General features: G+C 60.6%; 58 protein-coding genes (1 of these 58 only partly in view). 33 read left to right on the forward strand and 25 right to left on the reverse strand.

Annotated elements, in window-relative coordinates; all coding sequences use genetic code 11:
• Positions 1-112: 112 nt before the first annotated feature.
• Positions 113-742: a response regulator transcription factor gene (locus ACIPL2_RS16235; RefSeq protein ID WP_401357865.1), complete on the reverse strand. Its 630-nt coding sequence runs from the start codon at positions 740-742 to the stop codon at positions 113-115.
• Between the two features lie 258 nt (positions 743-1000).
• Here ACIPL2_RS16235 and hpaC point away from each other — a divergent pair, with 258 nt between their 5' ends.
• A complete protein-coding gene (hpaC, locus tag ACIPL2_RS16240; RefSeq protein WP_059402782.1) occupies positions 1001-1513 on the forward strand; it encodes a 4-hydroxyphenylacetate 3-monooxygenase, reductase component in 513 nt (170 codons plus the stop codon).
• A 187-nt stretch (positions 1514-1700) separates the two neighbouring features.
• On the opposite strand, the gene ACIPL2_RS16245 is transcribed toward hpaC, so the two are convergent.
• Positions 1701-3023, reverse strand: a complete 1323-nt coding sequence (locus tag ACIPL2_RS16245) for a hypothetical protein (RefSeq protein ID WP_401357866.1) — start codon at positions 3021-3023, stop codon at positions 1701-1703.
• A gap of 402 nt (positions 3024-3425) precedes the next feature.
• Between ACIPL2_RS16245 and ACIPL2_RS16250 the strand changes: the two genes are divergently transcribed.
• Complete coding sequence (locus ACIPL2_RS16250; RefSeq protein ID WP_401357868.1) at positions 3426-3815, forward strand: c-type cytochrome; 390 nt, start codon at positions 3426-3428, stop codon at positions 3813-3815.
• Positions 3816-3863: 48 nt separating this feature from the next.
• Entirely contained in the window at positions 3864-5354 is a 1491-nt protein-coding gene (locus ACIPL2_RS16255) for an aldehyde dehydrogenase family protein (RefSeq protein WP_401357870.1), read from the forward strand.
• 58 nt (positions 5355-5412) lie between these two features.
• On the opposite strand, the gene ACIPL2_RS16260 is transcribed toward ACIPL2_RS16255, so the two are convergent.
• Positions 5413-6597: an acetyl-CoA C-acyltransferase family protein gene (locus tag ACIPL2_RS16260; RefSeq protein WP_401357871.1), complete on the reverse strand. Its 1185-nt coding sequence runs from the start codon at positions 6595-6597 to the stop codon at positions 5413-5415.
• A gap of 425 nt (positions 6598-7022) precedes the next feature.
• Positions 7023-8414 carry an aldehyde dehydrogenase family protein gene (locus tag ACIPL2_RS16265; RefSeq protein WP_401357872.1) on the reverse strand — a complete coding sequence of 464 codons (1392 nt, stop codon included), beginning with the start codon at positions 8412-8414 and terminating at the stop codon, positions 7023-7025.
• 100 nt (positions 8415-8514) lie between these two features.
• Between ACIPL2_RS16265 and ACIPL2_RS16270 the strand changes: the two genes are divergently transcribed.
• On the forward strand, positions 8515-9393 hold the full coding sequence (locus ACIPL2_RS16270; RefSeq protein WP_401357874.1) for a LysR family transcriptional regulator: 879 nt from the start codon (positions 8515-8517) through the stop codon (positions 9391-9393).
• Between the two features lie 107 nt (positions 9394-9500).
• Here ACIPL2_RS16270 and ACIPL2_RS16275 read toward each other — a convergent pair whose 3' ends face one another.
• Both ACIPL2_RS16275 and hisD read right to left on the reverse strand, forming a co-directional pair.
• A complete protein-coding gene (locus ACIPL2_RS16275; protein ID WP_401357875.1) occupies positions 9501-10892 on the reverse strand; it encodes a GntP family permease in 1392 nt (463 codons plus the stop codon).
• A 119-nt stretch (positions 10893-11011) separates the two neighbouring features.
• Positions 11012-12319, reverse strand: a complete 1308-nt coding sequence (gene hisD / locus ACIPL2_RS16280; protein ID WP_401357876.1) for a histidinol dehydrogenase — start codon at positions 12317-12319, stop codon at positions 11012-11014.
• Between the two features lie 217 nt (positions 12320-12536).
• Between hisD and ACIPL2_RS16285 the strand changes: the two genes are divergently transcribed.
• Positions 12537-13610: a LacI family DNA-binding transcriptional regulator gene (locus tag ACIPL2_RS16285; protein WP_401357877.1), complete on the forward strand. Its 1074-nt coding sequence runs from the start codon at positions 12537-12539 to the stop codon at positions 13608-13610.
• Between the two features lie 231 nt (positions 13611-13841).
• On the opposite strand, the gene ACIPL2_RS16290 is transcribed toward ACIPL2_RS16285, so the two are convergent.
• Positions 13842-15728, reverse strand: coding sequence for a sigma-54-dependent Fis family transcriptional regulator (locus ACIPL2_RS16290; protein ID WP_401357878.1), 1887 nt, complete (start codon positions 15726-15728; stop codon positions 13842-13844).
• Between the two features lie 346 nt (positions 15729-16074).
• Between ACIPL2_RS16290 and ACIPL2_RS16295 the strand changes: the two genes are divergently transcribed.
• The 5 genes from ACIPL2_RS16295 (at position 16075) to ACIPL2_RS16315 (ending at position 21459) form a co-directional block, all read left to right on the forward strand.
• Positions 16075-17133, forward strand: a complete 1059-nt coding sequence (locus ACIPL2_RS16295; RefSeq protein WP_401357880.1) for an ATP-NAD kinase family protein — start codon at positions 16075-16077, stop codon at positions 17131-17133.
• Positions 17134-17166: 33 nt separating this feature from the next.
• On the forward strand, positions 17167-18144 hold the full coding sequence (locus ACIPL2_RS16300; RefSeq protein ID WP_401357881.1) for a thiamine pyrophosphate-dependent dehydrogenase E1 component subunit alpha: 978 nt from the start codon (positions 17167-17169) through the stop codon (positions 18142-18144).
• 33 nt (positions 18145-18177) lie between these two features.
• Complete coding sequence (locus ACIPL2_RS16305) at positions 18178-19197, forward strand: alpha-ketoacid dehydrogenase subunit beta (protein ID WP_401357882.1); 1020 nt, start codon at positions 18178-18180, stop codon at positions 19195-19197.
• On the forward strand, positions 19194-20306 hold the full coding sequence (locus tag ACIPL2_RS16310) for an acetoin dehydrogenase dihydrolipoyllysine-residue acetyltransferase subunit (protein ID WP_401357884.1): 1113 nt from the start codon (positions 19194-19196) through the stop codon (positions 20304-20306). Before ACIPL2_RS16305 ends, ACIPL2_RS16310 begins: the two co-directional genes overlap by 4 nt.
• 88 nt (positions 20307-20394) lie before the next feature.
• A complete protein-coding gene (locus tag ACIPL2_RS16315; protein WP_401357980.1) occupies positions 20395-21459 on the forward strand; it encodes a 2,3-butanediol dehydrogenase in 1065 nt (354 codons plus the stop codon).
• 39 nt (positions 21460-21498) lie between these two features.
• Here the strand turns inward: ACIPL2_RS16315 and ACIPL2_RS16320 are convergent, their stop codons facing one another.
• Positions 21499-22407, reverse strand: a complete 909-nt coding sequence (locus ACIPL2_RS16320) for a LysR substrate-binding domain-containing protein (protein ID WP_401357886.1) — start codon at positions 22405-22407, stop codon at positions 21499-21501.
• Between the two features lie 169 nt (positions 22408-22576).
• Here ACIPL2_RS16320 and ACIPL2_RS16325 point away from each other — a divergent pair, with 169 nt between their 5' ends.
• Together ACIPL2_RS16325 and ACIPL2_RS16330 are read left to right on the forward strand one after the other, a co-directional pair.
• The gene (locus ACIPL2_RS16325) at positions 22577-23080 is read left to right on the forward strand and encodes an L-2-amino-thiazoline-4-carboxylic acid hydrolase (RefSeq protein ID WP_401357887.1); all 504 of its coding nucleotides are present in this window, start codon (positions 22577-22579) and stop codon (positions 23078-23080) included.
• Complete coding sequence (locus ACIPL2_RS16330; protein ID WP_401357888.1) at positions 23077-24312, forward strand: Zn-dependent hydrolase; 1236 nt, start codon at positions 23077-23079, stop codon at positions 24310-24312. Before ACIPL2_RS16325 ends, ACIPL2_RS16330 begins: the two co-directional genes overlap by 4 nt.
• Before the next feature lie 15 nt (positions 24313-24327).
• On the opposite strand, the gene ACIPL2_RS16335 is transcribed toward ACIPL2_RS16330, so the two are convergent.
• Both ACIPL2_RS16335 and ACIPL2_RS16340 read right to left on the reverse strand, forming a co-directional pair.
• Entirely contained in the window at positions 24328-25077 is a 750-nt protein-coding gene (locus tag ACIPL2_RS16335; RefSeq protein ID WP_401357889.1) for an SDR family oxidoreductase, read from the reverse strand.
• Between the two features lie 103 nt (positions 25078-25180).
• Positions 25181-25918 carry an SDR family NAD(P)-dependent oxidoreductase gene (locus ACIPL2_RS16340; RefSeq protein ID WP_401357890.1) on the reverse strand — a complete coding sequence of 246 codons (738 nt, stop codon included), beginning with the start codon at positions 25916-25918 and terminating at the stop codon, positions 25181-25183.
• 229 nt (positions 25919-26147) lie between these two features.
• Here ACIPL2_RS16340 and ACIPL2_RS16345 point away from each other — a divergent pair, with 229 nt between their 5' ends.
• Both ACIPL2_RS16345 and ACIPL2_RS16350 read left to right on the forward strand, forming a co-directional pair.
• The gene (locus ACIPL2_RS16345) at positions 26148-26573 is read left to right on the forward strand and encodes a DUF2628 domain-containing protein (RefSeq protein ID WP_401357891.1); all 426 of its coding nucleotides are present in this window, start codon (positions 26148-26150) and stop codon (positions 26571-26573) included.
• Positions 26574-26682: 109 nt separating this feature from the next.
• On the forward strand, positions 26683-27141 hold the full coding sequence (locus tag ACIPL2_RS16350; RefSeq protein ID WP_401357893.1) for a metallophosphoesterase family protein: 459 nt from the start codon (positions 26683-26685) through the stop codon (positions 27139-27141).
• Here the strand turns inward: ACIPL2_RS16350 and ACIPL2_RS16355 are convergent.
• A complete protein-coding gene (locus ACIPL2_RS16355) occupies positions 27106-28338 on the reverse strand; it encodes a diaminopropionate ammonia-lyase (RefSeq protein ID WP_401357894.1) in 1233 nt (410 codons plus the stop codon). The two genes, ACIPL2_RS16350 and ACIPL2_RS16355, sit on opposite strands and share 36 nt — an antisense overlap.
• Before the next feature lie 138 nt (positions 28339-28476).
• Here ACIPL2_RS16355 and ACIPL2_RS16360 point away from each other — a divergent pair, with 138 nt between their 5' ends.
• Entirely contained in the window at positions 28477-28950 is a 474-nt protein-coding gene (locus tag ACIPL2_RS16360; RefSeq protein ID WP_401357896.1) for an Lrp/AsnC family transcriptional regulator, read from the forward strand.
• A 56-nt stretch (positions 28951-29006) separates the two neighbouring features.
• Here ACIPL2_RS16360 and ACIPL2_RS16365 read toward each other — a convergent pair whose 3' ends face one another.
• The 4 genes from ACIPL2_RS16365 to ACIPL2_RS16380 form a co-directional block, all read right to left on the reverse strand.
• A complete protein-coding gene (locus ACIPL2_RS16365) occupies positions 29007-29606 on the reverse strand; it encodes a TIGR00730 family Rossman fold protein (protein ID WP_401357897.1) in 600 nt (199 codons plus the stop codon).
• A gap of 40 nt (positions 29607-29646) precedes the next feature.
• Positions 29647-30279: an FMN-dependent NADH-azoreductase gene (locus tag ACIPL2_RS16370; RefSeq protein WP_401357899.1), complete on the reverse strand. Its 633-nt coding sequence runs from the start codon at positions 30277-30279 to the stop codon at positions 29647-29649.
• Entirely contained in the window at positions 30276-30737 is a 462-nt protein-coding gene (locus ACIPL2_RS16375; RefSeq protein WP_401357901.1) for a GNAT family N-acetyltransferase, read from the reverse strand. Before ACIPL2_RS16375 ends, ACIPL2_RS16370 begins: the two co-directional genes overlap by 4 nt.
• Positions 30738-30843: 106 nt before the next feature.
• Complete coding sequence (locus ACIPL2_RS16380) at positions 30844-32262, reverse strand: PLP-dependent aminotransferase family protein (RefSeq protein WP_401357902.1); 1419 nt, start codon at positions 32260-32262, stop codon at positions 30844-30846.
• Between the two features lie 92 nt (positions 32263-32354).
• On the opposite strand from ACIPL2_RS16380, the gene ACIPL2_RS16385 reads away from it, so the two are divergent.
• From ACIPL2_RS16385 to ACIPL2_RS16395, 3 genes are all read left to right on the forward strand, one after another.
• Entirely contained in the window at positions 32355-32810 is a 456-nt protein-coding gene (locus ACIPL2_RS16385; RefSeq protein WP_401357904.1) for a carboxymuconolactone decarboxylase family protein, read from the forward strand.
• A 74-nt stretch (positions 32811-32884) separates the two neighbouring features.
• Positions 32885-33205: a DMT family transporter gene (locus tag ACIPL2_RS16390; RefSeq protein ID WP_401357906.1), complete on the forward strand. Its 321-nt coding sequence runs from the start codon at positions 32885-32887 to the stop codon at positions 33203-33205.
• Between the two features lie 225 nt (positions 33206-33430).
• The gene (locus ACIPL2_RS16395) at positions 33431-34330 is read left to right on the forward strand and encodes a polysaccharide deacetylase family protein (RefSeq protein ID WP_401357907.1); all 900 of its coding nucleotides are present in this window, start codon (positions 33431-33433) and stop codon (positions 34328-34330) included.
• Positions 34331-34509: 179 nt separating this feature from the next.
• Here ACIPL2_RS16395 and ACIPL2_RS16400 read toward each other — a convergent pair whose 3' ends face one another.
• Entirely contained in the window at positions 34510-35394 is an 885-nt protein-coding gene (locus ACIPL2_RS16400) for a LysR family transcriptional regulator (RefSeq protein ID WP_059402721.1), read from the reverse strand.
• Positions 35395-35521: 127 nt separating this feature from the next.
• Between ACIPL2_RS16400 and ACIPL2_RS16405 the strand changes: the two genes are divergently transcribed.
• The 8 genes from ACIPL2_RS16405 (at position 35522) to ACIPL2_RS16440 (ending at position 43175) form a co-directional block, all read left to right on the forward strand.
• Positions 35522-36670, forward strand: coding sequence for a muconate cycloisomerase family protein (locus ACIPL2_RS16405; protein ID WP_401357909.1), 1149 nt, complete (start codon positions 35522-35524; stop codon positions 36668-36670).
• Between the two features lie 10 nt (positions 36671-36680).
• Positions 36681-36971: a muconolactone Delta-isomerase gene (gene catC / locus ACIPL2_RS16410; protein WP_401357911.1), complete on the forward strand. Its 291-nt coding sequence runs from the start codon at positions 36681-36683 to the stop codon at positions 36969-36971.
• 55 nt (positions 36972-37026) lie between these two features.
• The gene (gene catA / locus ACIPL2_RS16415) at positions 37027-37956 is read left to right on the forward strand and encodes a catechol 1,2-dioxygenase (protein ID WP_401357913.1); all 930 of its coding nucleotides are present in this window, start codon (positions 37027-37029) and stop codon (positions 37954-37956) included.
• A 216-nt stretch (positions 37957-38172) separates the two neighbouring features.
• Positions 38173-39132, forward strand: a complete 960-nt coding sequence (locus tag ACIPL2_RS16420) for an AraC family transcriptional regulator (protein ID WP_401357914.1) — start codon at positions 38173-38175, stop codon at positions 39130-39132.
• A gap of 241 nt (positions 39133-39373) precedes the next feature.
• Entirely contained in the window at positions 39374-40738 is a 1365-nt protein-coding gene (gene benA, locus ACIPL2_RS16425) for a benzoate 1,2-dioxygenase large subunit (RefSeq protein ID WP_401357916.1), read from the forward strand.
• Positions 40735-41223 carry a benzoate 1,2-dioxygenase small subunit gene (gene benB, locus ACIPL2_RS16430; RefSeq protein WP_059402715.1) on the forward strand — a complete coding sequence of 163 codons (489 nt, stop codon included), beginning with the start codon at positions 40735-40737 and terminating at the stop codon, positions 41221-41223. Before benA ends, benB begins: the two co-directional genes overlap by 4 nt.
• A gap of 10 nt (positions 41224-41233) precedes the next feature.
• On the forward strand, positions 41234-42247 hold the full coding sequence (gene benC / locus ACIPL2_RS16435) for a benzoate 1,2-dioxygenase electron transfer component BenC (protein ID WP_401357917.1): 1014 nt from the start codon (positions 41234-41236) through the stop codon (positions 42245-42247).
• 154 nt (positions 42248-42401) lie between these two features.
• Positions 42402-43175: a 1,6-dihydroxycyclohexa-2,4-diene-1-carboxylate dehydrogenase gene (locus tag ACIPL2_RS16440; protein WP_401357919.1), complete on the forward strand. Its 774-nt coding sequence runs from the start codon at positions 42402-42404 to the stop codon at positions 43173-43175.
• A gap of 5 nt (positions 43176-43180) precedes the next feature.
• Here ACIPL2_RS16440 and ACIPL2_RS16445 read toward each other — a convergent pair whose 3' ends face one another.
• Complete coding sequence (locus ACIPL2_RS16445) at positions 43181-43543, reverse strand: NUDIX hydrolase (protein WP_401357921.1); 363 nt, start codon at positions 43541-43543, stop codon at positions 43181-43183.
• A gap of 218 nt (positions 43544-43761) precedes the next feature.
• Here ACIPL2_RS16445 and ACIPL2_RS16450 point away from each other — a divergent pair, with 218 nt between their 5' ends.
• Positions 43762-43953, forward strand: a complete 192-nt coding sequence (locus ACIPL2_RS16450; protein WP_401357922.1) for an SPOR domain-containing protein — start codon at positions 43762-43764, stop codon at positions 43951-43953.
• Positions 43954-44020: 67 nt separating this feature from the next.
• On the opposite strand, the gene osmE is transcribed toward ACIPL2_RS16450, so the two are convergent.
• Together osmE and ACIPL2_RS16460 are read right to left on the reverse strand one after the other, a co-directional pair.
• The gene (gene osmE, locus ACIPL2_RS16455) at positions 44021-44371 is read right to left on the reverse strand and encodes an osmotically-inducible lipoprotein OsmE (protein ID WP_401357924.1); all 351 of its coding nucleotides are present in this window, start codon (positions 44369-44371) and stop codon (positions 44021-44023) included.
• Positions 44372-44384: 13 nt separating this feature from the next.
• Complete coding sequence (locus ACIPL2_RS16460) at positions 44385-44624, reverse strand: hypothetical protein (protein ID WP_401357926.1); 240 nt, start codon at positions 44622-44624, stop codon at positions 44385-44387.
• Between the two features lie 171 nt (positions 44625-44795).
• Here ACIPL2_RS16460 and ACIPL2_RS16465 point away from each other — a divergent pair, with 171 nt between their 5' ends.
• Positions 44796-45014, forward strand: coding sequence for a hypothetical protein (locus ACIPL2_RS16465; RefSeq protein ID WP_401357928.1), 219 nt, complete (start codon positions 44796-44798; stop codon positions 45012-45014).
• A 57-nt stretch (positions 45015-45071) separates the two neighbouring features.
• Positions 45072-45407, forward strand: coding sequence for a hypothetical protein (locus tag ACIPL2_RS16470; RefSeq protein WP_401357929.1), 336 nt, complete (start codon positions 45072-45074; stop codon positions 45405-45407).
• 3 nt (positions 45408-45410) lie between these two features.
• On the opposite strand, the gene ACIPL2_RS16475 is transcribed toward ACIPL2_RS16470, so the two are convergent.
• A complete protein-coding gene (locus tag ACIPL2_RS16475) occupies positions 45411-45980 on the reverse strand; it encodes an RrF2 family transcriptional regulator (protein WP_401357930.1) in 570 nt (189 codons plus the stop codon).
• A gap of 287 nt (positions 45981-46267) precedes the next feature.
• Between ACIPL2_RS16475 and ACIPL2_RS16480 the strand changes: the two genes are divergently transcribed.
• The 4 genes from ACIPL2_RS16480 to ACIPL2_RS16495 all read left to right on the forward strand — a co-directional run bounded on the left by ACIPL2_RS16480 (position 46268) and on the right by ACIPL2_RS16495 (position 50869).
• Entirely contained in the window at positions 46268-47470 is a 1203-nt protein-coding gene (locus ACIPL2_RS16480; protein ID WP_401357932.1) for an NAD(P)/FAD-dependent oxidoreductase, read from the forward strand.
• A gap of 159 nt (positions 47471-47629) precedes the next feature.
• A complete protein-coding gene (locus ACIPL2_RS16485; RefSeq protein ID WP_401357933.1) occupies positions 47630-48919 on the forward strand; it encodes an NAD(P)/FAD-dependent oxidoreductase in 1290 nt (429 codons plus the stop codon).
• A gap of 25 nt (positions 48920-48944) precedes the next feature.
• Positions 48945-49499 (forward strand): helix-turn-helix domain-containing protein, encoded by a 555-nt coding sequence (locus ACIPL2_RS16490; protein ID WP_401357935.1) that lies wholly within the window; start codon positions 48945-48947, stop codon positions 49497-49499.
• A 23-nt stretch (positions 49500-49522) separates the two neighbouring features.
• Positions 49523-50869: a glutamine synthetase family protein gene (locus ACIPL2_RS16495; RefSeq protein WP_401357936.1), complete on the forward strand. Its 1347-nt coding sequence runs from the start codon at positions 49523-49525 to the stop codon at positions 50867-50869.
• Between the two features lie 202 nt (positions 50870-51071).
• On the opposite strand, the gene ACIPL2_RS16500 is transcribed toward ACIPL2_RS16495, so the two are convergent.
• The 5 genes from ACIPL2_RS16500 to ACIPL2_RS16520 form a co-directional block, all read right to left on the reverse strand.
• The gene (locus ACIPL2_RS16500; protein WP_401357938.1) at positions 51072-51335 is read right to left on the reverse strand and encodes a hypothetical protein; all 264 of its coding nucleotides are present in this window, start codon (positions 51333-51335) and stop codon (positions 51072-51074) included.
• 316 nt (positions 51336-51651) lie between these two features.
• Entirely contained in the window at positions 51652-53013 is a 1362-nt protein-coding gene (locus tag ACIPL2_RS16505; protein ID WP_401357939.1) for a purine-cytosine permease family protein, read from the reverse strand.
• Between the two features lie 5 nt (positions 53014-53018).
• The gene (locus ACIPL2_RS16510) at positions 53019-53696 is read right to left on the reverse strand and encodes an isochorismatase family cysteine hydrolase (RefSeq protein ID WP_401357940.1); all 678 of its coding nucleotides are present in this window, start codon (positions 53694-53696) and stop codon (positions 53019-53021) included.
• Positions 53697-53788: 92 nt separating this feature from the next.
• Positions 53789-53941, reverse strand: a complete 153-nt coding sequence (locus ACIPL2_RS16515; RefSeq protein ID WP_401357941.1) for a hypothetical protein — start codon at positions 53939-53941, stop codon at positions 53789-53791.
• Between the two features lie 65 nt (positions 53942-54006).
• Positions 54007-54091, reverse strand: partial view of an LLM class flavin-dependent oxidoreductase gene (locus tag ACIPL2_RS16520; RefSeq protein WP_401357943.1) — the end only. The gene runs 959 nt beyond the window's last position; 85 of the gene's 1044 nt are visible here — the last part of the coding sequence; its start codon lies off the right edge, out of view; its stop codon occupies positions 54007-54009.

The following is a 54091-nucleotide window of genomic DNA, read 5'->3' on the forward strand; positions in this document are numbered from 1 at the left end:
CACCCCCTTCCGCGCCTTCGCTCCCCCCGGGGCGTTTCTTCTTTTAAAAAAACAAAAAAAAACCCCCCCCCCCCCCCCCCCCCCACAGCTCCTACAGGGATGAGTGTCGGCCTTAGTGCCGTGTTGGCTCATCGGCCGGCAGGTGCAGCACTTCGCGCACCAGCATGGCGATGCTGGTCACGCCCATTTTTTCCTTGATCTTGGTCCGGTGCACATCAACGGTTTTCACGCTGATGTTCAGCTCCCGGGCGATGACCTTGCTGGCCTTGCCATCCACCACCAGCATCAGCACTTCCCGCTCACGGCTGGTCAGCAGTGCCAGTTTGCCTTGCAGGTGCTGGCGCTGCTGCTGATCGGCCTGGGCGTGCACGGCCGTCTTCAGCGCGGCCTGGATGCGGTCGATCATTTGCTGCGGGTTATAGGGCTTTTCAACGAAATCCAGCGCACCGTTCTTCATTGCCGTCACGGACATCGGAATGTCGCCATGGGCGGACACGAAGATCGTCGGCAAGGTGCTGCCGCGCTGGTTGAGAATTTCCTGCAGCTGAAAGCCGCTGGTCTCCGGCATGCGCACATCCAGCACCAGGCACGCCGGCTGTTTCGGGTCGTACTGGCTGAGGAACTCGTCAGCGCCGGCAAAGCATTGCGCTTGCACGCTGACCGACTCCAGCAACCAGGCCAGCGAGGTGCGCAGGTCTTTGTCGTCATCAACGATGTAAACAATCGGTTTGCGGATTTCCATCAGGGACTGCCACGAAAGTTTTTAATTATTGTTTTCGCACGCGTGCACGCTGCGGCGGACATCAGCTCTCATCGGAGCCAGTGAGCAGAATACCCACTGCGGCGGGCCGTGACGATAAAGAAACCACCTAGTCGACTAGCGGAAAGCCAACCTCGGCATGGGGATCGTCAGGATAGTTGCGTTACCCGCCGGGTCGTAATCTTGTTCCATCACTTTGGGCCGCGCAACGGCGGTCCTCCTGAAGGAAGGGGCACCGACATGGCCGACCTGAGCCAGCAGCAAATCGACTTTCGCAACGCCATGGCGCAGCTGCCCGCGGCGGTGAACATCATCACCACCAACGGCCCGGGCGGGCGCTGCGGCATCACCGCCAGCGCCGTGTGCTCGGTGACGGACTCACCGCCCACCGTGCTGGTGTGCGTCAACCGCGGCAGCGCCACCCATGATGTGTTCCGCACCAATGGCCGGTTGTGCGTCAACGTCTTGTGTGGCGAGCAGGAGGAACTGGCTCGACACTTCGCCGGCATGACCCAGGTGCCGATGGCCGAGCGATTTGCCTGGGACCTGTGGGATGGCGGCGACCTGGGCGTGCCGGTACTGCGAGATGCGCTGGTGCAGCTTGAAGGACGGATCAGCGAGTGCAAGGAGGTGGGGTCGCACTCGGTGATGTTTGTGGAACTGGACCACGTGGGTGTGCGCGGGGAGGGCGATAGCCTGGTGTATTTCAACCGGTTGTTTCACCGACTTGAGCATGCGGGCGCGCATTGCTGAGGGACCGCGTTATCGTTCTTCGCGGGCAAGCCTCGCTCCTACAGGATTTGGATCGTTCACACTATGTGTGATCGCCATGACCTTGTAGGAGCGAGGCTTGCCCGCGAAAGCGCTGGATCAGGCACAACAGTCTTTTTCCTTGGCGCACATTGATGCCGCAACGCGATCCCTGCGTTGCGGCTACCTCTTAGAACGTCGTGGCGAAGATCACTTGGCTGTAGAGGTTTTTGTCGTTATTGCCCAGTTGGGTGCCACCTTGTTCGGCGCTCTTGTCCGGCTGGTAGAGACCCACCAACGGCATGATCGTCAGGTGCTCGTTGACGTGCCATTCGGCATACAGGTCGACTTCGTGGCCGTCGGTGTTGCCGAGGTTTCGGTCGAGGGTGTCGAAGTTGAAGTACATCGCGCCCACGGTCAGGTTTTCCAGTGGCGAGACTTTCAGCGTGACGTTCTGAATGCGCGAGTTGGTGTTGAACGGACCGGCATAGTTGCCGGCGACTTCGCCCTGGAACCAGGTGCCAAAGCCGCGACTGAAACCGTAGAACAGCGTGTCATAGCCTTCCGAGAATCGGCTGTAGCGGTAGCTGACATAGGGCGTCCAGGCCACATCGGCGAAGGTCCAGCCGGCTTCCAGGTACCAGGCGTCTTCGGTGGCGGTGTGGGGTTTGTCCTGCTTGGCGTATTCACCGGACAGGAACAGGTTTTTCACCCCGGCATTGCCTGTGGCGCGCAGGCTGTAAGTCTTCATGCCGTCGCGTTCAAGTTGTGCCGGGGAGGCGTATTGCTCGTCGACATCGGTGCTGTCGATGTAGGTCAAGCCGACCGTTCCCGCTTCAGCGACGTGCTCGAGCGTGCCGACGTACATTTCGGTCTTGGCCTGGGCGCGGTTGTCTGATTTCAACCACATCAGGTCGCCGCGCCAGCCTTCCTTGCCACCCAGGCGCAACACGGCGGTCTCGTCGAAGGCTTTGCGCGCGGCCAGCCAATAGGCGCCGCCACGGTTGAACTCGCCGTCGGCCAGGCCTTTGCCCAGGTTGAGCGCGTCACCATTAATCAGGAAACCATCACCGACCACGATGTTCTGGCGGCCGAAGGACAGGTCGACGCCGTCGTCACCCAGCACGCCAAACAGCTTGCCCGAACGCCAGCCGAGGTAGGCGTCTTCAAATTTAGTGGTGCGTTCCGAACCGTCGCTGAAGCCCGCGGCATCGCCGTCGCCCCAGGTCCCGGAGCTGAGCAGGTTCGCCGCGCTATACGCGGTGCCCACACCGGCCAGACCTTTATCGAAGCTCAGACCATATTTGATGTAGCCCTCACGCCACGACGATGAACCTTCGTCGAGGCGGCCGGACAACGCGTAGTTTTCCTGGCTGTGGAAAATGCCGAATACCGCTTCCAGCGTGGCGTTCAGGTGACTGTCATCATCGGCATACAGTTCGTAGGCACTGGCCTGGCCGGCGCTGATCATCAGCGCGAGCGTCGAGAGACGAAGCAAGGGGGACTTGAGCATGTGTGGCATCCGTTCTTGTTCTTGAACGCAGGTTTGCGGTCTCTTTCGATACTACGGCCCGGCACCTTTTCGGCCTTTTGTGTGGTTGCCAAAGAGTTGGCTGTGCATGCCAATTTAAAACCCGCCCCCCGTAGGAGCTGTCGAGTGAAACGAGGCTGCGATCTTTTGATGTTGCCTTTTAAAAGCAAGATCAAAAGATCGCAGCCTCGTTTCACTCGACAGCTCCTACGGGGGGGGCTTTTGTGGTTTGGCAGCCTTGCCAATACGACTGGCACGCAGGGCAAATCCCGTCTTTCCCTGACCATCGACAATCCGTATCAACCCTGCCGATGCATCGTTGCGTCGGCCTTCCAGTGTTGACGCTCGCCTGACGAGCGCGCGGATTTTCAAGGTCGTGTTCTTATGGTTACTGCGCTCAGAGTCTCCCTGTTCGGTCTGCTCTCTCTCTCGCTGACGAATGCCGCACTCGCGGCTGAATGTGCGCCGGATCAGGGCCACGGCGCCCAGGTCTTCGCCAATGAATGCGCGGTTTGCCACTCGGTGACCAAAGGCATGGCCGGCATGATGGGGCCGAATCTGGCAGGCGTGGTGGGGCGCAAATCCGGTTCGCTGGAAGGCTTCAACTATTCCCAGGCCATGCGCAAGAAAGACATCAACTGGCAGGCCGAGAACATCGCGCAACTCATCGCTCAACCCCAGGCTTTCGTGCCGGGGACCTACATGCCCTACATGGGCCTGGCCTCTGCGGACGATCGCCAGGCGGTCGTGTGCTTCCTCAAAGAACAACAGTAATCAGCCGGTTTTTCTGGCTGAACAACTCGTCTGAAGCAAAGGTGATTTATGAGCAACGTTGAAATTCTGCCGCAGGTGGCTGCCTTCCTCGACCGTCGTCATGGCTGCTTTATCGATGGCCAGTGGGTGTTTGCCGAGGGGCCACGCATCGCCGTGGTCAACCCGGCCACTGGACAAACGCTCTGCGAAACCCTGGATGCGCCGCTGGAAGTGGTCGAGCGTGCCGTGCAGTCATCTCATGCCGCGTTCAAGTCCGGCGTCTGGTCCGGTCTGCGCCCGGCGGACCGCGAACGCATCCTGCTGAACTTCACCGCGCTGGTTGAGGCGCATGCCGAAGAGCTGGCCCAACTGGAAACCTTGAGCCAGGGCAAGTCGATCAACATGGCCCGCGCGCTGGACCTGAACGCCACCGTGGAGTTCATGCGCTACATGTCCGGCTGGGCCACCAAGATCGAAGGGCAGACCTTTGATGTGTCGATTCCGCTGCCGCCGGGTGCCAAGTTCACGGCGTTTACCAAGCGAGAACCGGTGGGGGTGGTGGTCGGGATTGTGCCGTGGAATTTCCCGTTGCTGATCGCTGCCTGGAAGCTGATGCCGGCGCTGGCCACCGGCTGCACGGTGATTATCAAACCGGCCATGGAAACCCCGCTGACCGCCATGCGCCTGGCTGAACTGGCCCTCGAAGCGGGCATTCCGGCCGGCGTGTTCAACGTCGTCACCGGTGGCGGCGCTTCGGTCGGTGGCGTGCTGACGGCACATCCGCTGGTGAGCAAAGTATCTTTCACCGGCTCCACCGCCGTGGGCAAAAGTGTTGGCGTGGCGTGCATGGAAAACATGACGCGCTTCTCGCTGGAACTGGGCGGCAAAAACCCAATGATCGTGCTGGCCGATGCCGACATCGACAAAGCCATTCAGGGCGCGATCCTCGGTGGCTTGTTGAACAACGGCCAGGTCTGCGCGGCGGCCTCGCGCTTCTATGTGCATCGCTCGATTCACGACCAATTTGTCGAAGGCCTCGCGGCGGCGGTATCCGCCATGCCGATTGGCGCGGGCATGAACGGCGACGCGGCGATCAACCCGCTGGTGTCGCGCAAGCAACAACAAGCGGTGCTCAAGCACATCGAGCTGGCTCGACAGGAAGGTGCGCGCGTGGTGTCGGGGGGCGCGTTGCTGGAAGGTGACGGCTTCTATGTGCAGCCGACGATTCTCGCCGACATCGACCACAGCATGACCGTGGCCCGTGAAGAAGTGTTTGGTCCGGTGTTGGGCGTGATGCCGTTCGACGATGAAGACGCGGTGATCGCGTTGGCCAACGACAATCGCTACGGCCTGGCCGCGAGCCTGTGGACCAATGACCTGAGCAAAGCCATGAACCTGGTGCCGCGCATCGAGGCCGGTACGGTTTGGGTCAACGCCCACGTGCTGCTCGACCCGGCGATGCCGTTTGGTGGCGTCAAACAATCCGGGATGGGCCGCGAGTTCGGTCGCGCGGTGATCGAGGCCTACACCGAGCTGAAATCGGTGTGCATCGCGCACTGATGCCAGTGCGCTAAAACGAAACGGCGCCCGTCATGGGCGCCGTTTTTGTTTTGGCCGATCAGGCGCGTTCGAACAACACGGCAATGCCTTGGCCGCCGCCGATGCACATCGTGGCCAGGGCATAACGGCCCTGGACGCGGTGCAGTTCGTGGATGGCCTTGGTGGCGATGATCGCGCCGGTCGCGCCCACCGGATGCCCCAGCGAGATACCGGAACCGTTCGGGTTGACCTTCTCAGGGTCGAAGCCCAGTTCTTGCGCCACGGCAAACGCCTGCGCGGCGAAGGCCTCGTTCGACTCGATGACATCCAGGTCAGCCACCGTCAGGCCGGCGCGCTTGAGGACCAGGCGGGTGGCTGGAATCGGACCGAGTCCCATCAGTTCAGGCTCGACACCGGCATGGGCGTAACCGACCAGGCGGGCCATCGGCTGGAGGCCGTGCGCGCGAACCATCTCACCGGTGGCCATGATCAGGGCGCCGGCACCGTCATTCAGGCCCGATGCGTTGCCAGCGGTGACGCTGCCGTCTTTTTTGAAGGCCGGTTTCATCTTGCTCAATTGCTCGAAATTGACCTTTGCGCGCACATGTTCGTCTGTGGCAAAGGTCACGCTGCCTTTGCGCGACGCCACTTCGATCGGCACGATCTGCCCGGCGAACCGGCCTTCGGCAATGGCTCGGGCAGCACGTTGTTGGCTGACCAGCGCCAGTTCATCCTGGGCCTGGCGGGTGATGCCGTAGCGTTCGGCGATGTTTTCTGCGGTGATGCCCATGTGGAAACCGGCAAACGGGTCCTGCAGGACGCCGAGCATGTAGTCGATGGCTTGCATGTCGCCCATCCGTGCGCCCCAGCGCGCTTGCGGCAACAGGTAGGCGCCACGGCTCATGGACTCGACGCCGCCGGCCAGCGCAGCGCCCGTGTCGCCCAACATCAGGCTTTGTGCGGCGCTGACAATGGCTTGCAGGCCAGAACCGCAGAGGCGGTTGACGTTGAAGGCGGGGGTCTCTTTTGGCAGGCCGGCGTTCATCGCCACCGCGCGGGAGATGTAGGCGTCGCGTGCTTCTGTCGGGATCACATGGCCCATCACGGCATGGCCGATGTGCTCGGGCGCCAGGCCTGAACGTTCGATGGCGGCGCGGCAGACGTCGGTTGCCAATTGAATCGGCGGGACGTTTTTGAGCGAACCGCCGAAGCTGCCGATGGCCGAGCGCAGGGCGCTGATGACGAAGATGTCGGATGGGTTCATGTGGGGTCCTCTGGGGCCGTCCTGGATGCGGGTGCGCTTTGGCACGTGTTATGGAGGGCGAGTCTAGAGACGCAGAGGGTGTTGGCCTATGCCAGAACTGCTCACGGAAGGTGGTGTTTTTGGCCATTTCGGGGGGCAGGAGATTCGGACAGTTCCTGCGGACACCCGCCCACTGTAGGAGCGAGCTTGCTCGCGAAGGTCGTCAACGATGACGTGTTTTAACAGGGTATGCGCGGTGCCTGTGTGTCCATCGCGAGCAAGCTCGCTCCTACAGTTGATCGGGTTGTCTGGAGGAACACGATCCAATGTGGGAGCGAGCCTGCTCGCGATGGTCGTCAACGATGACGTGTTTTAACAGGATACGCGCGGTGCCTGTGGGGCCATCGCGAGCAAGCTCGCTCCTACAGTGGACGGTTGAAGCGCAATCAGCGCCGATCCAGCCACACGGTCTGGGCATTGCAAAATTCGCGTACGCCGAAGTGCGACAGCTCGCGGCCAAAGCCGCTTTTCTTCACGCCGCCAAAGGTCACGCGCGGATCGCTGGCGCAGTAGCCATTGATAAACACGCCACCGGTGTCCAGTTGATCGGCCATCTGTTCGGCCAGCTGAACATTGCGAGTGTAAATGGTTGAGGCGAGTCCGAATTCGCTGTCATTGGCCAATGCCAGCGCATGGTCGGCATCGCGAGCGGTAATGATCGAAGCCACTGGCCCGAACAATTCCTGTTTGAACGAGGTCATCTGGTCGGTGACATCGGCCAAGACCGTGGGTTGGTAAAAATTGCCCGGCCCTTCAGCCTTGCGGCCACCCAGCAGCAACGTCGCGCCTTCTTCCAGAGTGTCGCGCACCTGTTGATCCAGTTCATCACGCAAGTCAAAACGCGCCATCGGGCCGATGTAAGTGGTGGCGGCCAATGGATCGCCGACGACCAGCTGACGAGTGGCCTCGACAAACTTACGGGTGAACTCCTCGACAATGCCTTGCTCGACAATCAGCCGTTTGGCGGCTGCGCAAACTTGCCCGGTGTTCTGGTAACGGCCAATCACGGCGGCTTTGACGGCCTCGTCGAGGTCGGCATCGTTGAGCACGATGAAAGGATCGGAACCGCCCAGTTCCAGCACACACTTCTTCAATGCCGCACCGGCTTGCGCGCCGATAGCCATGCCGGCCCTGACGCTGCCGGTGAGGGTGACGGCCGCGATGCGAGGATCGGCAATCGCCGTGGACACGCCGTCGGGCGTGACGTTGATCACCTCGAAGACACCTTCGGGAAAGTCCGCTTGCTTGAAGGCGTCCAGCAACAGATAGGCGCTGCCCATCACGTTGGGTGCATGTTTGAGCACGTAGGTGTTGCCGGCGATCAACGCTGGAACCGCGCCGCGAAGCACTTGCCAGATCGGGAAATTCCACGGCATCACCGCGAGAATCGGCCCGAGCGGGCGATATTCAATGCGTGCCTTGCCACCTTCAACCAGCGTCGGTTCGGCGCTGAGCATGGCTGGGCCGTGCTCGGCGTACCACTCGCACAGCTGCGCGCACTTTTCAATTTCACCGCGCGCCTGAGTGATCGGCTTGCCCATTTCCAGGGTGATCATCGTGGCCATTTTTTCGGCGTTGTCGCGCAATGCCTGAGCCAGGGCAATCAACAATTGCGAGCGTTGCGCAACGGGCTTGCCGCGCCAGACGCGGAACCCGGCAGCAGCACGGTCCAGTGCGCTTTGCAGCACCGATTCGGATTCGAAAGGGTAGTGGCCGATCTGTTCGCCGGTGGCGGGATTGATCGAAATGGCGTGTGTGAGGCTGGAAACGTTAGTCATGGCACCGTCCTGCTAGGTGGGGATGCGCTCAGGTTACGGTGGCATTTGTTTTCTGGAAACTGAATAATACTGAGCATATCGTTCACGTTTGGAGAATGCCGTGGATCTGGTTCAGCTGGAAATTTTCAAAGCCGTGGCCGAGCACGGCAGCATCAGCGCCGCCGCGCAGCACATCCATCGGGTGCCTTCAAACCTGACGACGCGGATCAAGCAACTGGAGCTGGATCTGGGCGTGGACCTGTTCATCCGCGAAAAGAGCCGTCTGCGCTTGTCGCCCGCCGGCTGGAGTTTTCTCGACTACGCCCGACGCATTCTCGACCTGGTCCAGGAGGCGCGCGCGACGGTGGCCGGCGAAGAGCCGCAAGGGTCGTTTGCGCTCGGGTCGTTGGAGAGCACGGCGGCGGTGCGGATTCCCGAGCTGTTGGCCGCGTACAACCAGAAGTACGCCAAGGTCGAACTGGACCTGTCGACGGGGCCTTCCGGGACCATGATCGACGGCGTGCTGGCGGGCCGATTGGCCGCTGCGTTCGTCGATGGGCCGGTGCTGCACCCGGCACTGGAAGGCGTGCCGGCGTTCGAAGAAGAGATGGTGCTGATCGCGCCGCTCAATCATTCACCCATCCACCGCGCGCGGGAAGTGAACGGCGAAAATATCTATGCGTTTCGCTCCAATTGCTCCTACCGCCATCACTTCGAAAGCTGGTTCGCCAAGGACGCGGCGGTGCCCGGCAAGATCTTCGAAATGGAGTCTTATCATGGCATGTTGGCCTGCGTCAGCGCCGGTGCGGGGCTGGCGTTGATGCCGCGCAGCATGCTCGAGAGCATGCCGGGCTGCACCACCGTCAGTGTCTGGCCGCTGTCGGAATCCTTCCGTTATCTGCGCACCTGGCTGGTCTGGCGCCGGGGCACGGTGTCGCAAAGCCTGACCATGTTTGTTCGCTTGCTGGAAGAACGAGGCGTGGCGCAACAGGCCCTGTAGGAGCGAGCTTGCTCGCGATGAACTCGACGGCACCGCGTTCAATCAGTCAGCACGCGTTATCGTTCACGTCCATCGCGAGCGGGCTCGCTCCTACAGGGGATGTGTTGTTAGACGATGCCGGTCAGGTAATACACAGCGATCACGAAAAACGCCGCGAGGATCTTGAAGATTGTCATGCCGAAAATGTCCTTATAGGCCTGACGATGAGTCAATCCGGTGACCGCCAGCAAGGTGATCACCGCGCCGTTGTGCGGCAGGGTGTCCATGCCGCCAGCCGCCATGGCCGCCACGCGATGCATGACTTCCAGGGGAATGTGGGCCGCGTTGGCCGAAGCGATGAAGGTGTCCGACATGGCCGCGAGCGCAATGCTCATGCCGCCGGATGAGGACCCGGTGATACCCGCCAGCAAGTTGATGGTAATCGCCTGATTGACCAACGGATTGGGAATCACCTTCAGCGCCTCAACCACCGCGACGAAGCCAGGCAACGCGGCGATGACCGCACCAAAACCATATTCCGAGGCCGTATTGAGGGTGGCCAGCATCGCCCCACTGACCGCGGTACGGCTGCCTTCGGCCAGTTTGCGCGAGATGGTGCGGTAGCTGAACAGGAAGACCGTGACGATCCCGACCAGCAACGCCGCCTGCACCGACCAGATGGCGATCATCTTCGACACTTGCGTCTGGATCGGCGCCTTCAAACCGGGCAGATCGATCTCATAAACACTGCCATACCAGTGCGGAATCCAGTGCGTGAAGGCAAGGTTCATCACCCCGACCAACAGCAAGGGCAATAACGCCACCAGCGGGTGAGGCAGGGCGATGTCCTGCGGTGTTTCCGGCTCATTGCGCAGGTCGGTGCCGTAGCCTTCACCCGCGCGCTGCGCTTTTCGCCGCTGACGCTCGAGATAGAGCATGCCGCCGATCAAGACGAACAACGAACCGATCACGCCCAACCACGGCGCAGCCCAGGACGTGGTGCCGAAAAACGTGGTGGGGATGATGTTCTGGATCTGCGGCGAACCGGGCAACGCATCCATGGTGAAGGTGAACGCGCCCAGGGCAATGGTCGCGGGCATCAGTCGCTTGGGGATGTTGCTTTGCCGGAACATTTCCGCCGCGAAGGGATAGACCGCAAACACCACCACAAACAGCGAAACGCCGCCATACGTCAGCAGCGCGCAGACCAGCACAATCACCAACATCGCCTGGCTGCTGCCGAGCATGTGAATGACGGACCTGACGATCGAGCGGGAAAAACCCGACAGTTCAATCAATTTGCCAAACACGGCGCCCAGCAAGAAAACCGGGAAGTAGAGCTTGATGAAACCGACCATCTTGTCCATGAAAATATCACTGAACGCCGGGGCGACCGCGCTGGGATCAGTGAGCAATACGGCGGCGAGTGCAGCGAGAGGCGCGAAGATAATGACGCTATATCCCCGGTAAGCAGCGAGCATTAACGCGAACAACGCCAGCAAGGCGATGATGACACTCATGGGATGTCCTTTGAGGCTGAGCCTGTAGCGCAGAGGGGCGGGCGATGGGCTGCGCAGTGGCTGTGATTTATTGTTGTTGGGCCGCGAACGTGTCGCGGCCCTTTCTAGCCAGGCTTTTATTACTCTGCGATACCGGCGTACGGCACAGCCTTGTGACCGTAGCGACGGACGCGGATGTTGGCTTGCTCGCCGTGGCCGGAGAAGCCTTCCAGGGCACACAGGCGTGAGCAGTACTCACCGATCATGGCGGACGCTTCGTCAGTCATGACCTTCTGGTAGGTGCAGGTCTTGATGAATTTGCCGACCCACAGGCCGCCGGTGTAGCGCGCCGCTTTCTTGGTCGGCAGGGTGTGGTTGGTGCCGATGGTCTTGTCGCCGTACGAGACGTTGGTGCGCGGGCCGAGGAACAGGGCGCCGTAGTTGCGCATGTTGTTCAGGAAGAAGTCCGGGTCACGGGTCATGACTTGTACGTGCTCGAACGCCAGGTCGTTGGCGATGGCGAGCATTTCCTGTTCGTCTTCGGCGACGATCACTTCCCCGAAATTCTCCCAGGCCTGACGGGCAATGCCGGCGGTCGGCAGGATCAGCAGCAGACGCTCGATCTCAGCCATGGTCTCGCGCGCGAGTTTCTCCGAAGTCGTCAGCAAGATCGCCGGCGAATCCGGGCCGTGTTCGGCTTGACCGAGCAGGTCCGTGGCACAGATTTCCCCGTCGACCGTTTCGTCAGCGATCACCAGGGTTTCGGTGGGGCCCGCGAACAAGTCGATACCGACGCGGCCGAACAATTGGCGTTTGGCTTCGGCAACAAACGCGTTGCCCGGACCGACCAGCATGTCCACCGGTGCAATCGACTTGGTGCCCAGCGCCATGGCGCCAATCGCCTGGATACCGCCCAGGCAGTAGATCTCATCGGCGCCCGCCATGTGCTGCGCGGCGACAATGGCCGGGGCCGGTTTGCCATGGAAGGGCGGGGCGCAGGTGATGATGCGCGGTACACCGGCGACCTTGGCGGTGATCACCGACATGTGCGCGGAAGCCAGCAGCGGGTACTTGCCGCCCGGCACATAGCAACCCGCCGCATTCACTGGAATGTTTTTGTGGCCGAGGATCACGCCCGGCAGGGTTTCGACTTCGAGGTCTTGCAGGCTGTTGCGTTGGTGCTGGGCGAAATTGCGCACCTGAGTCTGGGCGAACTCGATGTCGCTGATGTCGCGTTTGGTCAGTTGCGCCATGCAGGCATCGATCTCGGCGCTGGTGAGTCGGTAGTCCTCGCGATCAAGGTTGTCGAAGCGAATGGAGAGCTCGCGAATCGCGGCATCGCCACGTTCTTCGATGTCGGCCAGGGTCTTCTCGACCGTGTCACGTACTTCACGCGCTGCCGATTTGATGACCGATGCTTCCGCGCCTTTTTTGAGCCAAGTTGCCATGGGATGAATTCCTGAGCGTTGTTGTTTTTGGTTTTGCATACGTATGCAATTCGGGGCAATCCTAAGCCATTCCCGAGGACGATGAAAAGGGGGTGGGCGAAAAAGACTGGAAATCGCGAAGGGCGGCTTGATGCGTTTTTTCGCAAAACGGGCAGGCGGCACACCTCACTGTCAATGGCAGGTATGATCGGCATTTCGACAATTGAGCTGAGACGCAATGGCAGATTCCAACGACCCCTCCCGGCATCCGGTCACCGCCCATGACGTGGCCAGGTTGGCGGGTGTCTCGCAGTCGGCGGTCTCGCGAACCTTCACCAAGGGCGCCAGTGTTTCGCCGAAGACGCGGCAGAAGGTCGAGGAGGCCGCCGCGACGTTGGGTTACCGCCCGAATCAGTGGGCTCGCTCGTTGATCAAGCGTCGATCCAACCTGATCGGCGTCGTTGGGCCGAGCATGGAAAACCCGTTTTATTCAGCGGTGTTGGAGGCCTTGTCGGCGGCATTCGAAGAGTTGGGCTATCGGGTGCTGTTGTTCTCCACCGCGAATCACGAAGACTGCGATCCGGTGCTCGAAGAGGTGCTGGGCTACCGCGTTGAAGCGCTGATTCTGGTCTCGGCGAGCCTGTCTTCGCGTTTCGCCCAAGAGTGCAAACAGACCGGGCTGCCCGTGGTGCTGCTGAACCGCAGAAATGACAGCACGAGTATTTCCAGCGTCACCAGTGACAACGCACAAGGCAGCATGGAAATTGCGCAATTTTTGGTGGCGGGCGGTCATCGTCAACTGGCTTATATCGCCGGCAAAGAAAGCTCATCGACCAGCCGCGACCGCGAAAAAGGTTTTGTCGACACGCTGCAACGCCTTGGTCACCCCGTACCACAACGCGAAGTGGGGCATTACACGTTTGAGGGTGCCATGGACGCCACTCGCCGACTGCTGTCGAGCGCCCACCCACCGGACGGCATTTTTTGCGCGAACGACATCATGGCGCTGGGCGCCATCAACGTCGCTCGCGAAGAGTTCGGGCTGAAGTTGGGCAACGACATTTCAATCGTCGGTTTCGATGACATCGCCCTGGCCGCCTGGCCGGTGTTTTCGCTGACCACTTACGTGCAACCGGTGGGTGACATGGTCAGTCGTGCGGTCGGCATCATTTGCGCGCAATTGGAGAACGCCGATACGCCGGCGATTCAAGAGGTGGTTCGAGGGCAATTGATCGTCCGTAACAGCTCGAAAATCCCGGCGACTGGTGTACAACAGGGGCCGGATTGCCGGGTATGGCAACCGCACGCATGAGCCTCAACCGACCGTCGAACCTGGGTTACTCATGGGGTGAGCGTTCGTTTGCCTGAAGCGTGATTGAGGTCGGGTCGGATGATTATCCCTGCAACCAGACAAACTCGCGCACAAAAAAACCGGCCGTTGTAGGAGCGAGCTTGCTCGCGATGGGCGTTAACGATAACGCGTGCGTGCTGGATAAACGCGTCGCCCTCAGGTCCATCGCGAGCAAGCTCGCTCCTACAGCTTTTACGTTTGGCCTCTGCCCGGCATGTCGATGGCATGCTGGTGCACCCGTCGATACAGTGTTGCCCGGGAGATGCCCAAGGCCTTGGCTGCCGCGGTGGGTTTCCAGCGATGACGCACGAGGGCATCGATGAGTGCCTGGCGTTCCGGGCTGGCGCAGCGTTCCACGGCGTCAGTCGAATCATTGAACCCGTGTCCGAGCAGTTGCTCAGGCAAGTCACTCAGCACAATCAAATTGCCTTCGCACACCGCGCAGGCGTAACGCAGGGCGTGGCGCAACTCGCGCACATTGCCGGGCCAGCGGTAGCCGAGCAGGCACTCCAGCGCCGCGCTTCCCAGGTGTATCGACACCCCGCAAGCCAACGATTCCTCTTCGAGGATCCGGTTGATCAAGGCCAGCCGGTCACTGCGTTCGCGCAGCGGCGGCAACTGGAAGCGCGCGCCGCTGAGGCGAAAATACAGGTCCTCGCGAAACGTGCCAGACGTCACCAGCGCTTCCAGGTCGCGGTGGCTTGCACAGACGACCTGAAGGTCTATCGCCTTGCTCCGTGACGCCCCCAGCGGCGCCACTTCGCCCTCGGCCAGCACCCGCAACAAGCGGGTTTGCAGGGGCAGGGGCATGTCGCCGATTTCATCGAGAAACAAGGTGCCGCCATCGGCCTGTTCCAGCAGGCCTTGCATGCCTTTGCTCGAAGCGCCGGTGAAGGCGCCAGCGACATACCCAAACAGCTCGCTTTCGATCAGGTTTTCCGGGATCGCCGCGCAGTTCACCGCAATGAACGGCCGCTCACGGCGCTGACTGGCCTGGTGCAACTGGCGGGCGAAAACTTCCTTGCCGGAGCCGGTCTCACCCTGGATCAGCACCGGCAGGTTGCGATCCTTCACGCGCACGGCCAGGCGCAGGCTTTCTTCCAGCCGCGGGTCGAGTTCGGCGGGTGTCAGCACCAGGCGTGTCGGGTTGCGTTTCACCCGCCGTGGCGCGCGCAGTCGTCCATGCAATTGCGCTCGGCTCCCCATGCCGTGAAGCATGCACAGCGACTCGTCACGGGCCCGATGCAACACTTGCTGATCGAACACCTGGCCGATGTGTTCCGGCAACTGGCCGAAGCTTTGCAGCAGCCAGTGCCGCGCGGCGGGATTGAGCGCTTGCAGCCGGCCGTCATCGTCCCAGGCGAGCAGGTAATCGGGTTGGCTGTCGACATAGCCGGGGCTGTTGTGCGCCCGCAGCACCCAGTAACCCTGGGCACTGCTCATGAAAAACGCCTGTTCTATTTCCCGCGCACTCTGCACCACCATCTGCCGGATCAGGTGTTGCGAGCGGCGGTCGTCCGGGGAGCGCACGGCGGACACGTCGAGCACCCCGAGCAGTTCGCCCCGGGGATCGAAGACCGGCGCGGCCGAACAGGTGAGGCCGATAAACGCGGCGCGGAAGTGATCGCGCTTGTGCACGGTGACCGGTGCGCGCGCGGTCAGCACTGCGGCCACGCCACAAGTGCCTTCTTCACCTTCCGACCAGCAAGTGCCGAGGTACAGGCCGGCTTTGCGACAGTCGTTGCGGATGGCGCTTTCCACCCGGTAGTCGATGGTCTGGCCCTGGGCGTCGGTGAGCAGCACGCAGTAGTCGGCATCGCGCACACGACCGTGGAGGCGGGCGACTTCTTCGCTGGCAATGCTCAGGAACAGCTCGGAACGCTCGCGGCATTCCTGCAGCACGTTCTGCGAAAGAATCCGTGGCCCTTGCAGTGAGCCGGGGTCCAGATGGTGTTGCTCCATGGAGCGGCGCCAGGAGTCGAGAATCAAATCCGACACCGGTAGCTGCGGCAGGTGTCCGGCATTTTTCAAAACACGGCTGACGCAATCCACGTGCGCCTTCGAGTGTGCGGAAAGCATTAAGGCCTCCGGGTCCAGCTTCTTTTAGTTGTGCGGCTATTAAGCGCCGTTCATGGACGGTCGACAAGCGTCGGTTCAGCCCCGGCGACGGTGAGACGCAACGTCTCAAGGTCTCAGCGCCCACCCGTGCAGGCTGACATGGAACGTCTCAGCCGAATGTGCAGCCCATCACCTTAAAGTCAGACAGCGACCGCTCTGGAACAGGGGTTCAGGCGATTTTTTACGGAACTGGCACCGGCCTTGCTCTAGCTCTCGTAACCAGTGCGACTGGCAACCCAAATAATAAAAAGAGGTGCCCCATGTCCTCCTGCCGAGGCTCTTTCCCTGTTCTATCAGCGGTGGCGACATGAGTCGCTTGCCCCTGACCGTTGGCATCATTGCCAACCCGGCGTCCGGCCGGGACGTTCGGCGCCTGACCGCCAATGCCGGGCTGTTTTCCAGCACTGACAAGGTGTCGGTGATCCAGCGGCTGCTGGCGGCGTTTGGCGCCACCGGTGTCGAGCGGGTGCTGATGCCCACCGACATGACCGGCATTGCCGCAGCGGTATTGAAAAACAGTCATTGCCGCCAGGCTCGCGACAGCCACTGGCCAACCCTGGAGTTCCTCGATCTGCGCTTGCGCCAGAGCGTGGTGGATACGCGCCAGGCCGCACGCTGGATGGCTGAGCGCGGTGTCTCGCTGATTGCCGTGCTCGGCGGTGACGGCACCCACAAAGCGGTGGCGGCGGAGGTCGGCGACATCCCGCTGCTGACCTTGTCCACCGGCACCAACAACGCCTTCCCGGAACTGCGTGAAGCCACCAGCGCCGGGCTGGCTGGCGGGCTATTCGCCAGCGGACGAATCCCGCCCGAGATCGCCTTGCGCCGCAACAAACGTCTGCTGGTGAACGTCCCCCGACGCGACCTGTGCGAAGTGGCGCTGGTGGACGTCGCGGTGTCTTCGCTGCCCTTTATCGGTGCCCGCGCCATCAGCCGCGGAATCGATCTGGCCGAAGTGTTCGTGACCTTTGCCGAACCCCAGTCCATCGGCATTTCGGCCCTGTGCGGCTTGTGGTTTCCGGTGTCGCGCCAGGCACCGGGCGGCGCCTGGATGCGCCTTGACCCGCAATCCCCCGAAGCCTTGCTGGTGCCACTCGCGCCCGGCCTGTTGCAAGGCTGCGGCGTGCTCGCCGCCGGCAGTCTCGAACCCGGCGTCGCCCACAGTCTGTGCCTGAGCAGCGGCACCCTGGCCCTGGATGGCGAGCGCGAAATCGAATTCAACGCCGATGATCGGCCCACGGTGACCCTCGATGCCGGCGGCCCGCTGAGCATCGATGTCAATGCGGCACTGGCCTATGCCGCGCAACAACGGCTGCTGGCCATCGGTCGCGAACACCCGCAACACCCTTTGAACCTTGCACCTTGAAACTTGAGCCTCAAGACACCCTGGAGAATAAAAATGTCGACACAGCTGACCGCTGATCAATTGCTGCATGCCTACCGGGTGATGCGCACTATCCGCGTCTTTGAAGAGCGCCTGCACGTGGAATTCGCCACCGGCGAGATCCCCGGTTTCGTCCACCTGTATGCCGGTGAAGAGGCCTCGGCCGCCGGTGTCATGGCCCACCTGGGCGATGACGATTGCATCGCGTCCAACCACCGCGGCCATGGTCATTGCATCGCCAAGGGCGTCGATGTGTACGGGATGATGGCCGAGATCTACGGCAAGAAAACCGGGGTCTGCCAGGGCAAGGGCGGCTCCATGCACATCGCCGATTTCGAGAAGGGCATGCTCGGCGCCAACGGCATCGTCGGTGCTGGTGCGCCGCTGGTGGTCGGCGCGGCACTGGCCGCCAAACTCAAGGGCACCGACAGCGTTGCCGTGGTGTTCTTCGGTGATGGTGGCTCCAACGAAGGCGCGGTGTTCGAAGCGATGAACATGGCCTCGGTGTGGAACCTGCCGTGCATTTTCATTGCCGAGAACAATGGTTACGCCGAGGCCACAGCGTCCAATTGGTCGGTGGCCTGTGATCACATCGCCGACCGCGCGGCCGGTTTCGGCATGCCCGGCGTCACGGTCGACGGCTTTGACTTTTTCGCCGTGCACGAAGCCGCCGGTGCTGCCGTGGAGCGCGCCCGAGCCGGCGAAGGACCGTCGTTGATCGAGGTCAAGCTGACTCGCTATTACGGGCACTTCGAGGGCGACGCCCAAACCTATCGGGCACCGGACGAGGTCAAGTATTTCCGCGAGAACAATGACTGCCTGATGCAGTTCCGCGAGCGAACCACCCGCACCGGCCTGGTCGATGCCAGCCAGTTGGACCAGATCGACAGTGACGTGGAGCTGCTGATCGAAAACGCCGTGCGCAAGGCCAAGTCCGACCCCAAGCCGAGCGCGGCCGACCTGCTCACCGACGTCTACGTGTCCTATCCCTGATCGCCCCCTATAACAACAATCGAGACCTTTATCATGGCGAGAAAAATCAGTTATCAGCAGGCAATCAACGAAGCCCTGGCCCAGGAAATGCGCCGCGACCCCAGCGTGTTCATCATGGGTGAAGACGTCGCTGGCGGTGCCGGTGCCCCCGGTGAAAACGACGCCTGGGGCGGCGTGCTGGGCGTGACCAAGGGCCTTTATCACCAATTCCCCGGCCGAGTGCTGGACACGCCGTTGTCGGAGTTGGGTTATGTCGGCGCCGCAGTCGGTGCCGCCACGTGTGGCGTGCGTCCGGTGTGTGAACTGATGTTCGTCGACTTCGCCGGATGCTGCCTGGACCAGATCCTCAATCAGGCGGCGAAGTTTCGCTACATGTTCGGCGGCAAGGCCTCTACGCCACTAGTGATCCGCACCATGGTCGGCGCCGGGCTGCGCGCTGCCGCCCAGCACTCGCAAATGCTCACGTCGCTGTGGACGCATATTCCGGGGTTGAAAGTGGTCTGTCCGTCGTCGCCTTATGACGCCAAGGGGCTGTTGATCCAGGCCATCCGCGACAACGATCCGGTGATCTTCTGCGAACACAAAATGCTCTACAGCATGCAAGGCGAAGTGCCGGAAGAGCTCTATACCATCCCGTTCGGCGAAGCCAACTTCCTGCGCGATGGCAAGGACGTGACCCTGGTGTCCTACGGGCGCACGGTCAACACCGCAATGGACGCCGCCCGCAGCCTGGCCGGGCGCGGCATCGACTGCGAGGTCATCGACTTGCGCACCACCAGCCCGCTGGACGAAGACAGCATCCTCGAAAGCGTGGAGAAAACCGGGCGCCTGGTGGTGATCGACGAAGCCAATCCACGCTGCTCGATGGCCACCGACATCTCGGCACTGGTGGCGCAAAAAGCCTTTGCCTCGCTCAAGGCACCGATCGAAATGGTCACTGCGCCGCACACGCCGGTGCCGTTCTCCGACGCCCTCGAAGACCTCTACATCCCTGAAGCGGCGAAGATCGAAAATGCCGTGCTCAAACTGATCGAGTGGAGCAAGCGTTCATGAGCCAGATCCATACCCTGACCATGCCCAAGTGGGGCCTGTCCATGACCGAAGGCCGGGTCGATGTCTGGCTCAAGGAAGAAGGGCAGGCGATCACCAAGGGCGATGAAGTGCTGGACGTGGACACCGACAAGATCTCCAGCAGCGTCGAGGCGCCGTTTTCCGGGGTGCTGCGCCGTCAGATCGCGCGCCAGGATGAAACCCTCGCCGTCGGTGCCTTGCTGGGCATCGTGGTCGAGGGCGACGCCAGCGAGGCGGAGATCGATGCGGTGGTCGAGCAGTTCCAGGCAGCGTTTGTGCCCGGCGATGGCACGGAGGAAGACAGCGGGCCGAAGCCGCAAAAGGTCGAGCTGGAGGGGCGGGTGATCCGTTACTTCGAGCGCGGCGAAGGCGGGGTGCCGTTGGTGCTGGTGCACGGCTTTGGCGGCGATCTGAACAACTGGTTGTTCAACCATGAAGCCTTGGCGGCCGGGCGCCGCGTGATCGCGCTTGACCTGCCGGGCCATGGCGAGTCGAGCAAGCAACTGCAGCGCGGTGACCTCAATGAGCTGAGCGAAGTGCTGCTGGCGCTGCTCGATCATCTGGATATTCCTGCGGCGCATCTGGTGGGGCATTCCATGGGCGGTGCCGTCTCGCTGAACGCGGCGCGCCTGGCACCCCACCGCGTGTGTTCCCTGACCCTGATCGGCAGCGCTGGCCTGGGGCCGGACATCAACGGTGACTACCTGCAAGGTTTTGTCGACGCGGCCAATCGCAACGCGCTCAAGCCGCAACTGGTGCAGCTGTTCTCCAATGCTGAATTGGTCAACCGGCAAATGCTTGAAGACATGCTCAAGTACAAGCGCCTGGAAGGCGTGGACGCGGCATTGAGGACGCTGGTTTCGGGGCTGTTCACCGATGGCCGGCAACAGCTGGATTTGCGCCATGTGGTGCAGGAAGGCCAGCAGCCGGTATTGCTGATCTGGGGCAGCGACGACGCGATCATTCCTGCGGCCCACAGCGCTGGGCTGAAGGCCCGGGTCGAGATCCTGCCAGGCCAGGCGCACATGGTGCAGATGGAGGCGGCCGAGCAGGTCAATCGGCTGATCCTGGACTTTGTGCAGCAGCACTGATGCGCTCCCGGCGGTCTCTTGCGGGCTGCCGGGCCAACTTTTTCAAGGAGATTCCAGCATGAGCCTTTCAATCAATCCGTCGCGCGGCATGCGTGCCGCCGTCTGGCATGGCCGTAATGACATCCGCGTCGAGGACGTTCCGCTGCCGATATCGCCACCGGCAGGCTGGGTGCAGATTCGCGTGCAGTGGTGCGGGATCTGCGGGTCCGATTTGCATGAGTACGTGGCCGGACCGGTGTTCATTCCGGTGGACGCGCCGCACCCGCTGACCGGGATCAAGGGGCAGTGCATTCTCGGTCATGAGTTCTGTGGCGAGATCGTCGAGATCGGGGCCGGTGTCGAGGGTTTCAGTGTGGGTGAGCCGGTGGCCGCCGATGCCTGCCAGCACTGCGGCACCTGTTATTACTGCACGCACGGCTTGTACAACATTTGCGAGAACCTGGCCTTCACCGGGCTGATGAACAACGGCGCGTTTGCCGAGCTGGTCAACGTGCCGGCCAACCTGCTGTACAAGTTGCCGGCCAACTTTCCCGCCGAAGCCGGGGCGCTGATCGAGCCTTTGGCGGTGGGCATGCACGCGGTAAAAAAGGCCGGCAGTCTGCTGGGGCAAAATGTGGTGGTGGTTGGCGCGGGCACCATTGGCCTGTGCACCATCATGTGCGCCAAGGCGGCGGGTGCAGCGCAGGTCATCGCCCTGGAAATGTCCGGCGCGCGCAAGGCCAAGGCCCTGGAAGTGGGGGCCAGCCATGTGCTCGACCCCAATGAATGCGACGCGCTGGCTGAGGTGCGACGCCTGACGGGTGGGCTCGGGGCCGATGTCAGCTTCGAATGCATCGGTAATAAACACACGGCCAAGTTCGCCATCGACCTCATCCGCAAGGCCGGCAAGTGTGTGATGGTGGGCATCTTCGAGGAGCCCAGCGAGTTCAACTTCTTCGAGCTGGTGGCCACTGAAAAACAGGTCATCGGTTCACTGGCCTACAACGGCGAATTCGCTGACGTGATCGCCTTTATCGCCGATGGCCGACTGGACATTACGCCGCTGGTGACCGGGCGCATTCAACTGGAAGAGATTGTCGGCCGGGGCTTCGAAGAGTTGGTGAACAACAAGGAGCACAACGTGAAAATCATCGTGTCTCCCGCTCGGCTCTGAGTCCTCTGGAAGAGGGGGATTGGCGATGGCCGCCAGCGGTCATCGCATCGACTCGCAAACCAGGCTTTGTCTGATCCATTCATGAAGACGCGCACCCACGGCGGAGAGTTCGCTGTTGGCTCGGCGACACAGGTAGTACTGGCGACCGTCATCCACCTCCAGATCAAACAGTTTCACCAGTTCGCCACTGGCGACATGGGGGGCCACCAATGGCGCTCGCAGTAATGCGCAACCGAGGCCGGTCAGGGTCGCGGTCAGGGCCAGTTGACCATCTTCCAGCAGCAGGCCGTTCAGCGCGCTGGCGTGATGCACGTCCGCCGCCTGGAACCATTGGCCCCAGGTGCCGCGTTCTTCGTCGTGCAGCAACGGCAGTTCACTCAGGGCCTGAGGCGAATCAATGGGGCCGTACTGTTGGAGAAACGTTGGGCTGCAATAAGGTGTGACCGCTCCGCAGATCAACGGCTCACTGTGATAACCCGGCCAGTGACCGGTGCCGAACCGGATGGACAGGTCAGCGGCGTCGCTGGGGTAGTTGCGGTGGTTGGCGTAGGTGACGTTGATGTCCAGTTCCGGATTATCCCTCAGGAACTCCGCCAGGCGCGGGATGAACAGATTGATCCCGAACAGGGGAATCAGGCTGATCGTGACTTGGCGCGTGGCGCTTTTCTCACGCACATGTTCGGTGGCACTGCGCAGCACGGCGAAGGCCGAGCGGATGGCGCGGTAATACTCGCGACCTTCTTCGGTGAGGATCAGGTTGCGCCCCTGACGCAAGGTCAAGGGTTGCTGGAGGAAGCTTTCCAGCAAGTGCAGTTGATGGCTCACCGCCGACGGCGAGACATCCAGCTCGCGGGCAGCGGCATTCACCCCTCCATGACGAGCAAAGGCTTCGAACGTGCGGACGGCACGCAGGGGTGGGTCGTTATCTAATTGTTCTAAATTATTCATGTATTGAATTAAATACCGAGTTTTTCAATGCGTAAAGTGTCGTATATGCCATTTATATGGCACTTATAGCGCTTATATCGTTTCAAGCAACCCTATGACTTTCTGATAGTTGATGAAAATAGAATAAAAACTTAGTGTTTCTCTTCCGTGAAGCAGGTGGAGGCACACAATGAGCAAACTCGAAGGTGAACTGGGCATTCTGGCCCGGCGGCGGATTGAAGCCGAAATCATCAAACCCATCTACGACATTCTGGTGCGCGAGCACGGCAAGCAACAGGCTGCTGCGGTGATCGGCGAAGCCGTGGGTAATGCGGCGATCCAGGCGGGCCGACATTTTGCCGCCCTGGAAGAAAACGGCGCCGACCTCAAGAGCTTCGTAGAACTACAGGTGCTCTGGGAAAAGGACGATGCGCTGAAAGTCGAGATCATTGCCAGTGACGCCGACCATTACGATTACGACGTCAAACGTTGCCGGTATGCCGAGATGTACCACGAGATGGGGCTGGGCGAGATTGGTCACCTGCTGTCGTGCAACCGCGATGAGTTGTTCATCGTCGGCTACAACCCGGACATCGAATTGACCCGTACCCAGACCATCATGAGCGGGGCGCCGCGCTGTGATTTCCGTTACCGGGCCAAGTCCCAGGACAAGCCGCAGGAGCCACGTTCGTGAGCGCCTTGGCGCGGGTCAACGGTCAGCGCCTCTGGGATTCGCTGATGGAGATGGCGCAGATCGGTGCCACCGCCAAGGGTGGCGTCTCGCGGTTGGCGCTGACTGACGAGGACCGCTGTGGCCGAGACCTGTTTGTGGCCTGGGCTGAAGCGGCCGGTTGCACTGTTCGGGTCGATGCCATGGGCAATATCTTTGCCCGACGTGCCGGGCGCAACGACCAGTTGGCCCCGGTGTTGACCGGCTCCCATGGCGACTCCCAACCGGCGGGCGGCAAGTTCGACGGCATCTACGGCGTGCTGGCCGGACTGGAAGTAGTGCGCACCTTGAACGACCTTGAGATCGAGACCGAACGGCCCATCGAAGTGGTTAACTGGACCAATGAAGAAGGCTCACGGTTTGCCCCGGCGATGATCGCTTCCGGTGTCTACGCCGGCGTGTTTGATCTGGGCTACGGACTGTCGCGGACCGATGCCGAGGGCGTCAGTATCGGCCAGGCGCTGGAACAGATCGGCTATGCCGGCGTGCATCCGGTAGGCGGCCAGGCGGTGCATGCGGCATTTGAACTGCATATCGAGCAGGGCCCGATCCTCGAAGCGCAGGACGTGACCATCGGCGTAGTCACCGGGGCTCAGGGCCAGCGTTGGTATGAAGTCGAATTGATCGGCCGCAGTGCTCACGCCGGCACCACGCCCATGGATCATCGACTGGATGCCTTGCTCGGTTTCGCCCGGGTGGTGGAGGCGGTCAATCAGCTGGGCCTGGAGCAGGGCGCGGAAGGTCGGGCCACGGTGGGCATGGCGAATATCTTTCCCAACTCCCGTAATGTGGTGCCCGGGCGCGTGTTCTTCAGTGTCGAGTTCCGCCACCCGGATGAATCGGTACTGGCTCGGCAGGATGCGCAGTTGCGCGAGGCAGTGGAGCGGATTGCAGGGCAGATGGGTTTGCAACAGAGCGTCAAGCAGATCTTCCAGTACGCGCCGATTGCCTTCGACAGCGGCTGCGTCGAGGCCGTGCGTGCGGCCAGCGAAGCCTTGGGTTACAGCCATCGACCGATGATTTCGGGTGCCGGGCATGATGCCTGCTACCTGAACCGCGTCGCCCCGACCTCAATGATCTTTGTGCCTTGCGTGGACGGCCTCAGCCATAACGAAGCTGAGGACATTCATCCCCACTGGGCCACGGCCGGCGCCAATGTGCTGTTGCAGTCGATGCTGGCCAAGGCTGGCGTCTGACGGTCAATCGGTCGCTTATAAATTGCCGACGCCGCCGTCCACCAGCAACTCTGTCCCAACGACGAACGTCGACTCGTCAGAGGCCAGGTAGACAGCGGCTTTGGCCAGTTCCCATGGCGTTCCCAGGCGTCCGATGGGAACCAGTTCGCGGATTCTCTCGCGCAAGGCTTCCTGCTCTGCGGCGGGCAACCCGAGCTTGCTCAAGGCCGCTGTTTCAGTGGGCCCCGGGCTTAGCCCGTTGACGCGGATGCCACGTTCAATGAGCTCGCCCGAGAGGGTCCGTGCGAGGGAAAGCAGACCGGCCTTGCTCGCCGCATAGGCACTGCTCTGTGCGAGGCCGATCCTTGCGCTGACGGATCCGCAAAGAATCACCGACGAAGGGTTTGACAGTAAGGGCGTCAGGGCCTGGATCAGGAAAAAAGGTCCCTTGAGGTTGGTGTGCATGAGGTGATCCCATGTCGCTTCGTCCCAATCCTCGATCGAACGATGGGTGACGTCACCGGCGTTGACGAACAGCACATCAAGCCGAGGCCACACGCCTGCGAGTTGGCGTGCCAGGGCCTGCTGATCAGCCACATCACCGGCGTCGCTTTGAATCGCCAGCACTGCACCGCCCAGCTCGCGCCTGGCAGCCGACAAGGCGCTTTCGCTGCGACCGGTGATTGCGACCGTTGCGCCTTCAGCCAAAAACTGGCGCGCGGTTTCCAGACCAATGCCGGAAGTACCGCCGGTGATGAGTGCGTATTTGTTCTTCAGTCTCGACATGTCTTCCGTCCTTGAAATGAGTGGCAGAAACGGTCACCCCTCTAATCGGCGAAGGGCACCAACACGCGCCATTCAATGCCGCGCCGTAGCAGGGCAGGGCACTTCAGAACGCTTCCTTGAAGGGTCGCAAATCCAGTTCCTGGGTCCACGCGCTGCGCGGTTGTGAATGCAGATACCAGTACGCTTCGGCGATGTCCTCAAGCTGCAATGAACCCTCGGCGCCCAGTTGCTCAAGGCGCTGGGGAGCATGGCTGCGTAGGCGTTCGCCGTTGATGCTGCCGTCGATCACCACGTGCGCGACGTGCACATTTTGCGGGCCGAACTCACGGGCGAAGGACTGGCTCAACGAGCGCAGCCCGGCCTTCGCCGCCGCAAACGCCGTGAACGGCGGCTTGCCTCTCAGGGATGCCGTGGCTCCCGTGAACAGTAACGTACCGCCGCCGCTTTCAAGCAACGCACGGGTCGATTCTCTGGCAAACAGAAATCCGCCCTGGGTCGATGCCCGCCAGGTTTGCTCGAACAGGTCTGCGCTGAGTTCAAGGCTGGGGGCCGCGACCGAGTTACCGACATTGAAGATCGCCACCCGCAGTTGACCCAGCTCCCTCACGTTTTTGATCGCCGCAAGGATGTCGTCTTCATTGCCTGCGTCCGCCGGCACGGCCACCGCCTCGCCGTCCTCTGCCCGGATGCTCTCCACAACAGCTTCAAGCTTGGCCGGGCTGCGACCGCTCACCGCGACCGTAAAGCCGCCTTTGGCGAACCGTCGAGCCAGCGCCGCGCCCAACCCTTCGACGGCACCGACGCCGTTTATCCAGACAACTTCTTTCACGGTTAATGGCATGGCGCGATCCTTCGAGGGTGAGGTTGCCTTTACTCTATCTTCGGATTTCCATCGAGGATTAGAATTTCGGAAACTAACGATATACCGGTCATGCACAAGGATCGTGTTTTGCTTGATTGACCACACAGCCTCTGAAATGAGGGTATGGTGAGCCCGGAACACAAGACACATCGCGACACAAAGGAAATCTGGAAGCAACACCCCATTCAAGGACTAAAGGACTGATCGAATGAACACGACTGATCAAGTGCAAGGCAACAGCAAGTACAGCGCAAAATGGCAGGAGCGGTTTGCGTTTTTCGATGCCCACGGCGCGCCCAATGCACCGGGTTACAAAGAGGCACTCAAGCAGCTTCCCGGGAAACAGAAGATAACCATCAACGCCAACATCATTGCGTTTTTCTTTGGACCGATTTACTTGTTCGTGCTGGGGCTGTGGAAGAAGAACCTGACGTTGATCGCGATCATGGTTGCGCTTACGTTCGCGCTGGACGCGGTCTATGCGCTAGTCGATTTCGGCTTTGCCAAACAGGTCAACTTCGCCGTGGGTTTCGCTTTCAATCTGTCCTACGCCCTCACGACTAACTATGCGTACTACCTCAAGCAGCAAAAGGGTGAACAGGGTTGGAACCCGTTTAAAGGCATGCGCTTGTAATCAGTAAGTACTGGGTAGCACGTCTTTGAGTTGAAGCAGGAATCAACGCGCCTTCCAGGAGGGCGTTTTAAGTCGCTGTTGCGCATCAATACCCCGAACGGAGCCTGGCATGAACGTTGGCGTGATTTCCGATACCCATGGTTTGCTCCGCCCCGAAGCCTGTGCAGCGCTGAAAGGGTGTGAGCGGATTATTCATGCGGGAGACATCGGCAATCTCGACATTCTCGATCAACTGGCATCGATCGCCCCGCTGCACGTCGTACGCGGCAACAACGACCTCGGCGCCCCTTGGGCGGAACATATCGCCGACCTTTTGCGGTTCGATCTCAACGGCTGGCAGACGTTGCTTGTGCATGACATCGCCGATGTCCCGCAAGTACTCGACGCGAATATTAAGCTGGTGATCACCGGCCATTCGCACAAGCCGCGCATTGAATGGCGCGGTGATCAGCTCTATCTCAATCCCGGCAGCGCCGGGCGGCGGCGCTTCAAGTTGCCGGTGACGCTGGCGTTGCTCGAGGTGCTTGAAACCTCAATTGAACCGCGTCTGGTTTCGCTGCTGGAGTGACCAGCGTTGCTGGCGTTGCCGCACGGATTGAGCGCTCTCACCGACCAGTTCGCTGTACACCGCAGGGGCTGTGGCGCCTTCGGTGCTGATCAACAAAACCCGAGCGTGTTCATCAATACCGACTTGCGCGGCGAGGTGTGGCGACTTGCGCAATTGGATCAACCCTGCGAGCCCGGCCACCGCCGATTCACCGGCAATCAGCGGGATGTCGCGCTCACTGCCGGCCGCCAATATGCGCATGGCGTCGACCGCGTCCTGGTCCTCAATCGTCATGAATTGATCGATGCTGTTGTGGAGGAATGTCCACGCCAGTGGCGAGGTTTCACCGCAGGCCAGTCCCGCCATCACCGAGTCCACCGAGCCGTGGGTTCTAGCTGCGTGGCCGCTGAGGGCGCTTTGCAGCAGGCAATCGGCTTGCTGCGGTTCGACGACGATCATCGTTGGCCGCGCTGGCCCATACAGCTCCCAGAAATAACTGGCGAGTCCCGCCGCCAGGCCACCGACGCCACCTTGCAGGAACACGTGCGTGAAGGTCCGGCCATCCAGTTGCTCAATGATTTCCGCGGCAAGGGTGCCGTAACCTTGCATCACGTCCCGGGGAATCTCTTCGTAGCCCCCGTAGGACGTATCGGACACCACCTGCCAGCCGTGCTCGATGGCCAGCGCGGCGGCTTCTTCCACCGATTCGTCGTAGTTGCCGGGGACCCGCACAATCCGCGCGCCATACGCGGCGATAGCTTGTTCCCGTTCGCGGCTGACGTTGGCATGCAGCACGATCACGCAGGGGCAACCGATACTGTGCGCCGCCGCAGCAAGCGCACGGCCATGGTTGCCGTCGGTGGCGCTGATCACCGTGAAGTCGGCGAGGGCGTCGCGGTACTCGCCCGTCAGCAGGCCTTGAGGGGCGAAACGTTGTTCGGGGAACCGCCGCAGGATTAGCCGCACCAGTGCGATCGGAGCACCCAGGGCTTTGAAACTGCCCAGTTCCGAACGGCTCGATTCATCCTTCACTAATAGTTCGGCGACACCCAGGTTTGCGGCCAGGTCGGGCAGGCTGAACAGTGGCGTGCCGGCACGGTTGAGCATTTTCCAGTGCGCCAGCCAGGCGCGGCTTTCTGCGGCTGCCTGAATGTTCAGGAGCGCCTTGAGGTCTTCGGGATAGGCGGTGCGGCTGGCGTTGGGGTTGGCGATCAGCATCGTCGGCTCCAGGGTTTAAGTGGCGTAGTGAAATTTTATCTCGCGCACCTCGCACTTTTTTATCGAATGACGTGTATTAATCGCATGTTGATTACTTACTATCGCGGTTTGGATCAATTTTATTGCGAGCCCTTCACCATGAGCCTCGATGCCTTCGATCTGCAACTGATCGCGCACGTCCAGCAAGATGCCGGCCTGTCCCAAAGCGAGCTGGGCGAGCGGGTCAATTTGTCTTCGGCCGCGGTCAATCGCCGCCTCAAACGCCTCGCCCGTGAGGGTTTTATCAAAGGCACGGTGGCGCTGGTGGACCAGGAAAAGCTTGGCTACCCGCTGACCATCGTCGCCCAGGTGGAAGTGGAGAGTGAGCGTCTGGATTTGCTCGATGCTATGAAACGCAGCTTCGCCAACTGCCCGCAGGTGCAGCAGTGTTACTACGTGGCCGGGGAGTGGGACTTTGTGTTGGTGCTGGCGGTGCGCAACATGGAGCAGTACACCGAGCTGACGCGTGAGTTGTTTTTCGAGAACAACAACGTCAAGCGCTTCAAGACGCTGGTGTCGATGAGCAACGTCAAGGTCGGGTTGCAGGTGCCGGTGGATGAAGCTCAGCAATAAAAAAGGGCCCTGGCGACAATTTTTGGGAGCAGCATCGCCAAGGCCCGAAAACGTGTTCACGCCCCCGTGGTGCCGATCCATTTTGTGACGGTGGGCGCCTGCCACTGTTCCAGCGCATCGATCAGCGCACACGGGTCGGTGTTGAAGATCAGCATCTCGCTGTGTTCGGTTTTCATGAAGCCTTCCGTCACCGCATGGTTGAGCAGGCTGCGAACCGGGTTGAAGAACTCACCGATGTTCAGGCAGGCGACGGCTTTGTGGTGTTCGCCCAGTTGGGTCAAGGTCGCCACTTCAAACAACTCTTCAAAGGTTCCCAGGCCACCAGGCAAGGCAATGAACGCATCGGCGCAGTCGCTCATGCGGGTCTTTCGGCTGCGCATGTCTTGCGTCACTTCATGCCGGGTCAGTCCCGGATGAAGGTGCCCTAGGTCGAACAACAGGCGCGTAATGATGCCGACGACCTCACCGCCCTCGGCGAGCACGGTATCGGCCATCACGCCCATCAAGCCTTTGTCGGTGCCGCCGTAGACCAGCCGCAAGCCACGCTTGGCAATTTCCCGTCCCAGCGCCTTGGCGCCTTCGATATACGCGGGGTTGAAGCCGTAGTTGGAACCGGAGAACACAGCAATACTGCGCAGTGGAAGGGGCGTGGGCATCGGATTTTTCCCGGTCGATTGTGCTGAGGGGTTGAATGCTTTAAACGGTTGCCGGCAACCGCTTCGAAAAGTACAGCGCCGTTTCTCGTTCCGTTCTTTCCCGCGTGGCGTTCAAGACGTCTGGCTTTTGCGCGGTGCCTTCAACCGAGAAGAACGTCACGTTCAGCAAGCCGATCGTCGCCAGTGCAGCCCTGAGGTAGGGCGTCAGGAAGTCGGGTTGCGATGGGTTGTCGGTGGAGAACGTTCCGCCCGAAGAGATCGCGACAAAAACCGGACGGTCGCGCAGCAATGCGATTTTGCCTTGCGGAGTAATCCGGAACGTTCGGTCTGCTTGAATCACATGGTCGAGCCAGGCTTTCAACGCTGAAGGGAGGGTCATGTTGTGCATCGGAGTCGCGATCACCAGGTAATCCGCGCTTTCCAGCTCTCGAATCAATCGCTCGGATTGAAGCAAGGCGCCACTGGCGACCACGGCGCTGGAGGGATCCCGTCGTTTGCTCACAGCCGCTGCATAGTCGGCGTCGACATGCGCGAGTCCGCCGACACCGCGCTCGGCAATGATGAAATCGCTGCCGCGATGGCGAGTGATCAAGTGGTTGATGATGGTTTGCGAGAGCCGATAACTCTCGGAGGATGAGCCTCGCGGGCTGCAAATCACGCGCAGGATTTTCATGTCGGGTTCGCCTCCAGGACTTTGTAGAAACGCATGGCACTCGTCAGTAATCCATGACGGAAATAGAAGCGCTGTGCGTGAGCGTTCGACAGCGCCGTGTCCAGCACCAGTTGCCGACAGCCCGAAGTGCGAGCGATGGTCTCCAGCTCTTCGAGCAAGCGTGCGCCCCATTGCTCACGTCGATGCGCCGGGCTGACAACCAGGTCATCGACGTAGAGAAAACGCCCATACAGCAAGTTTTCCTGGAACCGGTAACCCGCCAGTGCAACGGCGTTCGGGCCGTGCCAGACCGCCAGCAGGTGGTAGTTTTCTGCGCGCATCCGACTGATTCTGGCGGTGAAATCCGCCTCGTCGTGCAGGTGTGGCCGAAGTGGCTGCATGACCGAAAAACACGCCCGCACTTCAGCCTCGGTGTTGGCGTGACGGAGTACGTGGGTGTTCATGATTGCACTGCTCATGACGGATCCTTTGTAGCGCTTGGGTAAACAGGATCTGCATGATGCGGTCACTTGGATCAGTGAAAAAGGTCCAAGAATCGGGTGTTGTAATGGGCCATGATCGGTTTTACATCAGCGCCAGGATGCGTTTTCCCAGTTGTTCGGCGGTGTCTTGCGAGTCTATGTTGGCGAATCCGAGCATCAGCGCGGAGTGTGTTTCGGCACCGATGCTCCAGCCTGACAGGGCTTCTGCGTAAATGCCGGCTTCGCGCAGGCGCTCGACCAGTGAACGGTCGGACTGCTGATCCGTCAGCCGCACAATCAGGTGCATGCCGCCGGGTTGCGCATCAATGCGGATGTGCTCGCCCAAGGCTTTCTTCAGCCCTCGCGCGGTCGCTTCCCGACGCTCGCCGTAGAGTTTGCGCATGCGCTGGATATGCCGAGCGAAATGGCCCTCGGTCAGAAACGTGGCGACGATGGCCTGGGTGAGTTCCGGGCAACCGCCCAAAAAAGTCTGGCTGACGTGTTCGAAGCGCTCGACCTGCGCCTCGGGCACCACCAGGTAAGCGAGGCGAATGCCGGGAAACAGCACCTTGCTGAAGGTGCCGGCGTAGAGCACTCGACCGTCGCGGTCCAGGCTCTTGAGCGCGGGCAGCGGACGGCTGATGTAGCGGTACTCGCCGTCGTAGTCGTCTTCGACAATCCACGCCTGCTCGCGGCTCGCCCACTCCAGCAGTTCCAGGCGACGCGGCAGTGAAAGCGACACGCTCAGCGGGCTTTGATGGGCCGGCGTGACGACGGCGGCGCGGGCGTCCGGCGCGCTGTTTACGCCATGCGCAACCTGCATGCCGTCCTGGTCCACAGGAACCGGGGCCACCTGTATTTGTAAGTGTTCGAGCAGCTCGCGGGTCGGCGGGTATCCCGGGTCTTCGACGAGTACGCGGTCACCGGGTTTGAGCAGGGCGTGAGCGATCAGCGCCAGGGTGTTGCGGTAGCCCGAGGTGATGAACACTTGAGCGGGCGAACAGGTAATGCCGCGTGCGACCTGCAAGTAAGTGGCGAGCGCAATGCGCAACGATTCCAGGCCATAGACCGATGGATTAGCCATGTCCGGAATCCGCGTGGCACGCACGCAGCGCGCGCCGATTTGCGCCCAGATCTTTCTCGGAAAGGCGTCCAGCGCGGGCAGGGCCATTTGAAAGGGCAGGACCGGTGCCTTGTTCCTGACGGAAGTGTTTTTCACCGGGCTGAAGGTGTGTTCGCTGGGCGTTGCGGGAGCCCTGGCGTTGATCCCCGGCGCCACGACCGTGCCGGCCTGGCCACGCGACTGGATGTAGCCCTCGGCGGTCAACAGTGAATACGCGGTGTCGATGGTGCCGCGCGCCAACCCGAGTTCCTTGGCCAATGCCCGGGCCGCTGGAATACGGTCGCCGGGGGTGAGCACGCCGTCCGTGATCGCACCGCGAAACCGCCAGTAGATTTGCCGGTAGATCGGTTCAGTGGAGGAGGGATCGAGGGGCGAAAAGCTGCTGGCAGGTTTGGTCATGGCCTAGAACTCAAGAGAGATCATGGACCTTCTAACATAGGCCAAGCCGCCGCACCATAGCGTCCTCCACACAGCAAACATAAGGATTCACCATGAGCAATCGTCTTAACTACGCCAGCGCTGCACCGGAAGGTTACAAGGCATTCGGCGGCGTGTACGTCTATCTGCAGAACTGCGGCTTTAGCGCAGAACTGATCGATCTGGTGTACCTGCGGGTTTCGCAGATCAATGGCTGCGCCTTTTGCATCGACATGCATTCCCGTGACTTGCTCAAGCTCGGTGTGGCGATAGACAAGCTGGTCTTGGTGCCGGTGTGGCACGACGCCGGCAACGTCTTCACTCACCGCGAACGCGTTGCGCTGTCCTGGGCGGAAACCGTGACCCGCGTTGCCGAAACCGGCGTGCCCGATGCCGACTACGCCGCCGCGGCTGCTGAATTCAGCGATAAAGAACTCGCCGACCTCACCTACGGCATCAGCTTGATGAACGCCTTCAACCGCCTCGGCGTGACGTTCCGCTCGAAACCGGCGGCCGCTGAAAAAGCGTAATTCCCACCCTTCAACGAGCGCCTGTCCATTGGCGGGCGCTCGCTTCCTTGAGCACCTTAACGGGACGTTTATCTATGGCATGGGCACTGCTTGGCATCGCTGGCATTCTCGAAATCGCCTTCGCCTTCTTCATGAAGGGTTCCGAAGGTTTCACCCGCTTGACCCCTGGGCTGTTGGCGGCCGCCACCGGGTTATCGAGTGTCTTTCTGCTTTCACTTTCGCTTCGTACGCTGCCGGTGGGGACGGCCTACGCGGTCTGGACCGGAATCGGCGCGGCAGGCACTGCCATTGTGGGCATGGCGTTGCTGGGCGATGCGACGACGCCGCTGAGAATCTTCTGCCTGCTGGTCATTCTGGCCGGGGTTATCGGACTCAAACTGGTCTCGGGAAACTGAGAAAATCTCAGTCCGGTCGCAGCGGATGATGTGCGCGGGAAAACAGTCTGTTGACTGGCGGTGCAGGGCTGAATTGGCCACTGCGCCGATTATCGACTGCTCATTCCGGCAGTCCTTTACCGAGTAACCCCAATGCGGGCAGCGCTGGAACCAAACACTGTGTACCCTGATCCAACCTGCGCCCGCACATCTGTGCGTGCGCAACAGTCTGGCCCAAGGCACACCATGAAACAGCTGTTCAAGATTCTATCTGCGCTCGCCATTGCCGTCGGGCTGGTGGGTTGCATCGCTGCTCCCATCGACATGACGCCGCAAACCGAACAGCGTCTGCGCGCGCAGCCACCGATCCGTTTCCTGCTGACCTTCGACGACGGTCCCAGTGCGTCAAGTTTCTGGAACCCGACGATGACGGTGCTCGACAGCCTGGCCACTAACCCGGTGCAACCGAACATCAAAGCGGTGTTTTTCGTGCAGACCGGTGCGCCACGGGCCGGTGACAGCGACATTGGTCGCGAGGTCATGCGCCGTGAACACGCGCAAGGGCAGATCCTCGGTTTCCACACGGCCACCCACTCGCACACCAATCACCGCTCCCTGAGCCCGGAAGAACTGGAACAGGCGCTAAGCAAAGGCAGCGCCGACATTGCCGCGATCACCGGCGTGCCAACGACGCTGCTGCGCCCGCCGTTCTGGAACTACGACAAACGGACCTTCGCCGCGTATCAGCAACATGGCCTGCATGTGTTGCTCACCGACCTGAGCGCCAATGACGGCAAGATCTGGGGCTTCAACGCCAGCCCCCGGCGCCGGGCCCACTTCCTGCGCACCCTGTCCGAAGTACGCGAACGCATCGCGCTGGGCGAGCTACCGGTGGTGGACGGGGTGATTCCAGTGGTGGTGACCTTCCACGACCTCAATCGCTACACCGCCCGGCATACCCGGGAGTACCTGCAAATCCTCCTCGACAGCGCTCAGGCGACGGGCGTGAAAACCGCGCAAAAACCGTTTTACGATGACACGGCCGAGCTGCAACGCGCGGCCATGGCGCGCACCGTCAAGGACAGCTCCGAAGCGGTTGAATTGCCGGGCATCTGGAACTGGTTCTGGGACAAGAATGCCCATTGAATCCCCTGTAGCTCCGCCATCAAGACGATCCATGTAGCAGCTGCCGAAGGCTGCGTTCGGCTGCGCAGCAGTCGTAAACCCGGTTAACGCGGTCGTCCTGAGTCACCGCAGTGCCTGATTTCACGACTGCTTCGCAGCCGAACGCAGGCTTCGCCAGCTGCTACAGTTCGCGTTGCAATTCAGGTCTGTGGTTGCAGTTCGTCAATCATTCGCAAGCAGTGATTCAACCCCGGCGACACATCGCCCACCCGCCGGCTGAGGATGATCGGCGAGGTGGCGTTGTCTTCCAGCAGCGGGGTGAAGCCAATGTCATCGCGGTGCAGCAGTTGCACCGAAGCCGGCACCAACGTCACGCCGATGCCTGCTCCCACCAGGCCGATGGCAGTTTGCAGTTCGTTGGTCCACTGCGCCACATGGATGCTCACACCATAGGACTCGAACAGCGCGATCACATGGTCGGCGTAGCTGGGGCGCGGGTTGCCGGGATACAGTACGAAAGGTTCCTTCGCCAGTTGACGAAGGCTGATCGGCCCGGCCAACAACGGATGGCCAGCGGGCAGGGCGGCGACCAGCCGGTCTTCGGTGAGAACGGTCTGGATGATCGCCGGGTCATCAATGCGGATTCGACCGAAGCCGATATCGATCCGCCCGGCCTTGAGTGCCTGCACCTGTTGCAACGTGGTCATTTCCGAGAGCCCCAGTTCAAGCTCCAGCGGCTCCCCACTGCGCAAGCGGCGAATCAGTTCCGGCAGCACGCCGTAGAGTGTCGACGGCGCAAAACCGATGCCCAGCCAGGTCTTTTCGCCCAAACCGATCCGCCGCGTGTTGTCGCAGACCTTGTTCAGTTGCTCGAGCAGGGCGGTGGAGTGTTCATGGAAAAAACGCCCGGCGTCGGTCAACTTCAGCGGCCGCCCGCGTTCCAGCAACAACACCCCGAGCTCGTCTTCCAACTGCTGGATCTGCCGGCTCAGCGGCGGCTGGGCGATGTGCAGCAGTTCGGCGGCGCGGGTGAAATTGAGGGTTTGAGCCAACACCTGAAAGTATCGCAGGTGACGCAGTTCCATGGGGCCTCCAGACGTCAAACGGTTGCATACCTTAAAGGTATCAAGTCAGACCAATTCTATATTGGCTTCCGGAAAAAAGCCGTACCAGAATCGGTTCCAGAACTTTAAGAACCTGACGGGTATCGCCATGCTTGCAACAGCCATTGAATCGATCGAGACGATCATCGTCGATCTGCCGACCATCCGCCCGCACAAACTGGCGATGCACACCATGCAGAACCAGACCCTGGTGATCATTCGTGTGCGCTGCGCCGACGGCATCGAAGGCATCGGCGAATCCACCACCATCGGTGGCCTGGCGTACGGCAACGAAAGCCCTGACAGCATCAAGACCAACATCGACCGTCACTTCGCGCCGCTGCTGCTGGGCCAGGACAGCGCCAACGTGAATGCCGCGATGTTGCGCCTGGAACGCAGCATCCGTGGCAACACCTTCGCCAAATCAGGTATCGAAACCGCCTTGCTCGACGCCCAGGGCAAGCGCCTTGGCCTGCCGGTCAGCGAATTGCTCGGCGGCCGCGTTCGCGATGCGTTGCCAGTGGCCTGGACCCTGGCCAGTGGCGACACCGACAAGGACATTGCCGAAGCGGAAAAAATGCTCGACCTGCGCCGCCACCGGATCTTCAAACTGAAAATCGGTGCCGGCGAAGTCAACCGCGACCTGGCCCACGTCATTGCGATCAAAAAAGCCTTGGGCGACCGCGCCAGCGTGCGGGTCGATGTCAATCAGGCCTGGGATGAAGCGGTCGCGCTGCGTGCCTGCCGGATTCTGGGCAGCAACGGCATCGACCTGATCGAACAGCCGATCTCGCGCAACAACCGGGGCGGCATGGTGCGCTTGAATGCCATGAGCCCGGCGCCGATCATGGCCGATGAGTCCATCGAATGCGTGGAAGACGCCTTCAATCTGGCGCGGGACGGCGCGGCGTCAGTGTTCGCTCTGAAGATCGCCAAGAACGGCGGCCCACGCGCCGTGCTGCGTACCGCCGCGATTGCCGAGGCGGCTGGTATCGGCCTGTACGGCGGCACCATGCTCGAAGGTGGAATCGGCACCCTGGCCTCGGCCCATGCCTTTATCACCCTGAACAAACTGGCGTGGGACACCGAGCTGTTCGGCCCGTTGCTGCTGACTGAAGACATTCTCAGCGAGCCGCTGGTCTATCGCGATTTCGAGCTGCACGTGCCGAAAACACCGGGCCTGGGCTTGAGCCTGGATGAAGAACGCCTGGCGTTTTACCGTCGCGACAAGACATCCACTGTCCTTCATCAAGTCTGAGGAGTGCATCATGCTATTCCACGTAAAAATGACCGTGAATCTGCCGGTCGACATGAACCCCGAAGCGGCAGCCCAATTAAAGGCTGACGAGAAAGCCCTGGCCCAGCGCCTGCAAGAGCAAGGCAAGTGGCGTCACCTGTGGCGCATCGCCGGGCACTATGCCAACTACAGCGTCTTCGATGTCGACTGCGTCGAGGAATTGCACAACCTGCTCATGCAATTGCCGTTGTTTCCGTACATGGCCATCGAGATCGACGCGATGTGCCGGCATCCTTCTTCGATTCGCGAGAATGACCACTGAGCCCAGCCTGTTCAGTTCGCTACGCCCATAATTACAAGATGAGGAACCCACCCAAATGAACGTCAAGATTTCCCACACTGCCAGTGCACAGAAATTTCTCGAAGAGGCCAGCGGCCTGCACAACGATGCCGGTAACCCGCGTGCCAAGGCCCTGATCTACCGCATCCTGCGTGATTCGGTCAACATCATCGAAGACCTGGCCGTCACCCCGGAAGAATTCTGGAAAGCCGTCAATTACCTCAACGTGCTGGGCGCACGCCAGGAAGCCGGTCTGTTGGTAGCCGGGCTCGGCCTGGAGCATTACCTGGACCTGCTGATGGACGCCGAAGACGAGCAGGCCGGCAAGGCTGGCGGCACGCCGCGCACCATCGAAGGGCCGCTGTACGTGGCGGGTGCGCCGCTGTCGCAAGGCGAAGCGCGACTCGATGACGGTGTCGATCCGGGCGTGACGCTGTTCATGCAAGGCCGGGTGTTCAACACCGCGGGCGAACCCTTGGCGGGTGCCGTGGTGGACGTCTGGCACGCCAACACCGGCGGCACTTATTCGTACTTCGACACCACGCAATCGGAATTCAACCTGCGTCGGCGCATCGTTACCGATGCCGAAGGCCGCTACCGTTTCCGCAGCATCGTGCCGTCGGGTTATGGCTGCCCGCCGGATGGTCCGACCCAGCAACTGCTCGATCAACTGGGCCGTCACGGTCAACGCCCGGCGCACGTGCACTTCTTCATCTCCGCGCCGGATCATCGTCACCTGACCACCCAGATCAACCTCGATGGCGATCAATACCTGCACGACGATTTCGCCTACGCCACCCGTGACGAGCTGATCGCCAAAATCACCTTCAGCGACGACCAAGCGCGTGCCGCGGCCCATGGTGTGACCGGTCGGTTTGCCGAAATCGAATTCGATTTCACCTTGCAGACCACTGCGCAACCCGATGAACAGCAACGCCACGAGCGGGTGCGCGCACTGGAGGATTGATCACGTCGCCCCCTGTAGGAGCGAGCCTGCTCGCGATGGACGTCAACGATGACGCTGGGTGCCTGATGCCCCGCGGTGTCCTCAAGTCCATCGCGAGCAGGCTCGCTCCTACCGGGTTCATTGACAACCTTCCACAGGTCGGTCCACTGACACACCGCTATAGGGACTGACCTAGAATGGCCCGATACAACCGATAACAACAACGAGAGTGACCCGATGATGCAAGCGCAACTGTTGAGTCAGCGCAGCAGAGTATTCGACCAGGCCGACCCCTACGCGGTGTCGGGCTACGTCAATCAGCACGTCGGCAATCATTGCATTCTGATGCCCCGGACCGGCCGTCCGCTGGCCAGTCTCGATCATCGCAAGTTCGCCAGTCTCGACCTGTGCCGCATCAGCTACGGTGCCAGCGTGCGGGTCACCTCGGGTGCACTGGAAAGTATCTATCACCTGCAAGTGCTGCTGCGCGGCAACTGCCTGTGGCGTGGCCACGGTCAGGAACATTACTTCGCCCCAGGCGAGCTGTTGTTGATCAATCCCGACGATCCGGTGGACCTGACCTACTCGGACGACTGCGAAAAATTCATCCTGAAAATCCCCACGCCGTTGCTGACGTCCGTGTGCGACGAGCAGCGCTGGCGGTATCCGGGGCAGGGCGTACGGTTTCTGGAGAACCGTTATCAGCTCGACGAGCTGGAAGGGTTTGTCGGCCTGCTGGCGATGATTTGCCAGGAAGCCGAAGCCACCGAGCAGATACCCAAGGTGCAGGAGCATTACACGCAGATCATCGTCAGCAAGATGCTCAGCCTGATGAAGACCAATGTCAGCCGCATCAGTCTGGGCTCGCAGACCGCCACGTTCGAGGTGATTGCCGATTACATCGCGCGCAACCTCAAGCAGGACATCGACAGCGAAGAACTGGCGCGCCAGGCGCGGATGAGCTTGCGCTCGCTGTACGGCTTGTTCGAACGCAACGCTGGTGCTTCGCCGCAAAACTACATCCGGCAGAAACGCCTCGAACGCATCAACGCCTGCCTGAGCGACCCCACCTGCAACGTGCGCAACGTCACCGAAGTGGCGATGGATTACGGCTTCCTGCACCTGGGACGGTTCTCCGACTGCTACCGCAAACAGTTTGGCGAACTGCCCTCGGACACCCTCAAACGCCGCCATTGAACCACCCAACCACCGCCCCCGCCCTCGTAGGAGCTGTCGAGAGAAACGAGGCTGCGATCTCTTGATCTTGCTTTGAAAAAAACAACATCAAAAGATCGCAGCCTCGTTTCTCTCGACAGCTCCTACAGGGGGGGGTGGGTTTTGCAGTAAACGGATACAGGTCTGCACCCCGCGGATAGTCCGTCGCTTCCCCCCGTCCTAGCATGGCCCTGCCTGAATAAAAACAATGGAGGCGGCGGCCATGTCCCTGCGACCCGAATACCTTCACTCCCTGCTCGAAGATGACAAAGAGCAGGGCATCTATCGCTGCAAGCGCGAGATGTTCACCGATCCGCGGTTGTTCGACCTGGAGATGAAACACATCTTCGAAGGCAACTGGCTGTACCTGGCGCACGAAAGCCAGATCCCCAACGTCAACGATTTCTACACCACCACCATGGGGCGCCAGTCGATCTTCATCGCGCGCAACAAGGACGGTGTGCTCAACGCCTTTCTCAACGCCTGCAGCCATCGCGGCGCGACGCTGTGCCGGCACAAATCCGGCAACAAAAGCTCCTACACCTGCCCGTTCCACGGCTGGACGTTCAACAACTCCGGCAAGCTGCTCAAAGTCAAAGACCCGGCGGCGGCCGGCTACCCGGCGAGCTTCAACTGCGAAGGCTCCCACGACCTGACCAAAGTTGCGCGGTTCGAATCCTATCGCGGCTTCCTGTTCGGCAGCCTGAAGGCCGATGTGGTGCCGTTGGTCGAGCACCTCGGCGAGTCGGCCAAGATCATCGACATGATCGTCGACCAGTCCGCCGATGGCCTGGAAGTGCTGCGCGGTTCCTCCAGCTACATCTACGAAGGCAACTGGAAGCTCACCGCCGAAAACGGCGCCGATGGTTACCACGTCAGCTCGGTGCACTGGAACTACGCCGCCACCCAGAACCAGCGCAAGCAGCGCGAGGCCGGCGACAGCAACCCGACCATGAGCGCCGGCAGCTGGGCCAAGCAGGGCGGCGGTTTCTATTCGTTCGACAAGGGCCACATGCTGCTCTGGACCCGTTGGGCCAACCCGCAAGACCGTCCGCTGTATGAGCGTCGCGATGAGCTGGCGCAAGACTTCGGCCGTGCCCGCGCCGACTGGATGATCGAGAACTCGCGCAACCTGTGTCTGTACCCGAACGTGTACCTGATGGATCAGTTCAGTTCGCAGATTCGCATCGCCCGGCCGATCTCGGTCAACCGCACGGAAATCACCATTTACTGCATCGCCCCCAAAGGCGAAAGCGACCACGCCCGTTCGAGCCGGATTCGTCAGTACGAGGATTTCTTCAACGTCAGCGGCATGGCGACCCCGGACGACCTGGAAGAATTCCGCTCCTGCCAGACCAGCTACGAAGGCAGCGTGACCGCGTGGAACGACATGTCCCGTGGCGCCGAGCACTGGGTCGAAGGCGCCGACGAGGCGGCCAAGGAAATCGACCTGCATCCGCTGCTCAGCGGCGTGCGCACCGAAGACGAAGGGTTGTTCGTGCTGCAACACAAGTACTGGCAGCAAACGATGCTCAAGGCGTTGGCCGCTGAACAGCCCGAACTGATTGCAGTGGAGGCCGTGCAATGACCATCACCTATGACGCCGTACGCGATTTTCTCTACCGCGAAGCGCGCTACCTCGACGACAAGCAATGGGACGACTGGCTGGAGCTGTACGCGCCGGACGCCACGTACTGGATGCCGTCCTGGGACGACAACGACGAGTTGACCGAAGACCCGCAGCGGGAAATCTCGCTGATCTGGTACGGCAACCGCACCGGCCTGGAAGATCGCATCTTCCGGATCAAGACCGAACGCTCCAGCGCGAGCATTCCGGACACCCGCACCTCGCACAACATCAGCAATATCGAGCTGCTCGAACAGGCCGACGGGTTGTGCAAGGTGCGCTTCAACTGGCACACCCTGAGCTTTCGCTACAAGACCGTCGACAGCTATTTCGGCAGCAGTTTCTACACCCTCGATGTGCGCGGTGAAAACCCGCTGATCAAGGCCAAGAAAGTGATCCTGAAGAACGACTACGTTCGCCAGGTCATCGATGTTTACCACTTGTGAGGCAGCCGTCATGACTCATTCGATCGCGTTCAATTTTGAAGACGGCGTTACCCGGTTCATCGACGCCAACGCCGGCGAAACCGTGGCCGATGCCGCGTACCGCCAAGGCATCAATATTCCGCTGGACTGCCGCGACGGCGCCTGCGGCACCTGCAAGTGTTTCGCCGAGGCCGGCACTTACGACCTGGGCGAGGAGTACATCGAAGATGCGCTCAGCGCGGAAGAAGCCGAGCAAGGGTTTGTCCTGACCTGCCAGATGCGCGCCAAGAGTGATTGCGTGGTCCGCGTGCCAACGTCTTCGGAGGTTTGCCGCACCCGTCAGGCCAGCTACGACGCGACCATCAGCGCCGTGCGCCAGTTGTCCGACAGCACCATTGCGCTGTCGATCAAGGGCGAAGCGCTTAGCACATTGGCGTTCTTGCCGGGGCAATATGTGAACCTCGGGATTCCCGGCAGCGAGCAGACGCGTGCTTATTCGTTCAGTTCGTTGCAGCGCGATGGTGAAGTGAGTTTCCTGATTCGCAACGTGCCCGGCGGCTTGATGAGCAGTTTCCTCACGGGCATGGCCAAGGCTGGCGACAGCATGAACCTGGCGGGGCCGCTGGGCAGTTTCTACCTGCGCGATATACGTCGTCCGTTGCTGCTGCTGGCGGGCGGCACGGGGCTGGCACCGTTCACGGCGATGCTCGAAAAAATCGCCGAGCAGGGCAGTGCGCATCCGCTGCATTTGATCTACGGCGTGACCAACGATTTCGACCTGGTGGAAATCGATCGACTGGAAGCACTAGCCGCTCGAATTCCCAACTTCAGTTTCAGTGCCTGCGTGGCCAACCCGGACAGCCAGCACCCGCTCAAGGGTTACGTGACCCAGCACATCGAGCCGCAGCATTTGAACGAGGGCGACGTCGATGTCTACCTGTGCGGCCCGCCGCCGATGGTCGAAGCGGTCAGCCAGTTCATCCGCGAACAAGGCATCGCCCCGGCGAATTTCTACTACGAAAAATTTGCCGCCAGCGCGGCTTGAATCGCGCTTCCCCTGTAGGAGCGAGCTCGCTCGCGATGAGCGTCAACGATCACGCGTGCCGTCTGAATAGACGCGGTGTTCTGAAGATAATCGCGAGCAGGCTCGCTCCCACAGGACCGTGTTTCGCCTGGTAATCATCCGTCACGAGGTTGCTATGAACAGATTCAAAGACAAAGTCGCGCTGATCACCGGCGCTGCCCAAGGCATTGGTCGGCGGGTGGCCGAACGCATGGCGGCGGAAGGCGCGCAGTTGATCCTGGTCGACCGCTCCGAGTTGGTGTTCGAGGTGCAAAAGGAGTTGTCGGCGGTGAGCCAGGTGCTCGCCCTGACCGCCGATCTTGAGCAGTACAACGAATGCAGTCGCGTGATGCAAACCGCCGTCGAGCGTTTTGATCGCCTGGATGTGCTGGTCAACAACGTTGGCGGGACCATCTGGGCCAAACCGTTCGAACACTACGAAGCCGAGCAGATCGAAGCCGAGGTCCGTCGTTCGCTGTTCCCCACGCTGTGGTGCTGCCATGCCGCGCTGCCCTTCATGCTGGAGCAGGGGCGTGGCGCCATCGTCAACGTTTCGTCGATTGCCACGCGCAGCGTCAATCGCGTGCCGTACGGCGCCGCGAAGGGCGGGGTGAATGCGTTGACCGCGTGCCTGGCCTTTGAAACCGCAGGGCGTGGCGTGCGGGTCAATGCCACTGCGCCCGGTGGCACGGAAGCGCCGCCACGGGTCATTCCGCGCAACAGCGCCGAGCAAAGCGCGCAGGAGAAGGTCTGGTATCAGCAGATTGTCGACCAGACACTCGACAGCAGTTTGATGAAGCGCTACGGGACGCTGGATGAGCAGGCGAGCGCGATTCTGTTTCTGGCCAGCGACGAAGCGTCCTACATCACCGGCATGATCATGCCTGTCGGTGGCGGCGATCAGGGCTGAACCGCCTACAAGCGACGCCGAAACGCGTTCACGATCCGGAGCGTGGCGTCGCTGGGATTCAGATTGTGCACCGCATCCAGCGGATGCCAGACGCAATCGAAGATTTCATTCAACGGCCGCGCCTGATCCAGGTTCACCACCGACGCCTCGTAAACGTGGTGCAGCGTGTTGCCTGACTGCAGTTCCATGAGGTACAGCAACCCGTCGACCCAAAGCCCGGTTTCTTCGCGAAGCTCCCGAATGGCGGCGTCAGCAATGGTTTCGCCGCGCTCGACCTTTCCGCCGGGCAGCGTCCAGCGACACCTGGCCTTGCGCACCAGGAGAATATGCCGGTCGTGCTCGCAAATAACGGTGGCGCGTACTTTCATGTGTTACCTGATTGGCGTTTGTCACGGTATTGTCATAAAACTGCAATATTCAGGCCGGGCTGTTTTTAACGCTATTTGGGTAGTTGGAGGGGTAATAAGGGCTGAAAGTGCTATCGAATGCCAAAATCCTGTCGCGACGTCTGGTCGGCACCTGGGTGACGGGTGGGTGTAAGGTAGGCACGTCGATACTGGATATCACTGCCGAAATGGAGGTGACTATGAGCGTTCCGATGCTGAACAAGATGCACATGAACGGCTATGACGTACTCAGCGTGAACAACGGCCCGTGGCGGGTTTGCACCAAAGGTGACCGGCTGGGCGCTTTTCGCAGCAAAGAGGAAGCACTGGCCTACGCGGCATCGTTGCCGGCCTACAGAGCCAGGACAAGTGAACCGTCACGCAGTCAGTAATGGCTGAGCGCGCTTATTAGCCTCAGTATTTCCGGGGCTTTTTTGTGCCTGGAATATCATCTGCCGATCAATAACCTCCGCCGCCGGTGCGTGAAGGCTCCCTGGCCCGTCGCTGTACGGCGCTCCATTCCGCGCACGTCATGAAGCTTGTGTGGTCGACCTGGCCGCGGCCATCGAAGCTGACGTTGAAGGGCTTTTGCTGGCCGGCCTGAGTCAGCTTGTAGTCAAAGCACGTGCCCGGTTCAACGGTGCGGTCCGTGATGGACAGAGGCTGGCCGCCGATCTGCTGGACTTGGTCCTTGCTCATGCCGTTCTCGACTTTCGCGACCAACGGCTGGTTTCGATAGACACTTGAGTCGGTGCTGCAGCCACCCGACGCTGTCAGTACAACGATCAGCGCGCACAGAGGCTTGTTCATGGCAGCGCTCCCGCTAGTTTGCTTTGTTTCGGGTGATGGCCTTGGCTTTCACTTCCTCGGCATAACCCTTCAGCCGATCTTCATCGCCCTGGAATAAATCGCACAGTTTCAGCGCCGCTTGCGCATCCACCTCATTACCCGCCTGGCGCAGTTGCTCCGCGATGCGCAATAGCTCCACCGCCGACCATCTCAAATCCGACGCCACGCTTTGCAGGTCGCGCCGAAGTTCGTTTTCGAATTCGTTAAGCCACATGATGACCTCCTGCCAATCTCTGCTACAAAATAGTAGTCCCATTTCGCTGGAGGGGCCGTGATGTTCGTCTGATCCACCGGTAGTGCCTTTGGTCGGGAAGATGAGCGGGCACGCACAGATTTGCTGTCGTAGTGAAGTAGTGAATTTTCGCTAGGGCGAGGCAACTTCAAAATGACCAATACCGATGACTTCAGGTTTCACGCGCATGAGCTGATCGTTGATCTGGACGCGGCGACCACGGAAATGATGAAACTGATTTCCGCACATCAGTTGAACGGTCCGGAATGGGAGCGGGTGACGCAATGGCAGCATGAAGCCTACGAACGATGGATGACGTATTTGAACGCACGCTCCTATCCGGATCCCGGCGACGTTAATGCGCAGAGTTGAGATGGATGTCTGGGCGGCGACGCGCTACATTTTGCGTTTTTGGGATAAGGAAGCGTCATGCGGATGTTGATCGGGGGCGTAATGCTCGCGTTATTGGCGGGTTGTTCGTTGCCCACTTCGCTGGTACCAGGTGAGCCCAATGTCAGCAAGTACAGCGAGAAGCCGCCTAAAGAGTATGCCGCGTGCGTGCTGCCGGCGTGGCAGCAGCAAATCCCCAAAACGGCGCAAACGGCGATTTCCAACGGCTACAGAATCACGGCACCCAGCGTCATCACGGCCGACGAAATTGTCGATATCGTGAAGTCGAAGGACGGCAGCCGGGTATCGCTTTATCAGGGGCCGCCCTGGGCGAAATCCGGCGCAATGCGCAAGGCCGTGCGTGACTGCTTGTAAGCACTAGCCGGAAATATCTGCCACCTGGATGAGCGGGGCGTCACTGGCCTGCTCGCTGGTACTGCCTTTCTTTTCCCGACGCTCGCTTATCCAGTTGTCCACCTGGCCGCCGAACTCCGCCGGGGCTTTTCGCCCGACCTTGCGGGCGAGGTCAAGAATGGTCTGCTGGGCGAGGGCGTCTTCCATGCGCTTTTGTGCGGTCATCATCGCGGCGTGGACTGCGCAGGGACCGGCCAGCGCCCAGTCCGGCGGCGTACCTTCAAACAATGCGCACCGCCCGCGAATCTCTCGGCAATCGAAGATGAGCTTCTGGCCATCGATGGCATTGACGATATCCAGCAGGGTGATTTCGTCAGAAGGCCTGGCCAGCTTGAACCCGCCCCGCACGCCTTCAGTGGCCACCACCAATTTTGCCTTGGCCAGTTTGGTGAAGATTTTCGCCAGATAGTCCAGAGGCACGCCTTGCAACTCTGCGAGGTCGCGCACGCTCGCCTCACGGGTGTCGCCGCCATTACCCACCAGAAAAAGCAGGCAGTGAATGCCGTACTCAACGCCCGCGCTATAAAGAGACATATCGATCTCCGACAAATGTAGTCGCAAATGTTAGCAGCAGGCGTTGGGCTAAGCAACGCGCCAGGTTCACCTGCTTATTCTTTCTGCTTCGTTGCTATCCGCGTGAGTAGCAGGTTTATCAATTCTCTTCGGACCCATCGAAAGGTCCGATGGTCACCCTCATAAAAAAATTGTTGCGTGTTTTAACTGGGATCAATAGAGTCGCAGTTGTCCGGTCGGCAACGGTAAGTCCCTGCGACCGATGAGCGGCCTTCAACAAATTCATTTGGTCTTTCCTGGAGTTGAAAATGAAGCAACACATCCTGGTAATCGGCGCCGGTTTTGGTGGCATGTGGACGGCTTTGAGCGCGACGCGCCTGTTCGACATTCATGCTCACAACGACGTCGAAGTGACTGTGCTGGCGCCTCAGGCCGAGCTGCGCGTGCGTCCACGCTTTTACGAACCGAATGCGCATCAACTGGCCGCACCGATCGGCGAGCTGTTCGATGCGGTAGGTGTGAAATTCATCAAAGGTGCTGCCGAGACCATCGACGTGCAGCAAAAACGTGTCGGTTACATCGATGCCTCTGGCAACCCACAGGTGTGCAGCTACGACAAACTCGTTCTGGCCACCGGCAGCCGCCTGGCGCTGCCGAACACTCCGGGCGTGGCCGAACATGCCTTCGACGTTGATCAGATCGAGCAGGCCGTGCGCCTGGAAAACCACCTCAAGTCGTTGGTCAACCTGCCAGAAAGCAACAGCCGTAACACGGTCGTGGTGGCCGGTGGTGGCTTCACCGGGATTGAAACGGCGACTGAAATGCCTGCGCGTCTGCGGGCCATCCTCGGTGATCGCACCGACATTGAAGTGATCATCGTTGACCGTGGTGAGAAGGTTGGCGGCTCCATGGGCGCCGAGATCGCCGAGTCGATCGCTGAAGCCAGTATCGCAACGGGCGTGAAATGGCGCTTGAAATCGTCGGTCGTCGCCGTCGATGAAAACGGCGTGACCCTGGCCGACGGTCAGCGCATCGATGCCAAAACGGTGGTCTGGACTACCGGTGTACGCGCCAGCTCGCTGACCGAGCAGATTCCCGCCGAGCGCGATCACCTGGGGCGTCTGCACGTCGACGCGCACCTCAAAGTCATTGGTCAGGAAGACATCTTCGCCACCGGCGACGTTGCTTACGCGGCCTCCGATGACATCGGCAACTTTGCCCTGATGACCTGCCAACACGCCATCTCGCTGGGGCGTCACGCCGGTAACAACGTTGCCGCGCAGATTCTCGGCGTCGATCCAACACCCTACAGCCAGCCCAAGTACGTGACGTGCCTGGACTTGGGCGCGTGGGGCGCGGTCTACACCGAGGGTTGGGACCGCCAGGTCAAGTTGGTCAAAGAGGAAGCCAAAGCGCTGAAGACTCAAATCAACACCCAGTGGATCTACCCGCCAGCGGCTGACCGTGTCACTGCGCTGGCTGCCGCGGATCCGATGATTCCGGTCGCCTAAGACGTCGGCAGCGTTGCTTCAATAGCGTTGTCTGATGGACAAAAATCCCGCCCAGGTCGCCTTGGACGGGATTTTTTTTGCGCCGCGAACGGTTGCAGTTGTGAAATTTACCGTGTAGTTTTTCATGAAATTATAAGTATAAAATTTCACGAGGCCTGCATGTTTCAACAGTCGACCCACCACGTTGCCAGCTATTACGCCCATACCTGCGCGGATCGCCTGCTCGATCGAACGGCTCTGGAAGGCGAGCAGGGCACCGAGGTGGTGATCATCGGCGCCGGTTTCAGTGGCTTGCATACCGCGTTGCGCCTGGCCTTGGCCGGCAAGCGCGTGACGTTGCTGGAAGCCAGTCGGGTGGCTTGGGCGGCCTCGGGGCGCAATGGCGGCCAGGCCATTCTCGGCTGGTCGTGCGACATGCCGCCGTTGGAAGCGGCGCTGGGTTATGAGCGCGCACGGCGGTTGTGGGACAGCATGTGCTGGGCGGCCCGGGAACTGCGCGACTTGCCGGGGCGCCATGGTTTCGACTGTGACTATCGACCCGGCCACCTGTGGACGTCGGTGATGCCGCGACGGGTGAGTCTGCTGACCGAGTGGCAACACGAGGCCAGTCACAAGTGGGGTCACGATGGTTTGCAGTTCATTGCGCGTGAGCAGTTGCCGGAATGGGTCGCCAGTGAACGTTATCAGGCCGGGCTGTTTGATCCTGAAGGCGGGCACCTGAATCCGCTGAAACTGGCACTCGGTCTGGCCGCTGCGATTGAACGTGCCGGCGGACGCATCCATGAACAAAGCAAGGCGCTGAGCTATCACGAAGAGGGTGGTCAGTACGTTGTCACTACCGAACGCGGGCGTATTCGGGCAGATGTGCTGGTGCTGGCGTGCAACGCCTACCTCGATCGACTCGACCCGCGGCTCTCGAGTTGCGTGTTGCCGGTTGGCACCTATCAAGTCGCCACCGTGCCGCTCTCGCCGGAACAGGCGAGCGCGCTGATACCGAGCAATGTGTGCGTCACCGACAACCAGTTTGTCCTCGATTATTTCCGTCGCACACCGGATAACCGGCTGTTGTTCGGCGGAGGTTGTACCTACCTGGGCGGCATGCCCAAGGACATTGCCGCCGCGACTCGGCCTTATCTGGAGCGCGTGTTTCCCCAGCTTAAAGGCGTCGAACTGGCGTTTGCCTGGGGCGGGCATATTGATCTCACGCTCAAGCGCACCCCTGATATCGGTCGCCGTGGCGATCTCTATTGGCTACAGGGTTACTCCGGGCACGGCGTGCTGCCGACATTGGCCGGGGCCCGTGCGGTGTCCGACGCGATACTCGGTCAGCCGGATGAGCTGGCGTTGTACCAAGGTTTGATCAACAACAGTTTCCCCGGCGGCAAATACATGGCGGCCCCGCTGGAAGCCATCGGCAAGGCCTGGTATCGCTTACGCGATAGCCTTTGAAGCATCAATTGGCGGAAGAACCCAGATGGACATGCAAGAAGAAATCTCGGCGCTGGCGATCCTGATCCAGGACCTGCGCAAACACAAAAAATACACGCTCAAGGAGCTGGCGGACAAAATCGGTCGCTCCGTCGGTTTTCTCTCGCAAGTCGAGCGCGGTCTGTCACGACCGACGGTGGCGGACCTGACGGCCATCAGCGAAACCCTGGGCGTGCCGACCACCTATTTCTACAGTTTGCCCAAACCCATGGCGTTGCCCTGGGTGACCCGCCCGGACGAACGACGCACCCTGTATTACGCCGACGGGATTACCGACATCCTCGTCTCGCCGAAGATGCGGGCGTCCTTTTCGATGCTTGAAAGCCGACTGGAGCCCGGCGCCAGCAGTGGTGACCGGCACATGAATGACAGCTCGGAGCAGGGCGGCTATGTCCTGGAGGGAGAGCTGACACTGTGGCTCGATGACGACAAACCGGTGACCTTGCGCACCGGTGACAGTTTTCAGCTGGCCAGTCACACCCATTGCCGCTACGGCAACCTCTCGGATCAGTTCACCCGGGTGCTCTGGGTTTACACCTGATAAAAACAACAAGGAACACCACGATGGAAGCTGTCTGCTCTGATCTGTTGGCCGAGGTTCGCGCGTTTCGTCAGCGCTACCCCGATGTGCGCTACGTCGATTTGATTGCCCTGGACATCCCCGGGCATTTCTACGGCAAGCGCTACCCGATAGACATGCTCGAAAAGGTCGCCGCCGGCAGCGTGCTCAAGCTGCCGCAAAACTGTGTGCTGCTGGGGACTCAAGGCGGGCTGTTCAAAATTGGTGACTACTGTTTTAACGACGGCGATCCGGATGCAGTTCGTCGCCTGGTTCCCGGTACGCTCAAACCGGTCGGCTGGGAAAAACAACCGTTGGGGCAGATGCTGATTACGTCGGACGGCACCGAAAAACCGATCGTCTTCGAACCGCGCGAGGTGCTGGCCCAAGTGCTGGAACGACTCGGTCGCAAAGGAATTTTCCCGGTGGTCGCCTTCGAGCTGGAGTTCTATCTGTTTGATAGCCAGTTGCGTGACGGCTTGCCGCAGTTCCCGCGCGATCAGTTGACGGGCGATGCGGATGATCAGCCGAACATGCACATCGAACGGCTGTCGAGATTTTCCCCGGTGCTTGATGAAATGGTCGAGACTGCGCGGGCGCAAGGCATCGATGCCACGGTGATCACCGCCGAGCTGGGCCCTGGCCAGTTCGAGATCAATTTCGGTCATCTCGATGACGGCCTGCGTGCCGCTGACTGGGCGGCCCTGTTTTGCCGCAGCACGCGGGGCGTGGCCCTCAAGCACCACCACCGGGCCAGTTTCATGGCCAAGCCGTACTTGCAGCACCCGGGCAGTGGCATGCATGTGCATGTGAGCCTTTACGACGAGGCGGGGAACAATTTGCTGGCGGCTAACGGGCAGCAAGCGCTGCGTCATGCGGTGGCCGGTTGCCTGGAAGTGTTGCCGCACTGCATGCCGATTTTTGCACCGAATCACAACGCAATGCGCCGTTTGAGTGGCACGGTGAACGTCGCGACGCGCGCCAGTTGGGGCTTTGAGGACCGTGATGCCTGCTTGCGGGTGCCTGATTCGGACGCGAATAACCTGCGCATCGAACATCGCCTGGCGGGCGCCGATGCCAACCCGTATCTGGTGCTGGCGGCCATTCTGGTGGGATTGGAACAAGGCTTGGAAGTCGGCCGTGAACCGATTGCGTCACTCAACGAAGATCGTGGCAGCGGTATCGATTTTCCGTTGGAAATGTTGGAAGCCGTGCAGTCGATGCAAAGCCATGCGCCGTTGCGCGAGGGCTTGGGCGCGGAGTTTGTCGATGTGTACTGCGAGAACAAGCGTCAGGACCATTTGGCCTTCATGCACGACATTAGCGCGCGAGAATATCGCTGGTTCCTGTAGAGGCAACCTTAAAAATAGTGTGGATATTTAATAGGTTAGAAGCATTAGTAACTGGATGGTGAATCAAAATATCTTGTTACACAGCGAAATATTCCGTAATATCCGCCCCGCGTTCACCACCACGGTTTATGCATTTTTAAGTCCCAGGCGTCCATCAGCTGCCTGGGATTTTTTTTGCCTGAAATTCAGTACGTGCACACTGTCAGTGGACCGCCGAGGATCTCGGCACAGGCACGCGCTCGAATTTGGACACCGCTTTGATCCAGTAGCGGCGATAAGCCGTCTTGTCCGGGGCCACCGGCTTCTGGCTCGACCAGACGTGTTCGGCTTTCAGGCTGGCGCGGTACGCCTCCCACTCCTTCTCCTCGGCTGCTTCCTTCGCTTGGCGTTCGTCATCGAAATAGCCCAGGACGTAAACTTCGCCCTGATCCATGCCATGTTCGATCAATAGATAGATATCTTTCATCAGCTTTAGCCCGCTGCTAGTCCATTCCAGTGTCCCCAGACGATGGGGCATTGTCCTGACTATCGGCAAGCATTTTCGAATATTGAGTTTTATCGATGAATGGCGCGCACACCGATCTGCTTTTGATTTCGTAGGAGCGAGGCTTGCCCGCGAAGGCAGCCAGACAGCCAACCCATCTCTCGCAGGTGCACACAGCCCAAATGTGGGAGCGGGCTTGCTCGCGAAGGTCGTCAACGATGACGCGTTTCAACAGGATAAACGCGGTGTCTATGAGTCCTTCGCGAGCAAGCTCGGCTCCTACAGGGGACGGTGGTTTTTAGGTGTTGCGTATGTAGCCCATCCCGCCCCAAATTTTCTTCATCAATCCGTAGTAGCTCAGCGCAGGCACCAGCAGCCCGACGATCCAGGCCAGGTCCACGCCATCCAGCGCGGTGGCCACCGGGCCGACGTACAGCGTGGTGTTCATGAACGGAATTTCCAGGGCAATCGCCAGCACGAAACTGCCGCAGGCGATCCAGTTGATGCGCCCGTACATCCCGTTCAGGTCGAAGATGTCGTCGATCCGGTACTGACCTTTGCGCAAGCAGTAGTAATCCACCAGATTGATCGCCGTCCAGGGGATCAGGAAGTAGCTCATGAAGAAGATGAAGTTAAGGAAAAAGTTGATGAAGTCATCCTGACTGACGGTGCACAACGCAGTGGCCACCAGGCTGATCACCAGCATGAACAGGCCGCGTACCCGAGGCGTTACCTTGAGTCGGGCAAAGGGTTCGATCACGGTGATGGTCGACATGAAAGCGCCGTACAGGTTGAAGACATTGATCGACACCTGCCCATAAACGATGAAGGCGAACAGCAGCAGCGCACCGCCACCAAACAACCCGGCAACGTGGCTGCCGACGTTGCTGGAAAAGTCGCCGATACCGACGCTGAGGATCGCCCCGAGAATCATCATCCACGCACCGCCGCTGACCGTGCCGGCGTAGCTGTACCAGAACACCTGGGCGGTCGGCGTGCTGCTTGGCAGGTAGCGCGAATAGTCGGCCACATACGGCGCATAGGACAGTTGCCAGGTGACGGCAATGCTCACGGCCACCAGAAACTTCGACAACGAGAAACCCGTCGGCAGCCAGTGTTCGGCCGGGATCGGCAGCTGCAAGGCAAGCACCGTTGCGACGATGAACACCAGCAGCGACAGCAGCGAGAGTAACTTCTGCAGCCGATGGATCAGGCGATAGCCATACAGCGCGACGACGAAGCACAACGCCCCGATCAGGTAGATGTTGCCGGTGGCTGGCAGCGGGCTGACCGACGCCAGCGCCTGGGCGGCGAGCAAAGTATTGCTGACGAAAAAGCCGAGGTAGATGAGCATCACGAACAGCAGCGGCAACACCGCCCCGAGCACACCGAACTGGGCCCGGCTCTGGATCATCTGCGGGATGCCGAGTTTCGGCCCCTGGGCTGAATGGGAAGCCATGAAAATCGCCCCCAGCAGCGAGCCGAGAATGATCGCCAACGCGCTCCAGAACAGGTTGAGCCCCATGACCACCGGCAGCACGCCGGAAGCGATGGTGGTGATGTTCATGTTGGCGCCAAACCAGATGAAAAACAGCGAGCCGGGTTGGCCGTGGCGTTCATCTTCAGGAATGAAATCAATGCTTCTTTTTTCGACGTGCATGGCGATCACTCCTGAATCCGGGCGAGGTGGGCGTGCAAACGGGCGATGGTGTTTTCGAACTCAGGGGGCTGATGGGCGAAAGCGTCCGGTCGCTCGGAGGTCAGGCTCAAATAGTCGCGGCTTTCCAGGGCGCGCAGGCATTGGGCGCACGTGAGGATTTCCAGGGAATAGACCCAGTTGGCCATGATCAACAGCGCCGAGTAATGCCCCGCCAGGGTGGTCGTGGTGCAGGCGTCGCTGACCAGGCGAATGTGATAACCCAGGGCGAAGGCGTCGAACACCGTGCTGAGCACGCAGACATCGGTCAACACACCGCTGATGATCAGGGTGTCGATTTCAAGCGTCTTCAGCCGGGCATCGAGGTCGGTGCGGTGGAAGGCGCTGTAGCGGCCCTTGTCGATCACCCAATCATCGGGTTTTGGCGTCAGGCACTCGATGATTTCCACGTGCCAGGTGCCGGCGCGATAGCTGCTCGGGCCGCCGTCGTCCGCTCGCGGTTCACCGCGTGGCAAGTCACTGCCATCGGCCTGATTGATGTGGCGGGTAAAGATGACAGGGACCTGCTGACGGCGGGCGGAGTCGAGCAGGGCGGCGGTATGGGTGACCACCGTGTCGAAGTTTTCCAGGACGAAACCGTCCTCTTGCTGCATGTCGATGATCAACAGCGCGTTGTTATTGTTCATTGGGCAAACCTGATCATGAGCCGAAGCACAATGCACCGCACACGCCCCGTGATGACGGGACCTGAGGTGCGTGGAGTTCTGTTCGGGTGGGCTCAGTGAACTATTTGCCAGAAGCCGTTCTGCTTGGCGGAAACGCTGGCGCGCAGGCGCTTGAAATGAAGGTGCGAAGCGCTCCATTCGCCGCGCAGGTAAGCCTGCTCGGCGCCGGAGGAAAGGGCGAGTGATGGGCGGCGATCGTTCAGCATGGGAATCGACCCTACACGTCAGTCAGGCCCCCAGGCTTAGCGTCCGGGGGGGCAGGGTGGTGGACTCAGCGGAACGCTGGCACCACGTGTTTGATAAACAGCTCCAGGGATTTTTTCTTCTCCGCGTGGGGCAGGCTGTTATCGCACCAG

It is taken from the genome of Pseudomonas sp. NPDC086251 (genome assembly GCF_044746405.1).
In the GTDB taxonomy this organism is placed as follows: Bacteria; Pseudomonadota; Gammaproteobacteria; order Pseudomonadales; family Pseudomonadaceae; genus Aquipseudomonas.

What these genes read in the sequence shown, in the direction of transcription:
- ACIPL2_RS16285 (WP_401357877.1), top strand. Translation starts at nt 12,537, where the DNA reads ATGGCAGATTCCAACGACCCCTCCCGGCATCCGGTCACCGCCCATGAC.
- ACIPL2_RS16390 (WP_401357906.1), top strand. Translation starts at nt 32,885, where the DNA reads ATGGCATGGGCACTGCTTGGCATCGCTGGCATTCTCGAAATCGCCTTC.
- catC (WP_401357911.1), top strand. Translation starts at nt 36,681, where the DNA reads ATGCTATTCCACGTAAAAATGACCGTGAATCTGCCGGTCGACATGAAC.
- ACIPL2_RS16305 (WP_401357882.1), top strand. Translation starts at nt 18,178, where the DNA reads ATGGCGAGAAAAATCAGTTATCAGCAGGCAATCAACGAAGCCCTGGCC.
- ACIPL2_RS16300 (WP_401357881.1), top strand. Translation starts at nt 17,167, where the DNA reads ATGTCGACACAGCTGACCGCTGATCAATTGCTGCATGCCTACCGGGTG.
- osmE (WP_401357924.1), bottom strand. Translation starts at nt 44,371, where the DNA reads ATGAACAAGCCTCTGTGCGCGCTGATCGTTGTACTGACAGCGTCGGGT.
- ACIPL2_RS16340 (WP_401357890.1), bottom strand. Translation starts at nt 25,918, where the DNA reads ATGCCATTAACCGTGAAAGAAGTTGTCTGGATAAACGGCGTCGGTGCC.
- benC (WP_401357917.1), top strand. Translation starts at nt 41,234, where the DNA reads ATGACTCATTCGATCGCGTTCAATTTTGAAGACGGCGTTACCCGGTTC.
- hpaC (WP_059402782.1), top strand. Translation starts at nt 1,001, where the DNA reads ATGGCCGACCTGAGCCAGCAGCAAATCGACTTTCGCAACGCCATGGCG.
- benB (WP_059402715.1), top strand. Translation starts at nt 40,735, where the DNA reads ATGACCATCACCTATGACGCCGTACGCGATTTTCTCTACCGCGAAGCG.
- ACIPL2_RS16370 (WP_401357899.1), bottom strand. Translation starts at nt 30,279, where the DNA reads ATGAAAATCCTGCGCGTGATTTGCAGCCCGCGAGGCTCATCCTCCGAG.
- ACIPL2_RS16440 (WP_401357919.1), top strand. Translation starts at nt 42,402, where the DNA reads ATGAACAGATTCAAAGACAAAGTCGCGCTGATCACCGGCGCTGCCCAA.
- ACIPL2_RS16465 (WP_401357928.1), top strand. Translation starts at nt 44,796, where the DNA reads ATGACCAATACCGATGACTTCAGGTTTCACGCGCATGAGCTGATCGTT.
- ACIPL2_RS16380 (WP_401357902.1), bottom strand. Translation starts at nt 32,262, where the DNA reads ATGACCAAACCTGCCAGCAGCTTTTCGCCCCTCGATCCCTCCTCCACT.
- ACIPL2_RS16265 (WP_401357872.1), bottom strand. Translation starts at nt 8,414, where the DNA reads ATGACTAACGTTTCCAGCCTCACACACGCCATTTCGATCAATCCCGCC.
- ACIPL2_RS16495 (WP_401357936.1), top strand. Translation starts at nt 49,523, where the DNA reads ATGGAAGCTGTCTGCTCTGATCTGTTGGCCGAGGTTCGCGCGTTTCGT.
- ACIPL2_RS16250 (WP_401357868.1), top strand. Translation starts at nt 3,426, where the DNA reads ATGGTTACTGCGCTCAGAGTCTCCCTGTTCGGTCTGCTCTCTCTCTCG.
- ACIPL2_RS16375 (WP_401357901.1), bottom strand. Translation starts at nt 30,737, where the DNA reads ATGAGCAGTGCAATCATGAACACCCACGTACTCCGTCACGCCAACACC.
- ACIPL2_RS16475 (WP_401357930.1), bottom strand. Translation starts at nt 45,980, where the DNA reads ATGTCTCTTTATAGCGCGGGCGTTGAGTACGGCATTCACTGCCTGCTT.
- ACIPL2_RS16320 (WP_401357886.1), bottom strand. Translation starts at nt 22,407, where the DNA reads ATGAATAATTTAGAACAATTAGATAACGACCCACCCCTGCGTGCCGTC.
- ACIPL2_RS16260 (WP_401357871.1), bottom strand. Translation starts at nt 6,597, where the DNA reads ATGAACCCATCCGACATCTTCGTCATCAGCGCCCTGCGCTCGGCCATC.
- ACIPL2_RS16500 (WP_401357938.1), bottom strand. Translation starts at nt 51,335, where the DNA reads ATGAAAGATATCTATCTATTGATCGAACATGGCATGGATCAGGGCGAA.
- ACIPL2_RS16485 (WP_401357933.1), top strand. Translation starts at nt 47,630, where the DNA reads ATGTTTCAACAGTCGACCCACCACGTTGCCAGCTATTACGCCCATACC.
- ACIPL2_RS16490 (WP_401357935.1), top strand. Translation starts at nt 48,945, where the DNA reads ATGGACATGCAAGAAGAAATCTCGGCGCTGGCGATCCTGATCCAGGAC.
- ACIPL2_RS16420 (WP_401357914.1), top strand. Translation starts at nt 38,173, where the DNA reads ATGATGCAAGCGCAACTGTTGAGTCAGCGCAGCAGAGTATTCGACCAG.
- ACIPL2_RS16365 (WP_401357897.1), bottom strand. Translation starts at nt 29,606, where the DNA reads ATGCCCACGCCCCTTCCACTGCGCAGTATTGCTGTGTTCTCCGGTTCC.
- ACIPL2_RS16450 (WP_401357922.1), top strand. Translation starts at nt 43,762, where the DNA reads ATGAGCGTTCCGATGCTGAACAAGATGCACATGAACGGCTATGACGTA.
- ACIPL2_RS16460 (WP_401357926.1), bottom strand. Translation starts at nt 44,624, where the DNA reads ATGTGGCTTAACGAATTCGAAAACGAACTTCGGCGCGACCTGCAAAGC.
- ACIPL2_RS16445 (WP_401357921.1), bottom strand. Translation starts at nt 43,543, where the DNA reads ATGAAAGTACGCGCCACCGTTATTTGCGAGCACGACCGGCATATTCTC.
- ACIPL2_RS16360 (WP_401357896.1), top strand. Translation starts at nt 28,477, where the DNA reads ATGAGCCTCGATGCCTTCGATCTGCAACTGATCGCGCACGTCCAGCAA.
- ACIPL2_RS16515 (WP_401357941.1), bottom strand. Translation starts at nt 53,941, where the DNA reads ATGCTGAACGATCGCCGCCCATCACTCGCCCTTTCCTCCGGCGCCGAG.
- ACIPL2_RS16295 (WP_401357880.1), top strand. Translation starts at nt 16,075, where the DNA reads ATGAGTCGCTTGCCCCTGACCGTTGGCATCATTGCCAACCCGGCGTCC.
- catA (WP_401357913.1), top strand. Translation starts at nt 37,027, where the DNA reads ATGAACGTCAAGATTTCCCACACTGCCAGTGCACAGAAATTTCTCGAA.
- ACIPL2_RS16325 (WP_401357887.1), top strand. Translation starts at nt 22,577, where the DNA reads ATGAGCAAACTCGAAGGTGAACTGGGCATTCTGGCCCGGCGGCGGATT.
- ACIPL2_RS16350 (WP_401357893.1), top strand. Translation starts at nt 26,683, where the DNA reads ATGAACGTTGGCGTGATTTCCGATACCCATGGTTTGCTCCGCCCCGAA.
- ACIPL2_RS16335 (WP_401357889.1), bottom strand. Translation starts at nt 25,077, where the DNA reads ATGTCGAGACTGAAGAACAAATACGCACTCATCACCGGCGGTACTTCC.
- ACIPL2_RS16315 (WP_401357980.1), top strand. Translation starts at nt 20,395, where the DNA reads ATGCGTGCCGCCGTCTGGCATGGCCGTAATGACATCCGCGTCGAGGAC.
- ACIPL2_RS16405 (WP_401357909.1), top strand. Translation starts at nt 35,522, where the DNA reads ATGCTTGCAACAGCCATTGAATCGATCGAGACGATCATCGTCGATCTG.
- ACIPL2_RS16235 (WP_401357865.1), bottom strand. Translation starts at nt 742, where the DNA reads ATGGAAATCCGCAAACCGATTGTTTACATCGTTGATGACGACAAAGAC.
- ACIPL2_RS16275 (WP_401357875.1), bottom strand. Translation starts at nt 10,892, where the DNA reads ATGAGTGTCATCATCGCCTTGCTGGCGTTGTTCGCGTTAATGCTCGCT.
- benA (WP_401357916.1), top strand. Translation starts at nt 39,374, where the DNA reads ATGTCCCTGCGACCCGAATACCTTCACTCCCTGCTCGAAGATGACAAA.
- ACIPL2_RS16245 (WP_401357866.1), bottom strand. Translation starts at nt 3,023, where the DNA reads ATGCTCAAGTCCCCCTTGCTTCGTCTCTCGACGCTCGCGCTGATGATC.
- ACIPL2_RS16400 (WP_059402721.1), bottom strand. Translation starts at nt 35,394, where the DNA reads ATGGAACTGCGTCACCTGCGATACTTTCAGGTGTTGGCTCAAACCCTC.
- hisD (WP_401357876.1), bottom strand. Translation starts at nt 12,319, where the DNA reads ATGGCAACTTGGCTCAAAAAAGGCGCGGAAGCATCGGTCATCAAATCG.
- ACIPL2_RS16345 (WP_401357891.1), top strand. Translation starts at nt 26,148, where the DNA reads ATGAACACGACTGATCAAGTGCAAGGCAACAGCAAGTACAGCGCAAAA.
- ACIPL2_RS16355 (WP_401357894.1), bottom strand. Translation starts at nt 28,338, where the DNA reads ATGCTGATCGCCAACCCCAACGCCAGCCGCACCGCCTATCCCGAAGAC.
- ACIPL2_RS16480 (WP_401357932.1), top strand. Translation starts at nt 46,268, where the DNA reads ATGAAGCAACACATCCTGGTAATCGGCGCCGGTTTTGGTGGCATGTGG.
- ACIPL2_RS16505 (WP_401357939.1), bottom strand. Translation starts at nt 53,013, where the DNA reads ATGCACGTCGAAAAAAGAAGCATTGATTTCATTCCTGAAGATGAACGC.
- ACIPL2_RS16255 (WP_401357870.1), top strand. Translation starts at nt 3,864, where the DNA reads ATGAGCAACGTTGAAATTCTGCCGCAGGTGGCTGCCTTCCTCGACCGT.
- ACIPL2_RS16310 (WP_401357884.1), top strand. Translation starts at nt 19,194, where the DNA reads ATGAGCCAGATCCATACCCTGACCATGCCCAAGTGGGGCCTGTCCATG.
- ACIPL2_RS16385 (WP_401357904.1), top strand. Translation starts at nt 32,355, where the DNA reads ATGAGCAATCGTCTTAACTACGCCAGCGCTGCACCGGAAGGTTACAAG.
- ACIPL2_RS16470 (WP_401357929.1), top strand. Translation starts at nt 45,072, where the DNA reads ATGCGGATGTTGATCGGGGGCGTAATGCTCGCGTTATTGGCGGGTTGT.
- ACIPL2_RS16395 (WP_401357907.1), top strand. Translation starts at nt 33,431, where the DNA reads ATGAAACAGCTGTTCAAGATTCTATCTGCGCTCGCCATTGCCGTCGGG.
- ACIPL2_RS16510 (WP_401357940.1), bottom strand. Translation starts at nt 53,696, where the DNA reads ATGAACAATAACAACGCGCTGTTGATCATCGACATGCAGCAAGAGGAC.
- ACIPL2_RS16290 (WP_401357878.1), bottom strand. Translation starts at nt 15,728, where the DNA reads ATGCTTTCCGCACACTCGAAGGCGCACGTGGATTGCGTCAGCCGTGTT.